Annotated in this window: 45 protein-coding genes and 1 tRNA gene (1 of these 46 running past the window's edge); 34 read left to right on the top strand and 12 right to left on the bottom strand. The window is 64.7% G+C overall.

Features of this window, described 5'->3' with window-relative positions:
* On the top strand, window positions 1-322 hold the 3' portion of the coding sequence (locus B4394_RS19005; protein WP_078315976.1) for a TetR/AcrR family transcriptional regulator. 227 nt of this gene lie to the left of the window's left edge; the window shows 322 of its 549 coding nt (coding positions 228-549); its start codon lies off the left edge, out of view; it ends in the stop codon at window positions 320-322.
* A 28-nt stretch (window positions 323-350) separates the two neighbouring features.
* Here B4394_RS19005 and B4394_RS19010 read toward each other — a convergent pair.
* Window positions 351-436, bottom strand: a tRNA-Leu gene (locus tag B4394_RS19010).
* A 151-nt stretch (window positions 437-587) separates the two neighbouring features.
* Here B4394_RS19010 and B4394_RS19015 point away from each other — a divergent pair.
* On the top strand, window positions 588-1943 hold the full coding sequence (locus tag B4394_RS19015; protein WP_078315956.1) for a M20/M25/M40 family metallo-hydrolase: 1356 nt from the start codon (window positions 588-590) through the stop codon (window positions 1941-1943).
* A 26-nt stretch (window positions 1944-1969) separates the two neighbouring features.
* Window positions 1970-2491: a YbhB/YbcL family Raf kinase inhibitor-like protein gene (locus B4394_RS19020; RefSeq protein WP_078311788.1), complete on the top strand. Its 522-nt coding sequence runs from the start codon at window positions 1970-1972 to the stop codon at window positions 2489-2491.
* Between the two features lie 15 nt (window positions 2492-2506).
* On the opposite strand, the gene B4394_RS19025 is transcribed toward B4394_RS19020, so the two are convergent.
* The 3 genes from B4394_RS19025 to B4394_RS19035 are packed head-to-tail and all read right to left on the bottom strand — an operon-like array spanning window position 2507 to window position 4892.
* Window positions 2507-3568, bottom strand: coding sequence for a quinone-dependent dihydroorotate dehydrogenase (locus B4394_RS19025; RefSeq protein WP_078311787.1), 1062 nt, complete (start codon window positions 3566-3568; stop codon window positions 2507-2509).
* Window positions 3568-3828, bottom strand: a complete 261-nt coding sequence (locus B4394_RS19030; RefSeq protein WP_078311786.1) for a DUF5703 family protein — start codon at window positions 3826-3828, stop codon at window positions 3568-3570. The genes B4394_RS19025 and B4394_RS19030 overlap by 1 nt, the downstream gene beginning before the upstream one ends.
* A complete protein-coding gene (locus B4394_RS19035) occupies window positions 3825-4892 on the bottom strand; it encodes a hypothetical protein (RefSeq protein WP_078315957.1) in 1068 nt (355 codons plus the stop codon). Before B4394_RS19035 ends, B4394_RS19030 begins: the two co-directional genes overlap by 4 nt.
* Before the next feature lie 89 nt (window positions 4893-4981).
* On the opposite strand from B4394_RS19035, the gene B4394_RS19040 reads away from it, so the two are divergent.
* From B4394_RS19040 to B4394_RS19070, 7 genes are all read left to right on the top strand, one after another.
* On the top strand, window positions 4982-5296 hold the full coding sequence (locus B4394_RS19040) for a hypothetical protein (protein WP_057968063.1): 315 nt from the start codon (window positions 4982-4984) through the stop codon (window positions 5294-5296).
* Between the two features lie 56 nt (window positions 5297-5352).
* Window positions 5353-6183, top strand: a complete 831-nt coding sequence (locus tag B4394_RS19045) for an undecaprenyl-diphosphate phosphatase (RefSeq protein WP_078315958.1) — start codon at window positions 5353-5355, stop codon at window positions 6181-6183.
* Window positions 6180-6872 (top strand): histidine phosphatase family protein, encoded by a 693-nt coding sequence (locus B4394_RS19050; RefSeq protein WP_078315959.1) that lies wholly within the window; start codon window positions 6180-6182, stop codon window positions 6870-6872. Before B4394_RS19045 ends, B4394_RS19050 begins: the two co-directional genes overlap by 4 nt.
* Window positions 6873-6918: 46 nt before the next feature.
* A complete protein-coding gene (locus B4394_RS19055) occupies window positions 6919-7509 on the top strand; it encodes a DUF3090 domain-containing protein (RefSeq protein WP_078291958.1) in 591 nt (196 codons plus the stop codon).
* Window positions 7490-8308: an SCO1664 family protein gene (locus B4394_RS19060; RefSeq protein ID WP_502688411.1), complete on the top strand. Its 819-nt coding sequence runs from the start codon at window positions 7490-7492 to the stop codon at window positions 8306-8308. Before B4394_RS19055 ends, B4394_RS19060 begins: the two co-directional genes overlap by 20 nt.
* Before the next feature lie 69 nt (window positions 8309-8377).
* Entirely contained in the window at window positions 8378-9280 is a 903-nt protein-coding gene (locus tag B4394_RS19065; RefSeq protein ID WP_078315977.1) for an LppU/SCO3897 family protein, read from the top strand.
* Window positions 9281-9372: 92 nt separating this feature from the next.
* Window positions 9373-9705, top strand: a complete 333-nt coding sequence (locus tag B4394_RS19070) for a DUF732 domain-containing protein (RefSeq protein ID WP_078315960.1) — start codon at window positions 9373-9375, stop codon at window positions 9703-9705.
* A gap of 3 nt (window positions 9706-9708) precedes the next feature.
* Here the strand turns inward: B4394_RS19070 and B4394_RS19075 are convergent, their stop codons facing one another.
* Complete coding sequence (locus tag B4394_RS19075) at window positions 9709-10557, bottom strand: LLM class flavin-dependent oxidoreductase (protein ID WP_078315961.1); 849 nt, start codon at window positions 10555-10557, stop codon at window positions 9709-9711.
* Window positions 10558-10612: 55 nt separating this feature from the next.
* Here B4394_RS19075 and B4394_RS19080 point away from each other — a divergent pair, with 55 nt between their 5' ends.
* From B4394_RS19080 to B4394_RS19115, 8 genes are all read left to right on the top strand, one after another.
* Entirely contained in the window at window positions 10613-11377 is a 765-nt protein-coding gene (locus B4394_RS19080) for a 3'(2'),5'-bisphosphate nucleotidase CysQ (RefSeq protein WP_078311779.1), read from the top strand.
* Window positions 11378-11397: 20 nt separating this feature from the next.
* Entirely contained in the window at window positions 11398-12648 is a 1251-nt protein-coding gene (gene mshC / locus B4394_RS19085; RefSeq protein WP_078315962.1) for a cysteine--1-D-myo-inosityl 2-amino-2-deoxy-alpha-D-glucopyranoside ligase, read from the top strand.
* Between the two features lie 9 nt (window positions 12649-12657).
* On the top strand, window positions 12658-13539 hold the full coding sequence (locus B4394_RS19090) for an SDR family oxidoreductase (RefSeq protein WP_078315963.1): 882 nt from the start codon (window positions 12658-12660) through the stop codon (window positions 13537-13539).
* Between the two features lie 51 nt (window positions 13540-13590).
* Window positions 13591-14025: a hypothetical protein gene (locus B4394_RS19095; protein WP_139360309.1), complete on the top strand. Its 435-nt coding sequence runs from the start codon at window positions 13591-13593 to the stop codon at window positions 14023-14025.
* 50 nt (window positions 14026-14075) lie between these two features.
* On the top strand, window positions 14076-14483 hold the full coding sequence (locus B4394_RS19100) for a hypothetical protein (protein WP_502688410.1): 408 nt from the start codon (window positions 14076-14078) through the stop codon (window positions 14481-14483).
* Window positions 14484-14534: 51 nt separating this feature from the next.
* Window positions 14535-14828 (top strand): hypothetical protein, encoded by a 294-nt coding sequence (locus B4394_RS19105; protein WP_286142115.1) that lies wholly within the window; start codon window positions 14535-14537, stop codon window positions 14826-14828.
* A complete protein-coding gene (locus tag B4394_RS19110; protein WP_078315965.1) occupies window positions 14822-15133 on the top strand; it encodes a hypothetical protein in 312 nt (103 codons plus the stop codon). Before B4394_RS19105 ends, B4394_RS19110 begins: the two co-directional genes overlap by 7 nt.
* A gap of 265 nt (window positions 15134-15398) precedes the next feature.
* On the top strand, window positions 15399-17339 hold the full coding sequence (locus B4394_RS19115) for a heavy metal translocating P-type ATPase (RefSeq protein ID WP_217697778.1): 1941 nt from the start codon (window positions 15399-15401) through the stop codon (window positions 17337-17339).
* A gap of 3 nt (window positions 17340-17342) precedes the next feature.
* On the opposite strand, the gene B4394_RS19120 is transcribed toward B4394_RS19115, so the two are convergent.
* The 5 genes from B4394_RS19120 to B4394_RS19140 are packed head-to-tail and all read right to left on the bottom strand — an operon-like array spanning window position 17343 to window position 23588.
* Window positions 17343-17900 (bottom strand): RES family NAD+ phosphorylase, encoded by a 558-nt coding sequence (locus tag B4394_RS19120; protein WP_078315967.1) that lies wholly within the window; start codon window positions 17898-17900, stop codon window positions 17343-17345.
* Window positions 17901-18380, bottom strand: coding sequence for an MbcA/ParS/Xre antitoxin family protein (locus B4394_RS19125; RefSeq protein WP_078311770.1), 480 nt, complete (start codon window positions 18378-18380; stop codon window positions 17901-17903).
* Window positions 18381-18416: 36 nt separating this feature from the next.
* Window positions 18417-21446 (bottom strand): nocobactin polyketide synthase NbtC, encoded by a 3030-nt coding sequence (gene nbtC / locus B4394_RS19130; protein WP_078311769.1) that lies wholly within the window; start codon window positions 21444-21446, stop codon window positions 18417-18419.
* Between the two features lie 55 nt (window positions 21447-21501).
* Window positions 21502-22827 (bottom strand): beta-ketoacyl [acyl carrier protein] synthase domain-containing protein, encoded by a 1326-nt coding sequence (locus tag B4394_RS19135; protein WP_078311768.1) that lies wholly within the window; start codon window positions 22825-22827, stop codon window positions 21502-21504.
* On the bottom strand, window positions 22824-23588 hold the full coding sequence (locus tag B4394_RS19140; protein ID WP_078311767.1) for a thioesterase II family protein: 765 nt from the start codon (window positions 23586-23588) through the stop codon (window positions 22824-22826). Before B4394_RS19140 ends, B4394_RS19135 begins: the two co-directional genes overlap by 4 nt.
* Before the next feature lie 229 nt (window positions 23589-23817).
* Here B4394_RS19140 and B4394_RS19145 point away from each other — a divergent pair, with 229 nt between their 5' ends.
* The 3 genes from B4394_RS19145 to B4394_RS19155 are packed head-to-tail and all read left to right on the top strand — an operon-like array spanning window position 23818 to window position 36915.
* On the top strand, window positions 23818-28857 hold the full coding sequence (locus B4394_RS19145; RefSeq protein WP_078311766.1) for a non-ribosomal peptide synthetase: 5040 nt from the start codon (window positions 23818-23820) through the stop codon (window positions 28855-28857).
* Window positions 28854-33413: a non-ribosomal peptide synthetase gene (locus tag B4394_RS19150; protein WP_078311765.1), complete on the top strand. Its 4560-nt coding sequence runs from the start codon at window positions 28854-28856 to the stop codon at window positions 33411-33413. The genes B4394_RS19145 and B4394_RS19150 overlap by 4 nt, the downstream gene beginning before the upstream one ends.
* Before the next feature lie 19 nt (window positions 33414-33432).
* On the top strand, window positions 33433-36915 hold the full coding sequence (locus B4394_RS19155; RefSeq protein WP_078311764.1) for a non-ribosomal peptide synthetase: 3483 nt from the start codon (window positions 33433-33435) through the stop codon (window positions 36913-36915).
* Between the two features lie 4 nt (window positions 36916-36919).
* Here the strand turns inward: B4394_RS19155 and B4394_RS19160 are convergent, their stop codons facing one another.
* Window positions 36920-38299 carry a SagB family peptide dehydrogenase gene (locus B4394_RS19160; protein ID WP_078311763.1) on the bottom strand — a complete coding sequence of 460 codons (1380 nt, stop codon included), beginning with the start codon at window positions 38297-38299 and terminating at the stop codon, window positions 36920-36922.
* A gap of 275 nt (window positions 38300-38574) precedes the next feature.
* Between B4394_RS19160 and B4394_RS19165 the strand changes: the two genes are divergently transcribed.
* Genes B4394_RS19165 through B4394_RS25955 form a run of 3 tightly spaced genes read left to right on the top strand, consistent with a single transcriptional unit; the run spans window position 38575 to window position 40932 of the window.
* Window positions 38575-39729: an alpha-hydroxy-acid oxidizing protein gene (locus tag B4394_RS19165; protein ID WP_078311762.1), complete on the top strand. Its 1155-nt coding sequence runs from the start codon at window positions 38575-38577 to the stop codon at window positions 39727-39729.
* 25 nt (window positions 39730-39754) lie between these two features.
* The gene (locus B4394_RS19170) at window positions 39755-40354 is read left to right on the top strand and encodes an Rv1363c family protein (protein ID WP_139360310.1); all 600 of its coding nucleotides are present in this window, start codon (window positions 39755-39757) and stop codon (window positions 40352-40354) included.
* Window positions 40351-40932 (top strand): Rv1363c family protein, encoded by a 582-nt coding sequence (locus B4394_RS25955; RefSeq protein ID WP_078311760.1) that lies wholly within the window; start codon window positions 40351-40353, stop codon window positions 40930-40932. The genes B4394_RS19170 and B4394_RS25955 overlap by 4 nt, the downstream gene beginning before the upstream one ends.
* A 3-nt stretch (window positions 40933-40935) precedes the next feature.
* Here B4394_RS25955 and B4394_RS19180 read toward each other — a convergent pair whose 3' ends face one another.
* Entirely contained in the window at window positions 40936-41817 is an 882-nt protein-coding gene (locus tag B4394_RS19180; protein ID WP_078311846.1) for a PAC2 family protein, read from the bottom strand.
* A gap of 242 nt (window positions 41818-42059) precedes the next feature.
* Between B4394_RS19180 and metH the strand changes: the two genes are divergently transcribed.
* The 10 genes from metH to nuoE form a co-directional block, all read left to right on the top strand.
* Entirely contained in the window at window positions 42060-45803 is a 3744-nt protein-coding gene (gene metH / locus B4394_RS19185) for a methionine synthase (RefSeq protein WP_502688536.1), read from the top strand.
* Window positions 45804-45849: 46 nt separating this feature from the next.
* The gene (locus B4394_RS19190; protein ID WP_078311758.1) at window positions 45850-46533 is read left to right on the top strand and encodes an HAD family hydrolase; all 684 of its coding nucleotides are present in this window, start codon (window positions 45850-45852) and stop codon (window positions 46531-46533) included.
* Between the two features lie 16 nt (window positions 46534-46549).
* Complete coding sequence (locus B4394_RS19195; protein ID WP_170915039.1) at window positions 46550-46831, top strand: phosphoribosyl-ATP diphosphatase; 282 nt, start codon at window positions 46550-46552, stop codon at window positions 46829-46831.
* Window position 46832: 1 nt separating this feature from the next.
* Complete coding sequence (gene hisG / locus B4394_RS19200) at window positions 46833-47702, top strand: ATP phosphoribosyltransferase (RefSeq protein WP_078311756.1); 870 nt, start codon at window positions 46833-46835, stop codon at window positions 47700-47702.
* 60 nt (window positions 47703-47762) lie between these two features.
* The gene (locus B4394_RS19205; RefSeq protein WP_078315968.1) at window positions 47763-48158 is read left to right on the top strand and encodes a response regulator; all 396 of its coding nucleotides are present in this window, start codon (window positions 47763-47765) and stop codon (window positions 48156-48158) included.
* Between the two features lie 207 nt (window positions 48159-48365).
* Complete coding sequence (locus B4394_RS19210) at window positions 48366-48752, top strand: NADH-quinone oxidoreductase subunit A (protein ID WP_078301967.1); 387 nt, start codon at window positions 48366-48368, stop codon at window positions 48750-48752.
* Between the two features lie 72 nt (window positions 48753-48824).
* Window positions 48825-49379, top strand: a complete 555-nt coding sequence (locus tag B4394_RS19215; protein ID WP_078311754.1) for a NuoB/complex I 20 kDa subunit family protein — start codon at window positions 48825-48827, stop codon at window positions 49377-49379.
* Window positions 49376-50062 carry an NADH-quinone oxidoreductase subunit C gene (locus tag B4394_RS19220; protein ID WP_078311753.1) on the top strand — a complete coding sequence of 229 codons (687 nt, stop codon included), beginning with the start codon at window positions 49376-49378 and terminating at the stop codon, window positions 50060-50062. The genes B4394_RS19215 and B4394_RS19220 overlap by 4 nt, the downstream gene beginning before the upstream one ends.
* The gene (gene nuoD / locus B4394_RS19225) at window positions 50062-51360 is read left to right on the top strand and encodes an NADH dehydrogenase (quinone) subunit D (protein WP_078315969.1); all 1299 of its coding nucleotides are present in this window, start codon (window positions 50062-50064) and stop codon (window positions 51358-51360) included. Before B4394_RS19220 ends, nuoD begins: the two co-directional genes overlap by 1 nt.
* Window positions 51357-52058: NADH-quinone oxidoreductase subunit NuoE (gene nuoE, locus B4394_RS19230; protein ID WP_078315970.1), on the top strand; the 702-nt coding region annotated here is incomplete at its 3' end. The genes nuoD and nuoE, both read left to right, overlap by 4 nt.

Genomic DNA, 52058 nt, shown 5'->3' on the forward strand with positions numbered 1-52058 from the left:
GGCCTTGCTCCGGGAGCTGCAGCTCATCGGGGTCGCCAACTACCGCTGCCTCTTGGCCGAGGCCGACGACGAATTGGCCGGCGACATGACGACGGCAATCGCCGGGTGGGTCGACCACACGGTGCTGCAGGCCTTGGCCGAGGCGCGCGAGCGCGGTGAGATCGGTCCCGAGGACATTCCGCTGCCTGTGGCGACGAGCATCCTTGCGCTCATGCGCCATGAGCTGTTCTTCACCCGCAAGCAGTTTGACGGCGACAAGCTCGCGGAGCTGTTCGACACCGTCTATCTGCCGTTGATCAATCTGACGTCGCGCGGCGGCTAAAAGCGGCTTCGCTCGTCTCAGTCGTGTGTGTCCGAGGGGGGACTTGAACCCCCACGCCCGTTAATAGGGCACTAGCACCTCAAGCTAGCGCGTCTGCCATTCCGCCACTCGGACCTCTTGCTCCAGTTTGGGCACGTAGGCGGAATTTCCGCGCTGTGCTCAAACCAAGTGCGGGCACTATGGCCCGTGGTTGCCGTCATAGGCTAGCGGAAACCCTGCACAAGGCCCAAACCGGTTGCCCGCGCCCGGTGTGCGGCGTCCGTCGATGGTAGGAAAGGTAGTTGTGACTTCTGAGAATCCGGCGCCCGAGGACGAGGTCGTCGAACTGGTCAGCACGCTGATCCGCTTCGACACCTCCAACACCGGAGAGCTGGAAACCACCAAGGGCGAGGCCGAATGTGCCCGCTGGATCCAGCAGCAGCTGGAAGAGGTCGGATACACCTGTGAGTACGTCGAGGCGGGCGCACCTGGCCGCGGAAACCTGTTCGCGCGTCTGGCCGGGGCCGACAGGGGGCGTGGTGCCCTGCTCGTTCACGGCCATCTGGACGTCGTTCCCGCAGAGGCCGCCGACTGGAGCGTGCACCCCTTCTCGGGGGCGGTGACCGACGGCTATGTGTGGGGCCGCGGCGCGGTCGACATGAAGGACATGGTCGGGATGATGGTCGCGATCGCCCGGTGGTTCAAACAATCCGGGACGGTACCCCCGCGCGATCTGGTCTGGGCATTTGTCTCGGACGAGGAGAACGGTGGCAAGTGGGGCTCTCAGTGGCTCGTAGACAACCGTCCCGACCTGTTCGAGGGTGTCATCGAGGCCATCGGCGAGGTGGGCGGTTTCTCGCTCACCGTGCCGCGCAAGGAAGGTGGGGAGCGGCGTCTGTACCTGCTGGAGACGGCGGAGAAGGGCATCGCGTGGATGAAGTTGACCGCCAAGGCGCGGGCCGGCCACGGCTCCATGGTGCATGAGGACAACGCCGTCACGGCGGTCGCCGAAGCCGTCGCCAAACTGGGCCGGCATCGGTTCCCCTTGGTGCTGACCGAAGCGGTGACTCAGTTCCTTGCAGCGGTCGCCGAGGAGACCGGCTACGACTTCGACCCGGACTCACCGGATCTGGAGGGCGCCGTCGCCAAGTTGGGATCGATTGGCAAGATTGTCGGCGCGACCCTGCGCGATACCGCGAACCCCACGATGCTCAAGGCCGGGTACAAGGCCAATGTCATACCGGCGACCGCTGAGGCCGTGATCGACTGCCGGGTGCTGCCCGGACGGCTGGAGGCCTTCGAGCGTGAGGTCGACGAAATCATCGGGCCCGATGTCGAACGCGAATGGGTGCAGTTACTCCCCGCCTACGAGACAACGTTCGACGGCGACCTGGTCGATGCGATGAATGCCGCGGTGCTGGAATTCGATCCCGATGCCCGCACCGTGCCGTACATGCTGTCCGGCGGAACTGATGCAAAGGCGTTCGCCCGGTTAGGTATTCGGTGCTATGGTTTCGCACCCTTGAAGCTGCCGCCCGAGCTCGACTTCGCCGCACTGTTCCATGGCGTGGACGAGCGCGTGCCCGTCGACGCATTGACGTTCGGTACCAAGGTTCTTCAGCACTTCCTGCTTAACCACTGATCACACCCGACTGAAAGGACGCCCACATGGCCTCTCCCTACGACTCCCTGCCGCAGTTGCCGACCTTCACCCTGACATCTGCCAGCGTCACCGATGGACAGCCGCTCGGCATCGAGCAGGTAAGCGGAATCATGGGTGCTGGGGGACAGGACGTCTCGCCCGAGCTGAGCTGGTCCGGATTCCCCGAGGAAACGCAGAGCTTCGCCGTCACGGTGTACGACCCCGATGCGCCCACCGCGTCGGGCTTTTGGCACTGGGCGGTGGCGAACCTGCCCGCCACTACGACGCAGCTCCCCGCTGGCGTGGGCAACGGAAGCGACTTGCCGGGGGATGCGATCACGTTGGCCAATGACGCGAGCCTCAAGCGGTACATCGGGGCGGCACCGCCCGCCGGTCACGGACCGCACCGGTATTACATCGCCGTGCACGCCGTGAGCGTGCCGAAGCTGGAGCTGCCGGAGAGCGCTACCCCGGCGTATCTGGGCTTCAACTTGTTTGGGCATGCGATCGCCCGCGCTGTCATTCACGGCACCTACGAGCAGCACTAGCTGCCTCGGAATGGGCTAGGAGGCGGAGCCAACCGCCTCTTGCAGGCTGCCGAACCCGCCGTCACGCAGGTGTTGGGCGATACCGTCGTGAATCCGCTTGGCGTAGAAGCCACCCCGGTAGATGAAACCGGTATAGCCCTGCAGCAGTGAGGCCCCGGCGGTGATCCGCGCCCAGGCGTCGTCGGCATCCTCGATGCCGCCGACGCTGATGAGCACCAGGCGGTCTCCCACTCGCCGATGTAGCCGTCGCAGCACCTCGAGTGATCGGGTGGCCACCGGCGGACCGGAGATGCCCCCGGCGCCCAGGTCTTCGACATCGGGCGTCTTCAAGCCGGCGCGGCTGATGGTGGTGTTGGTGGCAACGATCCCGGCGAGGCCCAGTTCCGCTGCCAGATCTGCGATCTCGTCGATATCGGCATCGGAGAGATCCGGGGCGATCTTCACCAGCACCGGTGTGGTGGTCTCTTCGAGAACCGCGGAGAGGATCTTGCGCAACTCGCCGATGGCTTGGAGATCGCGTAGCCCAGGGGTGTTGGGGGAGCTCACATTCACCACCAGGAAATCGGCGGCCGGCCCCACCAAGCGTGCGCTCACCCGGTAGTCGGAGGACGCGAACGCGGCCTCGACGATCTTCGACTTGCCGATGTTGGCGCCGATGGGCACCGTGGACTTTCGTGTCGCCAACCGGGGCGCAAGGGCTGCCGCACCGTGGTTGTTGAAACCCATCCGGTTGAGCAGGCCGCGGTCGGCAGAGAGCCGGAACAGTCGGGGCTTCGGGTTGCCGGGCTGCGCGATGGCGGTCACCGTGCCCACCTCGGCGTAGCCGAACCCCAGCGGGCCCCACACCTTGAGGCCCTCGCCGTCCTTGTCGAATCCGGCGGCCAAGCCCAGCGGGGCGGGGAAGCGCACCCCGAACACCTCGCTGGCCAGGAGGGGGTCGGCCGGGGCGCACAGCCGATTCAACAGCCAGCGCGTGGGCGCGAAGGCTGCCGCGGCGCGCAGGGAAGCGAAGACCAGGCTGTGCGCCCGTTCGGGTGGCACCACAAAAAACAGCCGCAACAGGATGGCGTACAGCATCAGATCACCGGGACGGTAAACGGCCCGCCAGCCAGGTTTCCGCGGAGTTTCTTGCGGCGCAACAGGACTCGACGGCTTCCGTCGGTGTAGACGCGGACCCGGGTGAGCTCCCAGCCGCCGAACTCGGCCTGAATCGAGAGCCGAAGCGATGCCGTGATCCTGGTGATTTCCGGAGGCAGCCGCAACGGGTAGTAGTCGTACTCGTCATCGGGTTCGCTCTCCCAACCCGCTGGAAAGCTACTGCGTGCGGCGCGGCTCACCCGATACTCCTGATGCCGATCGCCTGTATTCCGTCGCCGACGCCGGATGCCACAAACAACGTGGATCCGTCGCTGACCAGTGAATTAGGTTGCCGCACAGTCGCGAATCGGGCCCTTTCCTCGGGGATTCCGGTAGACAAATCGTAGCCAATAACCGTGTTGGACGCCGTCTGCGACACCCAGGTGAGCTTGGTCGAGTACGCCAGTCCATACGGAGCGGCGGGAACCGGGTAGCGCTGGCGCAGGATGAGCGAGTCGGCCAGGCCGAACACCAGCAGGGCGCCGCCGCGGGTGTCGGCCACCAGCAGGCGTCCCTTATCGTCGGCGAGCATCGTGGTCGCCCCCTCGCCGGCTCGAAGGGCATGCGCGGTGCCATCGCCGGCCTCGGTCAGGGTGGTCACCGAACTCTGCGCGCGGTCCAGAACGGCGACGGTGTTGCCTTGGTATGCAAGGGAATCGATGCGGGCGAAACCGCTTGCGTGGGCGGCTATCTGGTTCTGGGCGTCGAGCGTGAAGACGGTGCCGTCGGTGGTTCCGAGCACGACACGGCCGTCTGGGCTGCGGGTGATGGCTGAAAAATCGGTGTTTTCGTGGCCCGAGATATCGACCTTGTTCGCGCGCCCCGAGGCGATGTCGACCGTGAAGTAGCCGCCCGTGGTGGACAGGTACACCCTGCCGTGGTCGTCGCCGACGGCAGCGGTCGCCGGGGAGGAGAGCGTGACGGTGTGACGTGGCGCGTCGAGATTGTCCCGCGTGAACAACGTCACTGTTCGGCCGTCATTGGTCAGAACTGACACTGTGTTGCTCGAGGTGTCGAACAACACGGCGCTGGACTGGCCGGCGAACCGGTGCACCGTTCCCGCCGGTGCTGCCGTCACCGGGGGCGACTGTGCTGCGGAAGCCGGCGTGATGACGGCGGGGGCGGCGGGGCTGCCGGTATCACTGCCCGTTGAGCAGCCCGATACGGCGCCCGAGACCACCGCGATGACGGCTGCTAGTGCGGTGATAGTGCCTCTTATACCGCGCACATCGCGGCCCGGTAAAGGATTCATCGCATCCATCATCGCAATCGACCTGGGATTGCCGAGCAGGAGATGACTTTCTCGGCGCGTTCGGTGCTAGCAGTCGGTAGCTGGGGGCTATCGTGAGAGCCATGACGCTTGCCGACAGTCCGGTCTTCACCGTCGAGGTCCTCGTGACGGGCGTGCACGCGAATGGATTTGGTGAGGTGGGCGATGGTCGTAGCTTCGCTTTCCGCATCGAGGATTCGTTGCTGCGTGTCGAGATCTACCGGGCCTTCCTCACCGAGCTGGTTCCCGATGACAGCGATGTGGTGGCCGTGGGAACCCGGCCCATCACAGATATCGATGTCACCGATGAACGCAGCATCGTTGCCGCGGTGCGCGATCTGGTCGCCGACGCGCAGCCGGTGAGCATCAGCCGCCTCGCCCGGCTGCTGGCCGGCTAGGGCGATCTGCCGCCGCGTCCAGTACGGTCGCTGTCGTGGATTCGGCAGTAGCGGCAATGTCCTGGTTGCAAGTGATCGTGCTGGCGGTGGTCCAGGGACTTACCGAATTCCTGCCGATTTCGTCCTCGGGCCATCTGGCCATCGTGTCGCGGGTGTTTTTCGATGAGGATGCGGGCGCGTCCTTTACGGCGGTCTCCCAGTTGGGCACGGAGGCGGCGGTTTTGCTCTACTTCGCCAAGGACATCTGGCGCATCCTTCGTGCATGGTTCGGGGGGCTGTTCGTGAAGGCGCACAGAACTTTTGACTACTGGATGGGCTGGTACGTCATTGTCGGCACCATGCCCATCGGCGTGTTGGGTCTGGCATTCAAGGATCAAATCCGTTCGGGTGCAAGAAATTTATGGCTCATATCGGCCTCGCTCATCGTCTTCGCGCTGGTCATCGCCGTCGCGGAGTACTACGGGCGGCAGGTGCGTCACACCGAACAGCTCACCATGAAGGATGCTGTGATCGTCGGTAGCGCACAGGCTTTGGCTCTGATCCCGGGTGTATCCCGGTCGGGTGCCACCATCAGCGCCGGGCTGTTCCTCGGACTGGACCGGCCCGCGTCCGCCCGATTCGGATTTCTGCTGGCCATACCGGCGGTGCTGGCCTCCGGGCTGTTCTCCCTGCCCGATGCGTTCCACCCGGTGACTGAGGGCATGAGTGCGACGGGTCCGCAGCTGCTGGTGGCCACCCTGATCGCCTTCGTCATCGGCTACGCGGCAGTCGCCTGGCTGCTCCGCTTCATCAGCAACCACAGCATGTACTGGTTCGTCGGATACCGCGTGGTCCTGGGGCTCACGGTGATGGGTCTGCTGGCTGCTGGGGTGGTGAGCGCGTCATGACGGTCATCCTGTTACGTCACGGGCGGTCCACCTCGAATGTCGCGCACACCCTCGCCGGCCGCAGCCCAGGTGTCGAGCTCGACGAGAAGGGACAAGTCCAGGCACGGGGGATCGTCGACCGTCTGGGCGCGGTGACGGTTCGGGCGATCATCACGTCCCCGCTGCTGCGGTGCGAGCAGACCGTGGCGCCGTTGGCGGCGGAGTTGAACCTGACGCCTGTCGTTGAGGACCGGCTCGCCGAGGTGGATTACGGGCAGTGGACCGGCCGCGCGATTGCCGAGTTGCTCGCCGAACCCCTGTGGAAGGTCGTCCAGCAGCAGCCCAGTGCCGCACAATTCCCGGGTGGTGAGGGGCTTGCACAGGTCCAGGCGCGGGCGGTCGCGGCGATCCGTGAGCACGACCGGCGGCTATCCGAGGAGCATGGCGGTGACAGCGTCTGGGTGGCATGCACGCACGGAGATGTCATCAAGTCGGTACTCGCCGACGCGCTCGGCACGCACCTGGATGCGTTCCAGCGCATCGTCGCCGATCCGGCCTCGATGAGCGTGGTGCGCTACACCGAGCTGCGACCCTTCGTTATGCACATGAATCACACCGGCCCCGACCTGTCCAGCGCGCTGAGCGCCCGGCCGCCCGAGAAGCCCGCCGGGGCGGCTTCCGATGCCCCTGTGGGCGGCACAACCGATTAGAACCCTTCGCGCGAGGGGTTCATCGACCGGTAGTTTTGGAGACACCATGCCCCGATCGATTCACGTATTCCGCAGCCCGGACCGTTTCGTCGCCGGAACGGTCGGGGAGCCGGGGAACCGTACGTTCTATCTGCAAGCCGTCCATGAGAGCCGGATCGTCAGCGTGATGCTGGAGAAGCAACAGGTGTCTGTGCTGGCTGAGCGCATTGGAACCCTGCTGTCGGAGGTCCACCGCCGGTTCGGAACAGAGATCCCGCCCGAGCCCGATGTGGTTGAGGACCTCAGCCCGCTGGTGATGCCTGTCGACGCCGAGTTCCGGGTCGGAACCATGGGGCTCGGCTGGGACGCCGAGGCCAACTCGGTGGTTGTCGAACTCCTCGCGGTGAGCGAGCAGGAGTTCGACGCCTCCGTGGTGCTCGATGACTCCGAGGACGGCCCGGATGCCGTTCGCGTGTTCCTGTCCCTGGAAGCGGCACGGCAGTTCGCGACACGCTCCACCCGGGTCGTTTCCGCGGGCCGTCCTCCGTGCCCGCTATGCGAGGAGCCGCTCGATCCGGCCGGACACATCTGCGTCCGCACCAACGGCTACCGCCGGGGGACGGTGCCCGGGGCGGCAGATGATGACGCCGAGTCCTGACGACTCGGGCCCCGGCGGCAGCCCCGAGGAGCACGCCGCCATCCGTGACGGCGAGCTCACCGTCATCGGGCGCATCCGATCCGCGAGCAATGCCACGTTTCTCTGTGAGGTCGAAAGTGGCCTGCATTGTGTCTACAAACCAGTGCGAGGTGAGCGGCCGCTCTGGGATTTCCCGGACGGCACCTTGGCCGGGCGTGAGGTGGCAACGTACCTGATCTCGGCGGAGCTGGGCTGGAATGTGGTGCCGTATACGGTATTTCGAGACGGCCCGGCCGGTGTTGGCATGGTGCAGCGGTGGATCCACGAGCCGGAGCTCGCCGAGGGCGCCCTCGACCTGGTGGATATCTGTCTTCCGCAGGCCGTGCCGCAGGATTACCTGCCGATCCTGCGCGCTCTCGACGCCGACGGCGCGGAAATCGTGCTGGTTCACGCCGATGACGCCCTGCTGCGCCGGATGGCGGTGTTCGACACCCTGGTGAACAACGCCGACCGCAAGGGCGGTCACATCCTGCGGGGTGCCGACGGTGTCTACGGCGTCGATCACGGGATCTGCCTGCACGCCGACGACAAGCTGCGAACCGTGCTGTGGGGATGGGCGGGCAAGCCCGTGGAGCCAGAGTTGCTTGATGACGTGGAGCGCCTCGAGGAGGCATTGCGGGGAGATTTGGGCGCCGCACTGTCGGTCCACATCACTGCGGAGGAAGTGGCGGCTTTACGCCAACGTGCTGCGACGACGCTGGATGAGCCGGTGATGCCGATGCCTGATCGCAACAGACCTATACCGTGGCCCGCCTTTTGATGGGCGATCGTCTAGCCTGGTCGGCACAGCGTGATGTTCCGGGAAGGGACGGGCAAGGGGGGTGCTGACGTGACGGGACCACATGACCCGTATCAGCAGGGACCAGCGGGGCAGTGGGGCGCACCCGAAGGGCCAACTCAGGAGCGCTGGCAGGCGCCGCCGCCGACGGCTCCGTACGGTTACGCGCCATCGGACTACCCGGACGATTCGATCGGCCGCCTGTATGACGGAATTCCGCAGGGTTACGCGGTTCCCCCGATGTATCCGGGGCTCCCAGGGCAGGACCCCTTCGGGCCGCAGAAACAGTCCAGGCCGTGGATTCTGATCGCTTCGATCACCGCGGCGGTCGTCGTCGTGCTCGCGGTGGTGTTGGTGGTGATCCTCAACCGGGACACCGATCCGCGCCAATCGGTCAGCTCGCCGACTACTACGGTGTCCTACGCGAACCCCGAATTGCCCACAGTCAGTGGCGCACCGACGTATCTGACACCTACTGCGCAGCCGCCTAGTGCACCAATGCCACTGCCCCAGATGCCTGTTCCGCCCCAGGCGCCGACGGGCCCGCCCAAGGCCGCGGGACAGGTGGCCGCAGTCGGCGACTGTATCGCGTTGGCCGCTCCCTCGGACTACAAGGCGGTGGCGTGTACGGACCCCAAGGCGGCGTGGCGCGTGATCGAGGTCGTCCCCGGCGGCAAGTGCCGGCAGACGTACACGGGATTCACGGCCGGAGATTTCTCGTATTGCATTGCCCCGCAACTGCGTGTCGGCTCGTGCTATCAGACGGCAGTGGTGATGGGCAGCACCGTGTTCGTGGCCGCGGATTCCTGCCAGGCGCCGAAGGCATTCGTCGTGTTGTTCGTGATTCCGGGGACGAAGGAGGCCGGGCAATGCAAGGGCAAGCCCGGGGTGGTTCATTCCTTCGCGTTCCCCGACCCGCCGATGGCTATCTGTACGGGCGAATTCGCTCCCTGATCGTGAAAACTGGGATCGGTCAACTTACGCAAAAACGCTTCCGACCAGTCGCTATCGCGCAATAAGATCGTCTCCTCATCTGAGGGGGCATCATGATCACCAACTTCCGCCGGTTTTGGGCTGCCGGCATTCTCACCGCTTCCGTCGCAGGGGCCATCAGTCTTGCCGGACCGGCACATGCCGATGGCGAGGGAGAGTTCTTACAGCTCATCAACGACAACATTCCCGGGGCAAACCCCTATAACGCGGGCAATGCCGCGATGTACGTGCACGCCGGGAACATGGCCTGTGGGGTGCTGCGCAACGGCGGAACGAAGGACGAGGCCATTGCGTCCGCCACATTGCTCCCGTGGTCTCCGAAGTGGGCGTCGAAGGCGGTGGTCGAGTACGCCCCCCAGACCATGTGTCCTGACGTCAAACACTGACGCCTAGCGCGGCGGCCCCTTTTCGATCCGCCCGCGCAATGCTCCGAGGGGATCCTCGTGCTCGGTGTGCCAGTCCGAGTCCAGATACCAGGTGTAGCCGGCCTCGTGCAGGGTGGTGATCTTCTCGCGTGTGGCAGCGAGGTCGCCGAAGTCGGTAGTTGCCTCGTACACCACGTCGTAGCCACCGGTGTGGCCCAATTCGCTTCGTAGTGAATGAATTTCACGGGCGGCCTCAATCCATCGCCGTAGCGGCGGATTGAGGCCGAACTGTCCGTCGGCCGTGGTGATGTTGGGCAGCAGCCCGTCACAGCGGGCGGCGCGTGACAGGGACTTGCGTGAGCCACTCAGACCCACACACCAGGTGGTGATGCGCGGCTTCTGTGCCGGCGGGCCGGGCACCATATGCGCCGTGGGCGTCACTTGGTAATGCGTGCCCTCGTAGCTGAAGGGCTGACCTTCCCATAGCCCGAATAGGACGTCGAGTCCCTCGTCGAGTAGCCCGGCGCGAGCCTTGCGGCCCTGGTCGCGCTCGAAGGCCAGCCAATTGTCATGCAGCGCACCCATTCCCACCGACAAGATGACCCGGCCGCCGGAGAGTCGATCCAGCGTCGCAGTGGTGGATGCCAGATCCCACGGCTTGCGGCGCGACAGCGGCGTGAGCATGGTTCCGAGCTTGATCCGGGTGGTGCGCATAGCCGCCGCTGTCAACGCCACCCATGCGTCGACACCCCACACCGGTTCCCAGCCGAAGACGGCATCCCAGCCCGCCTCCTCGGCCAGCGCGGCCAGCTCCGCGACGTCGGCGGCGTCACCCGTTGTCAGGACGATTCCGTACTGGATGCCGGCGGTCATGGGCGCGAGTATGCCGACGGGGTGTGACAAATCCTGATCGGGTAATACTGACCGGGTGACTCTTTCCGATGCCGCTCTTGCCGCAGAACTCGCTCACGAAGCCGGACAGCTGTTGTTGCAAGTGCGTGCCGAGCTCGGGTTCGACGACCCCAAGGCGCTCGGCGCGGCCGGTGACAAGCGTGCTAACGCTCTGCTGCTGGAGCGACTGGCCGCCGAACGGCCCGCGGACGCGGTGCTCTCGGAGGAGGCCGTCGACGACAAGGTCCGCCTGGGCGCGCAGCGGGTGTGGATCATCGACCCGCTCGATGGCACCCGCGAGTTCGGGATCCAGGGCCGCGACGACTGGGCGGTGCATGTCGCGCTATGGCAGGCCGATGGTGCTGGGGGGTCGATCACCGATGCCGCCGTCGCGCTGCCCGGATTGGGCACCGTGTTTCGCACCGACGAGACCCGGGTCAGCCCTCCGGCGCGCGCTGAATCGGATCCGATCCGGGTTGTCGTGAGTGCCAGTCGCCCTCCGAAGCTGCTGATCGAGATGGCAGAACGGCACAACATCGAACTGATCCCGATGGGTTCGGCCGGGGCCAAGGCCATGGCGGTGGTGCGTGGTGAGGCCGATGCCTATCTGCACGGCGGCGGCCAGTGGGAGTGGGATTCCGCGGCACCGGCGGGCGTGGTGCTCGCGGCCGGGCTGCATGCCTCGCGCCTCGACGGAACCCCGCTGCGTTACAACCAACCGCACCCGTACCTGCCGGACCTGATCATGTGCCGCTCCGATCTGGCGCGGCCGCTCCTGGATGCGGTGGCCGAGCTCGCCTGAGCACCTCATACAGTGGTGCCATGCAGTCGTGGACGTCGGCGCCGGTTCCTGAACTCGACGGTAGTGGTCCGCAGCTGAGGCTGTACGACACCGCCGATCGTCAGGTGCGACCGGTCACGCCGTCGTCCGGTCCGGGATCCAGCGCGACGATGTATGTGTGTGGCATCACCCCTTATGACGCCACCCATCTGGGCCACGCCGCAACGTATCTCACGTTCGACCTGATCTATCGGCAGTGGCTCGACGCGGGCCTGGACGTGCATTACGTGCAGAACGTCACCGACATCGACGACCCGCTCTTCGAACGTGCCGACCGTGACGGCATCGATTGGCGTGAGCTGGGGGACCGGGAAACCGATCTGTTCCGGGGCGATATGACGGCGCTGCGGGTGCTACCGCCGCGGGAGTACGTGCGCGCCACCGAGTCGATCGCTTGCATCATCGAACTCGTCGAGAAGATGCTGGCCTCGGGCGCTGCCTATGTGGTCGATGACCCCGAGTATCCGGACGTGTACTTCCGCGTCGACGCCACCGAGCAGTTCGGCTATGAGTCGGGGTACGACATCGAGACCATGTCGCGGCTCTTCGCCGAACGCGGCGGTGATCCGGACCGTCCCGGCAAGGCCAATGAGCTCGACGCCCTGCTGTGGCGCGCCGCGCGCCCGGGGGAGCCCAGCTGGGATGCATCGTTTGGCCCGGGCCGGCCGGGTTGGCATGTGGAGTGCTCGGCGATCGTTCTGCGCGAGCTCGGTGCCGGTATCGACATTCAGGGTGGTGGCAGCGACCTGATCTTCCCGCACCACGAATACAGTGCCGCGCACGCCGAATCCGTTACAGCGCAACGCCGTTTCGCGCGGCACTATGTGCACGCCGGGATGATCGGGTGGGACGGGCACAAGATGTCCAAGAGCCGCGGGAACCTGGTGAAGGTTTCGGGGCTGACGGCCGAGGGTGTGGATCCCGCGGCGATCAGACTCGGGCTGTTGGCCGGTCACTACCGTGCCGATCGGTCCTGGAGTGACGCCGTGCTTTCCGACGCGCAGGGCCGTTTGGCCCGCTGGCGCCACGCGGTGGCGCTGCCCACCGCGCCGGGTGCCCGCGACGTGGTGTCCCGGGTGCGGCGTTATCTCGCCGACGATCTGGATACACCAAAAGCTCTTGCGGCCCTAGATAACTGGGTGACCGACGCGTTGGCGTACGGCGGTCATGACCCCGAGGCCGGAACCCATGTGAGTCATGCGGTGGATGCCCTGCTGGGAGTGCAGCTGTAGCGTCGGTCCATGGGTTCAACGCCGAACAACATCGCTGGTAAGACCGTCCTGATCACCGGCGGTGCCGGTGGAATCGGGGTGGAAGTCGCCCACAGGCTGCATGCCAAGGGTGCCAATCTCGTGCTCACCGATCTGGCCGAGACCAAGCTTGCCGCGGTTGCCGATGAGCTGGGTCGTGATCGGGTGCTGGTCGTGGTTGCCGATGTCTGCGACCTGGCGGCCATGGAGAAGGCCGTCGCACTAGCCGTGGAGCGGTTCGGCGGGATTGACGTGGTGCTTGCGAATGCCGGACTGCTGGCCTTCGGCTCGGTGCTGCAGATCGAACCCGCCACCTTCAAGAAGTTGATCGATGTCAACGTGCTCGGGGTATTTCATACGGTGCGCGCGGCGCTGCCCTCGGTCATCGAACGACAGGGCTACGTGCTTATCGTGTCCTCTCTGGCCGCATATGCCGCCGCGCCGGGGGTCACGGCGTACAACGCCTCGAAAGCGGCCGTTGAGCACTTCGCCAATGCGCTGCGCCTGGAGGTGGCGCATCGGGGCGTCGATGTCGGTTCGACGCATATGTCGTGGATCGACACCTCGATGGTGAACGACCAGAAGGCTAACCTGTCGGCGTTCTCGGAGATGTTGAACCGCCTGCCACCGCCATTGGGCACCGTGACCTCGGTAGAAGCCTGCGGCAAGGCCTTTGTGAAGGGCATCGAGCGCCGCCGTCGACGGATTAACTGCCCCGGCTGGGTGGGTGTGACGCACTGGCTTAAGCCTGTGCTGTCGACGCCGGTTGGCGAGATCCCGGTGCGAGGCATGATTCCCGAGATCCTGCCGCGTATCGACGCCGAGGTGGCGGCCTTACAGCGCGCTGCTCATGACCGGGCAGAGCAGGTCTAGCGACCTTCCCATATACCCATTACGGGTATGGGGTGTGTGTATCGTGGGGTGATGGCCCCCGGCGGTGAACGCACAGTGCGACGCGGAGGTCTCACCCTGGCGTCGGTCCTGCTGCGGGTCCTGCTGAGCATCGTGGTTGTGCTGATGCCGTTGTTGACGTGCCATGCGGCGCCGGATGCGGCTCCCGGAGTTGTTGGCACCTTGGCCGCATCAATGGGTGTCGCCCAGGTGCCACACGTACTCGTCAATCTGGTGGGCGCTGAAGATCATCACGACTGCCACGCGTTGCCCGTGATCACTGCCGCCGTCTCTGCCGCCGGCGTGCTCTCCGGGTGGGCGGTGGCTGCCGCGGCAGTGACATTCGTGGTGCTCGCGGTGTGTGAGATGTGGCGCCCGAGCGCGCACGGTCCGCCCCGGGTACAGCCCCACTGGTTGTTGAGTAACGGTCATGAGCGTCTCGTGCATTTCTGTGTGATGCGGCGCTGACCGGTTCCGGCTGCCCCGCCAGTCACCCATCGTCTAACGAGTAGACGGCGATGCGCGGTCGGGTGACCAATCAGTCATGGCTTCAACACTTTTCAGATAAGGACACGATCACCGTGGCTAAATCATCTGTAGCTGTGCTGCGCGCTCTCGCCGGTCGCATCGGCGGATCGGCATTGGCGGCCGGGATGGTAGCCGTCGTATGGGCGGCCCCCGCCTCCGCCGGTCCGACGCAACCGGGTCCGCAGGCGCCAGGTAACGCCCAGGCCGTGATCACCGCGCTGAAGGTCCGCGGGGATCAGATCGTCATCAACCGCAGCGGTCCCAAAAAGCCGCTGTCGCAGTGCACCGCCACCTCGATCCGGGTCGGTCGGCACATCTATCGGCAGGCGCCGCAGCGCAAGGGCCCACCCACGCGCTCACTGGCCTCCCACGTCATGTACGTCACTGTTAAGTGTTAGGGAATTCTTATGCGCCGCAGGCTTTTTCCATGTCGTTCGATCGCTGCGGCAATGTTTCTCGCCGCGGCGCTGGCCGTCGCCGCATCTCCCGCCGCATCGGCCGGTCCCTCGCCGGCGAATGCCTTGCAGGTGATCACGCAGTTGCAACGCCAAGGTGCCAAGGTCGTCGTCCTTCGCACCGGTGATAAGCCGCTGCAGGCGTGCACCGTGACCGCGGTGCGCGAAGGGAAGTCGGAGTATTGGTGGACCCACCCCCGCATCGCCGACCCTAACCGAGCTAGACGTGCCAATGGTGTGGGTACTCAACTGATTTACCGCACCGTCTACGTCGACGTTCAATGCTGACCAGTTCTCGGACGATCCGCGTTTCGGTAAGCGTGGTTATCGCGGCACTGGTGGCGGCCCCGGTCGCCCAGGCCGGCCCGGGCGCGCTCGGTGACGCCGAACAAGTCATTGACGGCCTCAAGGCCCAAGGCAACAAGGTCATCGTTACCAGGAGCGGCAACAAGCCGCTGTCGCAATGCGTAGCCACCCGGGTGCGCAAAGATCTCGACGTCTTCGGCAACCCGCGGATCTACCCGAACATCTCGTCCGGGCCGACCAGGCGGGTATGGCTTTACAGCGTGTATCACGTCGACGTCCAGTGCTAAACCCCTTGACGTATACCCCTGGGGGGTATTTAATCGGGGTATGAGTGCGCACGCGGATCACCCCGGCCATCCGTCTTCTCACATGCCTGCCGCAACATGCGAAGCCGATCATGTCGACCACGCTCACCACGACCACGCTCACCACGACCACGCTCACCACGATCACGCTCACCACGATCACGGTCACCACGACCACGCGGGTCATGGCGGAGGCCATGGAGGTCATGCTGACCATGTCGGGCAGTTCCGCAGGTTGTTCTGGATCATGCTGGGGCTCTCCGTGCCGGTGGTGGCGTTCAACGACATGTTCGCGATGGTCATCGGCTATCAGTTGCCGGCCACCGGTTGGGTCCCGTGGATCTCACCGGTGCTCGGTACCGTCATCTACTTCTGGGGCGGCAAGCCCTTCCTGATCGGTGCCGTCGCCGAGGTACGGAGTCGCACGCCGGGAATGATGCTGTTGATCGGCCTGGCGATCACGGTGGCCTTCGTCGCGTCCTGGGGGGCGAGCCTCGGCCTGATCGATCACCAGCTCAATTTCTGGTGGGAGCTGGCGCTTCTGGTGGTGATCATGCTGCTGGGGCACTGGATCGAGAGGCGGTCGCTGGCGCAGACCACCTCGGCGCTCGACTCCTTGGCGGCGCTGCTGCCCGACAGTGCCGAGCGCGTCGAGGGAGACGCGGTGGTGTCCGTCGCGCCGGCCGACCTTCGGGTGGGTGACGTGGTTCTCGTGCGCCCGGGCGGCTCGGTGCCCGCGGACGGTCGGATCACCGAGGGCAGTGCCCATCTGGATGAATCGATGGTGACGGGGGAGTCACGCGCGATACGTCGTCACACCGGCGATCCGGTCGTCGCAGGCACCGTGGCCACCGATTCCGGTCTGCGTGTGGAAGTCACGGCGGTCGGTGACGACACCACACTCGCCGGAATCCAGCGTCTGGTGGCCGATGCTCAGGCGTCGAGCTCGCGCGCGCAGCGGATCGCCGATACCGCCGCGGGCTGGTTGTTCTGGTTCGCGCTCGGTGCCGCCGCGTTGACGGCCGTGGCCTGGACGATTCTGGGAGACCCTGACACCGCGGTGGTGCGCGTCATCACGGTGCTGGTGATTGCCTGCCCGCACGCGTTGGGCCTGGCCATTCCGCTGGTCGTTTCCATCGCCACCGAGCGCGCCGCGCGGGGCGGGGTCTTGGTGAAAGACCGCTTGGCTCTTGAGCAGATGCGCACCGTCGATGTCGTGCTGTTCGACAAGACGGGAACGCTGACCAAGGGTGCTCCTACGGTGACGGGTGTCGAACCCGTCGAGGGACGCGAGGCCGATGCCGTGCTGTCGCTGGCGGCCGCGGCCGAAGCCGACAGTGAGCATCCGCTGGCACGTGCCATCGTAGAAGCCGCTCGAGACCGGGGACTGCGTGTCGCTGCCGCCAGCGGCTTTTCTTCCGAGCCGGCGCTGGGTGTTACCGCGGAGGTCGCGGGTGCGCAGGTCGCGGTCGGTGGGCCCGCGATGCTGAAAAGGCATGGTGCACAAGAATTACCGATCGCCGAAGGATGGCGTGCTGAGGGTGCGATCATTCTGCACGTGTTGGTGGATGGGCGGGTCGCCGGCGCACTGCGGCTGGCCGATGACATCCGGCCGGAGTCTCGGGATACGGTCGAGGCGCTGCACAGACTGGGCGTATCGGTCGTCATGATCACCGGTGACGCGCATGCCGTGGCCAACACGGTGGCGGCCGAGCTCGGTGTGGATCGGGTGTTCGCCGAGGTGCGGCCCGAGGACAAGGCGTCTGCGGTGGCGCAGCTGCAGTCCGAAGGGCATACCGTGGCGATGGTCGGTGACGGTGTCAACGACGCTCCCGCGCTGGCCCAAGCAGATGTGGGGATCGCGATCGGAGCGGGAACCGATGTCGCGATCGCTTCCGCCGGTGTCATTCTGGGCAGCTCGGATCCGCGGTCGGTGCTGTCGGTGATCGAGTTGTCGCGGGCCAGCTATCGCAAGATGAAGCAAAACCTTTGGTGGGCGGCCGGATACAACCTGATCTCGGTTCCGTTGGCGGCGGGCGTGCTCGCCCCGATCGGATTCGTGCTCCCGATGAGCGTGGGGGCCATCTTGATGTCGGCATCCACCGTGGTGGTCGCGCTCAACGCGCAGTTGCTGCGCCGCTTGGATCTTCGCCCGGAGCAGTCTGTGCGGCGAATCCTCGGTAGGTGAATGTCAGCGGCTGATGGGACGATTCAGTGCGGTTGCCGCGTCGATGATGGCCGGGTGGTCGAGGTCCAGGAGTTCGACCCGCTCCAGTTTCGGGCGGTGCCAGCTCGCCAGCACCGGCCACGACGGACGGTGGTATGACCACCATCTGACGGCCTGCCACCGCTGGTCCCCGCCGTCGGCCATGGTCTCCGACCAGATCTGATGTCCCCACGCCTGAGTGACGGCGAGATTCCGCGCTACCACCTGTGTGGGGCGAAGTCCAAGCCTGACAAGCTGTTTCGCATCATCGAGATCACATACCCGTAGGTTATCGGGAAGGCTGAACACTCCGAGCGCCCTGCGGGTACCCAGCAGGGGGAACTCCAGTATCGAGTCGTCCCAGATCTGTAGATCCCCGAATACCTCCCCGCATGCCACCTCGGGCCGCGTTCCCAGGTACCAGACGTAGTAGTCGGGATGGTCGATTCGGCCACCGCGTTGCGGTCGGTGCTGGTACAGCGGATGTCCAGGTTGCCCCGTCTTCGTGTCCGCGAGGTACGGGAAGATCCGGTAGGCCAGCATCTACGAAAAGGACCCCGCGGTAACCGCATCCAGTGCATCGAGGACCCGGCCCGGCCCCTCGCTCAACAACACATCCAGCGGGCGGGCGCCCCCGAGGTAGCTGTTCGCACTTTCCAGCCACGTTGTCGCGGCGGGGTCACCCCACACCAGACGTGCCCGCGACACAACATGCTCCAGATCGATGATGAGGGGGGCGGTGCGGCCGCCGGGGCGTTCCTCACCGGAGATCCACCGTGAGGGTTGCGACCGGTTCACCCCGATAATCCGGGCCAACTGCGCGGCCCCGCCAACGGCGTCGACCAGGTAGGACACCCGCAACGGAGCAAGCGGATCGTCGGCCGGCTGTGTGGCGACCGCCAGGCTGCCGACCACCACACGTTGGGGAGTGCTCACCGAGCGAATCGATGTAGACCCGCGCTTTTTCGCAGGGCTGGAAGCCGCTACCGCCTTGCCGGTGGTGCCGCGCCGTGTCGCTGCCATGCCATGAGTATACCCAACAAGTTTGTTGGGTATCGGTCAGCGTGTCTGAGCCGACAGCACCTCGATGACGTGATCCACGGAGGCTCCGCCGAGTAGATCTTGTACCGGCAGCTCAAAGTCGAGTTCAGCCTGCACGCGCCGTCGAAATTCCAGTGCCTGCAATGAATCCAGGCCCATCGCCACCATGGGCATGGCGGTGTCGATGGAGTCGGCGTGGTCGGCGCCGATGACCTCAGCGAGTAACTGCACCAGATGTCCGGAGCGGTTCTCGGGCGTCACCGCCGCGGGCCGAATGCGCTCCGTGGGCGCTGCCGGCCTGCTGTTGTCCACAAGCTCGGAGAGCAGCGGCCCGTACCCGAACACACCCAATACCTCGCGTGCCTGCGTGAGGTCGAACGCTCCGACCAGGGTGTTGCCGGTGTGTCGTTTCATCCCGACGGCAAGAGCATCGGCAGGCCGCATCGGATGGACCCCTGCGGCGGCCAGTTTCGCAATACCTGTGTCATCGAGATCGAGGTGCACGGTCCACTGGCCCCATTGCACGGATACGCAATCCAGTCCGGCGGAACGCTGACGGGCCGCGAGCACGTCCAGCATCCGGTTGCCCGCCGCATACATCAGCTGGCCTTTGCCGCCGATCGTCGCCGCCAGCGATGAGCACAACATGACGTGACAGGAATCGGTGCGGGGCAGGGCGTCGAGGACATTCGTGATGCCCCCGACCTTGGCGCGTAACGCCTGGTGGAACTTCTCGGAGGTGACCTCGGCGAGCGGAGTATCCGAATAGCTCACCGCGGCATGGATGATCAGGTCCGCAGGCGATTCGCGCAGCTCACCGGCGAGTTCGGCGACGGCGGACGCATTGGTCACATCGCAGGAGAGTGCACGAACCACGGCACCGGTGCTGCGCCGGATGGCGTCGAGCCGTCCGGCCACCGCGGCGGTCTCGCCGGAACGGCTGATCAGGGTGATGTGCCGGGTGCCCAGTCGGGCGTAGTGCTCGCAGAATTCCTGACCGAGTTTTCCGGTGCCCCCGGTGATCAGGACGTGATCGGGTACCGCAGTGGCGGTTTCGCTATCGCCGTCCTGACTGGCATCCAGGATGCGCTTGGCGTACATGCCGTCCGCCCGGAGTGCCAACTCCGATTCTCCGGCTGATTGCAGCGCGGCCAGGACGATGCTGGCACTGTCCGGGTGGGCGATATCCGACGTGAGGTCCAGATGCCGGAAGGCAATTCCCGGATGCTCGGCACCCATGCAGCGAAATCCGGCGGCGATCGCGGCGTGCACCGGATCTGATGACGTATCTGCGCTGGTGACTTCTTCGCCGCCGACCGTGACAATCCAGCATCCGGTCACCGAGCTCGACAGCTCTGGCCACCATGTGCGGTCGCCGAAGAACTGTGCCACCGCGTCGGCGGCCCCGGGGTCATCCAGTTGTCCCGCGGCGGGAAGCACGATCACCACAGTGTCAGCGTCGCCGGTACCGGATACCTCTGCGTCGCCAATGATGTGGGCCGATGAACCGAAGTCCGGCGCACCCTCGCGCAGTGCCTCGACGAGCGCCCCGGCCTCGCCGGTGGCGTCGATGAATCCATAGAACCTTGGCGGCATCATCGAGCGCCGGGTCACCTTGGTCCAGGCCTCGCGCAGTAGCCGCGGGTGTGCCGGAGAATCGACTCGGTCTGTTGGGCGATCGGCTTCCTGCGGGACGGAGGTGTGCGTCGCTACGGAAGCCCCGCTGTTCGCCCAGCGGTACGACAGCCAGAGTGGAACGTCGTTGTTCTGAACATTGGGGAAGTCGCGCAATGGCAGCGATATGGGTTCGGATGTCTCGGTGCGCAGCGCGTCCCAGTTGTAGTTGAGATCATGGACGGCGAGGTTCGCGAGGTTGGCGGTGAATTCGGCCAGATCGGTTGCGGTCCGGGTGGATGTGCCTACTACGCACGCGGTGCGTTCGGAGTCCAGAGCCGCGAGATTCTCACGGATCGCCAGCTGCAATGTGGGATGTTCGGCGAGCTCCACGAAGGTGTCGACCTGAGCCGTCACCGCGGTCGCGATGGCGCGATCGAAACGGACGACATTGCGCAGGTTCCAGAACCAATACTGATCGACCGGTACCTCAGGAGTAATCGGTGCACCTAGTGTCGAACCAATGCAATCGATTTCGGAGACCGCGAACTCGCTGACGCCGAGACCTTCGGCAAGGGCCATGCGAATCTCGGCGCCGATCGAGGCGATCATGCTGGTATGCGCCGGGTATCGCACCGGGATGATCCGAGCGAAGACCCCGTCTTCGGTGAGGCGGTCGACAATCTGCTGAACGGTCTCGCGCTGGCCGGAGATCCCCACCATCGAGGGGGAGTTGATCACCGAGAGTTCGGCCCAACCCGATTGCCGGGCAAGCAGTTCCTCGCAGGTGTCGCGATCGGCGGCGATCACCGCCATGACGTAGTCGTCTGCCGGGAATTCATCCGCGATCCGGGCCCGGGTGCCCACCACGGTGACCGCGTGAGCAAGAGACATGGTGCCGGAAACATACGCCGCGGCGATCTCACCCTGACTGTGTCCGATCGCGACATCCGGGGTGACGCCGACGGAACGCCACAGCGCGGCCAGGCCCGCCATCTGAGTGAACAGGGCGGGCTGGACGACACTTGCACGGTCATCGGCGGGAAGGTGTTCATCGAGAAGATAATTCAGCGGCGAACGGCCGAACTGCGTGGCGAACAGTTCCGAGCAGCGGTCGACCTTGTCGCGAAAATCGGGGAACCGATCGTAGAAGAGTCTTCCCATGCCCGGGCGTTGCCCGCCCTGCCCGGGGAACACAAATCCACGGCGGCGAGAGGTCGCGGGCTCGGCATTGCGGATCACGTGGGTGTGGATCGCACCGGTAACGACGGCCCGCAGTGCGGCTACCAATTGATCGTGGTCGTCGACGGTGATCAGTGCGCGGAACCGGCGCGCGGTGCGGGTCCGGAAGATCATGCCCGCAATCCGATTCGGGGTGATTCGCGGGTGGTCAAGCACATACGCCAGGAGTGCGGCGGCCTCCCGGCACAGCACCTCTGGGGTGTCCGCCGAGAGTAGGACAGGGATGGTTCCGTCGGGTAAGCGGTGGCTAGACATCGTCGCCGTCCTCTCCGACTGCGTCGCTGGCAGGCATCGCGATGATGGCGTGCGCGTTGGCGCCCCCGGCCCCGAAGGAAGAGACGGCGCCGTACCGGATGCCATTCTTCGGCTCCCAGGGGTGCAGCTTCGTGGCCAGGCGGATCCCGGTCATCGACCAGTCGACCTTGGTCGTGGGGTTGTCCGCGAACAAGGTGGGAGGGATGTGTCCATGCTGTCCGGCCAACAGCAATTTGATCAGCCCTACCATTCCCGCAGCCGATTGTGCATGTCCGGCATTAGATTTCGCAGATCCCAGCAGTGCGTGTGAGCCTCCGGCCCCGTAGGTGCTCTGCAACGCCATGATCTCCAGCGGATCGCCGGCGCGGGTGCCCGTGCCATGTCCTTCGAGCATCCCGACGTCGGCTGGATTGACACCGGAGGCGGCGATGGTCGCGGCGACCAGCTTCGCCTGCGCCCGCCCGCGTGGCACCAGGATGGGTTTACCCCCGCCATTGTGGTTAGTACGGATGGCCATGATGCGCCCGTACACCCGGTGACCCAGGGCGCGAGCGCGCGATTCACGTTCCAGTACAACCATTCCCACGCCTTCGCCCCAGAGTGTGCCGTTGGCCTCATCGGAGTACGAGCGGCAGTGCCCGTCGGGGTCGAGAGCGTGCATCCGGGAGAACTCATAGAACCCGCCAGGTGAGCCCATGACGCAGACGCCGCCGGCGATGGCCCACTCGCATTCGTCGGCCCGAACCGCGGTGGCGGCGACATGAAGCGCTGCCAAGGACGATGCGCACGCCGAGTCGATGCACATGGACGGCCCGATGAGTCCCAACTGGTGCGAGATGCGACCGGCCGCGCCCAATTGTCCACGGCCGACCACACGCATTCCGCTGTGGGCATTGACTTCGCCGACCGGCGGCCCGTACTCGTTGGGGGAGATACCGATGAAACAACCGGCCTCGGAACCGTCGAGTGCTCCCGGGTTCAGGCCGGTGTTCTCTAAGGCCTTCCACGCTGATCGCATGGCCACCCGTTGTTGCGGGTCCATGGCGACTGCTTCGCGCTGTGTGATCCCATAAAAAGTGGGGTCGAAAGCACTTGCATCGGTGAGGAATCCACCGGCGTCGGACACGCGTCCCCAGCCGTCCAGATTGGATAGCGACAACAGCTCGTCGACGGGCCAATCGCGATCGCGGGGGAAAGGGCAGACGAGCTCGCGAGCGTCCGCCAATGCGTTCCAGAACGCTGCCGGGGTGTCGATCGCCCCAGGCATCTCGATCGCCATACCGGAGATGACAACGGGATCGGCGTCGGTGTCGCTCATCGTCGCGGCGAGTCCGCGCGGGCCGCGTTCGCGGCCAGCAGTTCGGCCAGCGCCTCGGTCTGGGAGTTCAGGAAGAAGTGCCCGCCATCAAACAACGTCACGTCGAGTTCGTTGGTGTGTTTACCCCAGCCGTAGAGGTCGCGCATGGTGATCATGGGGTCTTGATCCCCACCGATCGAGTGGATACGTGCCGCAACCTTGACACCCTCGGTGCACTCGTACGCGTTGAAGGCCCGATAGTCGCCCTTCATGACCGGCAGTGCCATCCGCATGACGTCGAGATTGCCCATGACCGCGGAGTTCGTACCGTCGAGGGCGCCCATATGTGCCAATACCGCGTCATCGTCGGTCGGCAGAGCGGGCTTGTCGGCGATATTGGCAGGCGCCACCGCTGAGGAGACGGTCAGTTGACGCACGTCCAGTCCGGCGGCCTCCGCGAGTCGGACAAACTCAAACGAGACCACGGCGCCCATGCTGTGGCCGAACGTATGGATCGGAACGCCGCGATTGTGTTCCGATGACTGGAACTCGGTGAATGCTCCCGAGGCGATATCGGGAAGCGTCGACAAGGCTGGCTCACCGGCGCGATCTTGGCGCCCAGGGTATTGGAATATCACGACATTGAAATTTGCCGAAGCGGCTTTCGAGAGCGTGCGATATGCCGAAGCGCCAGCACCTGCATGGGGAAAGAACAGCAGTAATGGTGCATCGGGTGACTCCGGCTTATGGAACTGCCTGATCCATCCGAGTTTGCGATCCACGTCGAGCTTCCTTCCAACTTGCAGATAGTTAGATTAGCCTAACGTAACCCGCTATTGGGTATGCAGCTCACGCTCGGGGCGTGGTGATTCACGGCACCCATGGGGCGTCACCCGCTGCCGCCGACAGACATTAAGGTAAGGCTAGGCATAGTTCCTAGATTGAGGTGGTTCATTTCATGCGCGCGGAGTCGTTCGGATTCCAGGCTTTCGTCCTGAGTGGTGGTGCTCGGTGAGCGGGGATCAGTTGTCCGCATTGGACCGCCGGCGCGAGCTCCTGCGCAAACGGCTTGCCGAAAGTGGCGTGGAGGCGAAAGCCGCCACTGACACGGCCCCCCGGGTCCCGGCGGGTGAGCGGCGCGAACTCGCGCCAGGTCAGCGACGCATGTGGTTTCTGCAGACCAAAGATGAGGCTGATACCACGCTGAACGTCGGTGTCGCGCATCGGATGCGAGGCGCTCTCGACGAGATTCGGCTGCGTGATGCCTTCGCGGCCATTATCCGGCGGCACGACATCCTGCGCACTACCTATGGCGTCGACGCTGCCGGAGAGCCGTATCAGGTCTTCGCCGAGGACATCGAACTTCCGTGGACCACTGTAGATTTAGCCAATACTGAGGAGGGCGTGCGCGAGCGGGAGATTCAGGCGCTGGCGGGCCGCGAACTCGGACGCCCATTCGATCTGACGGCCGACCTGCCGCTACGGGTCACGTTGCTCCGTTTGGGTGAGCAGGAATTCGTTCTGCTGTTGGTGGTGCACCACATCAGCTTCGATGACAACTCCTGGGACGTGTTCTTCGCCGAGCTGAGCGAGTACTACAACGGCCGCCCGGTCGAGGGTGACGCTCCTCAGTTCATGGTCGTGGGGGCGGCCGCCGCCCGGTCATCGGACGCCGGCATCGACTATTGGCGCCAGTCGCTGGCGCCACTCCCGGAGCCCCTGGACCTTCCCGGCTCGTCATCGTCAAACGTGACTTCACGATCTGCGCGGCGGCGAGCGGTTCCGCTGTCCGCAGAGACGGCGGCGCGGATGGAGGAATTCGCCCGAGCGCACTCGGCAACGCCGTTCATGGTGCTGCTGGCGGCCTTCGGCACGCTTATTCATCGCTACACCGCGGCCACGGATTTCTTCATCGCTATCCCGGTAGTGGAGCGCAAGGCCAATGCGGAAAAGGCAATTGGCTATTTCGGTAACACGGTGCTGTTACGTGCCGGCGTGGACCCGAGGGCAGGTTTCGCCGCATACGTGGCCACCGTGCGCGAGGCGTGCCTGGGGGCCTTTGAGCACCAGGACATCGGAATCGACGAGGTGGTGCGCGAGGTCAATCCGAGCCGCGGCACCGGCCGCGACGGACTGGATGAGCTGGTGCGGCTCGGCTTCAGTATGCGCAAGGACCCCAACGGATATCGACTGGCAGGCGTGGAAACCACCCGCCTCGATCTCGATGCGGGTGCCGCGCAAGTGCCACTGGCTCTGGCGGTTGCGACGGACTCGACGGGCACCGTGGTTGAGATCGAATATCAGACCGATGCACTACCTCAGTGGCTGGTAGATCAGCTCCTCGCGCACTATGGGCGGCTGCTTGATGACGGCCTGACTCGCCCGGAGGAACCACTCTCACGGTTGGATCTCTTTGGCGCCGAGGAGCGCTCGGCCGTCCTGGCGCAGTCGCACGGAGCGCTGTCCGATGTTCCGCGTGGGACGCTCGTGGATCTTCTTCAGACGGCGGCTCAGGCGACACCGGATGCGTTGGCGGTGGTGTCCGATGAGGCGGAACTTACCTATGACGCGCTGCACCGTCGCGCGAACCGCCTCGCGCGGTGGCTCATCGCGCAAGGGGTGGGTACCGAGGATGTGATCGCCCTCCAAATGTCGACATCGGTCGAGTTCATTGTGGCGATGTTCGCGGTCCTCAAATCGGGCGCGGCGTACATGCCCATTGACCCTGGCCTTCCCGGCGAGCGCATCGAGTATCTGAGCGCCGATGCGAAGCCCCGGATGGTGTTGGGAGCGCGGGAGTTCCAGGCAGCGGAGGAGAACGCCGCCGCCCTTTCCGATACCGCGATTAGCGACGCGGACCGGTTGCGCCCGCTGCTGCCCGAGAACGTGGCCTACGTGATTTACACCTCTGGATCCACCGGACGACCCAAGGGTGTTGCCGTTGCGCATGTGGCGATCGCTGAGCATGTGGTCGCTTTTACGGCCGACTGGAGCATGACAGCCCAGGATCGGATGCTGCAGTCCACCTCGGTGAGCTTCGATGCCTCGCTGGCCGACATCCTGTGCCCTTTGTCTTTGGGGGCGCAGGTCGTCGTTCCCAAGCCAAATCCTTTCTCCGATATCGGGTATGTGATCGACCTGGTGCGGCGTCGGGGCGTGACGGTGCTGCACATGGTGCCGTCGCTGCTCAATTCGGTGATGTTGATGCCCGAGGCCGGTGAGTTGCGCGGGCTACGGCACATTCCCGTCGGTGGTGAAGCGCTTCCCGGCGAGGTAGCGGACAAGTTTGCCCTGATGTTCGACGTCGAACTAAGGAATCACTACGGACCCACTGAGGCCGTGGTGTGTTCGACGTATATGCCTGTTGAAGGCCCTCAGGGCAATTCGGTCGTGCCGATAGGCCTGCCGAATCGAAACGTGTACGCCTACGTGTTGGACGAGTCGCTCGAACTGGTGCCTGCCGGCGTCGTCGGTGAGTTGTATCTCGGGGGTACGCAGCTGGCCCGCGGCTATCGTGGCCGGCCGGTACTCACCGCCGAGAGGTTCGTGGCCGACCCGTTCAGTCCCGGAGGTCGGCTGTACCGCACCGGTGATCTGGTGCGCCGTAATACTTCCGGCCAACTCGAGTTTGTGGGCCGCGCCGACGAGCAGGTCAAGGTCCGCGGATTCCGCATCGAGCTCGGTGAGGTAGAGGGGGTCATCGGCGCCGATCCGCGAGTCGGTCGCTGTGTGGTCGCCGTGGTGGAGGATCCGCAGGTGGGTCCGATGCTGGCCGCCTATGTCGTGCCCGCCGCCGATGGACCCAACGCGGAGATCGACCTGGACGAATTGCGCGCTCGCGCTCAGGAACTGCTGCCGGGGTACATGGTGCCCAGCGCATTCGCGGTCATTCCCGAGATTCCGCTGACCACCAGCGGCAAGCTGGACAAGCGGGCGCTACCCACCCCGGATGCGATGGCGGCGAGGGCATTTCGGGCCCCGACGACGCCAACCGAACGTCGAATGTGCGCGATCTTCGCCAATTTGTTCGGGCGTGACGCGGTCAGCGTTGATGATTCGTTCTTCGAACTGGGTGGCCATTCGCTGCTGGCCGCGCGCCTCGTCGCGCAGATCCGCGCTCAGTTCGGCATCGACTTGACGGTGCGCACGGTCTTCGACAGTCCCACTCCGGCGGGACTTGCCGAGCAGCTTGTCACGTACTTCCGCGAGGAGTTCGAGATCGAGCTCGATGAGCTGGACCTCGATGATTCCGATGAGATGGAGGTCGCTCCTCAGGACGGTCGTCCGGATCTCGTCGAAACCGCCCGTCCGGAGCGTCTGCCGCTCTCCTCGTCCCAGCTGTCCATGTGGTTCGAGTGCCAGATGGAGGGTGTTACCGATATTGGCAACATGTGGCTGGCGTTGCGTTTCGACGGTCCCTTGCAGACAACCGCGCTTATTGCGGCCCTCAATGACCTGGTCGCCCGTCACGAGACGTTACGCACCAATTTCGCGATCCATGAGGGCGGGCCCTACCAGATCGTGCATCCGTCGCGGGAGCTGTCGGTCCCGATCCTCCGGACCGATCCGGAAAACCTTGCGGACACCCTGGCCGAGCTGCGACACCACATATTCGGGCTGGAATCGGAGTCGCTGTTCCGTCCCTCCATTGTCGAGCTGGGTGCCGAGGAGCACGTGCTGGCCCTGGCGGTGCACCACTTGGTGGTGGACCACGTCTCGTTCACCGTGATCGTCGATGATTTGGTGGCCGCGTACCGCGCCCGTATCGCGGGACAGGCGCCACAGTGGGATCCGCACCCGGTGCAATATGCGGACTATGTCTTGTGGCAGCGCAACGCCTTCGGCGCCGGCAGCGAGTTCGGGCAGGCGGAGGTCGCATACTGGCGTGAGCTGTTGGCCGGCGTGCCCGTCGAGATTGCGGTGGCACACGATCGCGCTCGGCCGCAGATTCTCGGAAAGCGTGGTGAGGTTGAGAGATTCACCGTGCCGCCCGAGCGCAGGCAGGCACTGACTCGGATGGCCGAGCAGCATGGTGTCACCGAATTCATGGTCTACCAAGCGGCACTGGCCGCCGTTCTGCATCGGCTCGGCGGTGGCACGGACATCGTCATCGGTAGCCCGGTTGCCGCCCGAGTACACCCGAATGTCGCGAATCTTGTTGGACTGTTTGCCAATATGGTGGCGCTGCGGAACGACTTGTCCGCGGACCCGACCCTGCGCGAGGTACTGAAACGTAGCCGTGATGCCACGCTCAACGCACATGCACACCAGGAACTGCCCATCGAGAAACTGGTGGAGGCCGTCAATCCGCCGCGTTCGCTCTCCTGGAATCCTCTGTTTCAGACCATGGTCAATTTTCGTGGTGCGGATTGGGGTACGGAGGCACGAGATCTGACAGGCTCTGGCGGGACTTCTTTGGTACCGCTGCCGATGGAGGTGGACGTCTCCTATTTGGATCTGAACTTCGCGCTAAACGTCACCCCCTCGGGCGGGCTCGATGTGTCGGTGGTGGCCAACGCCGATCTGTATGACCCCGACACCACCCGGCTGATCGCACGTGCGCTGGATGCGGCGTTCGACGCGTTCGCCAAGGACCAGGACCTACGGGTTTCCGAGATCGTGCTGCTACCGGCGGATGCGATGGAGCGGCTGTTGGCTCCGCCGGCCGCCGCACACGAACGTGTCGCGGCGCCAGTGAATGAGGGGTCTGAGGGGACCACGCTCGCACTCATCGCCATCCTGGAGGAGCTGCTGGAGATCAGCGATATCGATCCCGAGGACAACTTCTTTGCTCTTGGCGGCGACAGCGTCATCTCCATCCAATGGTCGACCCGTGCTGCCGAACGTGGCCTGGCGATGACCCCGCAAATGGTGTTCGAATGCGCGACGATCTCCCAGCTGGCGGGAGCTGTCGATTCCGCTGACTCGGTGGCGGCAGAGGATAATTCGGGTACCGAAAGGCCGACAGAGCCCAGCGCTCCGATGAGTGCTTCTGGCCTAAGTGCCGAGGCGCTCGCTGAGCTCACCGCATCGTGGCAGGCGCAGTCGTGACGGGTACCGAACAGCAGCCTCAGATCGAGGACGTGCTGGCGCTGAGTCCCCTACAGGAAGGCTTCTTTGCGCTATCCCAGCTCGCCGACGAGAGCGTCGATCTGTACAGCATGCAGTTCGTCGCCGATATCGAAGGCGGCCTCGACGTCGATCTGTTGCACCGCAGTGCTCAGGCACTCCTGACTCGGCACCCCAATCTGCGTGCCGCCTTCTGGGACCGCGGGCTGCCCAAACCCGTGCAGATCGTGCCTACTCACGCGGACATTCCGTGGGAGGAACGTGAGGCACAGCCAACGGAATTCGACGATGTCGCGCTGAGCGAGCGGCGCCGCCCATTCGATCTGGGCAAGGGTCCCGCGATCCGCATCGTGTTACTCACCGTCCCCGGCCAATCGCGGCACCGGATGATCGTCACCACCCACCACATCCTCATGGATGGCTGGGCGATCGCCATCTTCTTCAGCGAGCTTCTCGCCGTCTATCAGGCCAACGGGTCTGCCGATGGACTGCCGGCGGTGCGGCCCTACCGCGATTACATCGCATGGCTCAACGCGCAGGACGACGCCGCCGCGACCGAGCGATGGATGCGCTACCTGAGCACCGTCTCCGGGCCGCTCATGCTTGCCGACGGCGTTGTCGCCGCACACGACAGCGTGCCCCAGAAATCGCAATTCCTTTTGACCGCAGAGGAAACCGCGCGGCTTCGCCAGTGGGCAGCCGTGAACGGGCTCACCCTCAACACCGTGACGGCGTTCGCGTGGGCGCTCGTGCTCGGCAGGCTGACCGATCGCACGGATGTGGTGTTCGGCACCATCGTGTCCGGGCGGCCCAAGGAACTACCCGATGTCGAGCGGATGGTCGGGCTCTTTATCAACTCGGTGCCGATGGTGCATCACGTCGACTACTCGACGTCGGTAGTTGAGCAGTGTGCGCAATTGCAGCGCGAGGCCGCGGCGATGCGCGATATTGGGTACCTGAGCCTGTCCGCGCTGCAGCGCGCGGAGGGCAGTGCCGCGTTGTTCGACACCCTGTTCGTCTTCGAGAACGCCCCGATAGGCGATGCGGCTCAGGCCGTCGAGATGGCAGACGGCACTCGCTTCCGTCCGGTTGAGATGGAAAGTCTGGCCCACTATCCGCTCACCGTGGTGTCGCACATGCATGGAGATTCGCTGCTGGTGCTCATTGAAGCAATTCCGGAGGCGTTACCGCATGTTTCGGGCGCCAGCATCGGCGAGCGCCTTGTCTCGGTGTTACGTCAGCTGCCGGAGATCGGTGACCGGACACCGGATGCGCTCGATGTGCTGACTGCTCGTGAGCGCGCGGAAATCGTCGTGACGCCGTCGGCGGCCGATCCGTCGGTTGCTTCGGTGTGGGAGCTGTTCGCGGCGCAGGCGGCCGAGAACCCCGACGGAATCGCGCTTACTGTGCAGTCGGCGGGGGCCGACACGCGCTACACCTACGCGCAGTTGCACGCCAACGCGAGCCGGTTGGCGGCGGAACTGGTTGCCCACGATATCGGTCCGGAAAACACTGTGGCACTGGCACTCCCGCGATCTACTGATGCCATCGTCGCTATTCTGGCGGTCCTGGCAGCGGGCGCGGCATATGTTCCGGTGGACATCGGGTTGCCGAGGGCGCGCATCGAATCGATTCTGCGTCAGTCTGATCCGAAACTCATCGTCACGGTCGGCGAACATCGGGATATCGCCGACGGGCGTTATCCCGTTCTGGTGCTCGACGAGCCGGCGAGCATCGAGCGGATCTCCGCGCGCCCCGTCGCTGCGCCTGTGGTCGATCGGCACCGTGAGCAGAGTGCCTACTTCATCTTCACTTCCGGTTCGACCGGTGAGCCCAAGGGGGTCATCGGCACGCACGGTGCGCTGATGAGTTACTTTGCCGACCATCGTGATCGGGTGTATCGACCGGCTACCGCGCGGCTCGGGCGCACATTGCGGATCGCCCATGCATGGTCGTTGAGCTTCGACGCCTCCTGGCAGCCGATGATCGGTCTGCTGGACGGGCACACCGTGCACCTGTTCGACGCCGAGGCCATGCGGGATGCGCATCGGCTGGTGCGGGGCATGGCCGCGCACGGTATTGACATGATCGACACCACGCCGTCGATGCTGGCTCAGTTGTCCGCCGCGGGACTGCTCGACCGGGAGCTTCCGGTGCTGGCCCTTGGTGGCGAGGCTATCGAGACGGCATTGTGGAACCGGCTGCGTTCGTTGAGCGGTACCGCCGTCTACAACTGTTACGGCCCCACCGAGACGACTGTCGAAGCTGTTGTGGCAGCGGTGAAGGACTATCCGGAGCCCACCATCGGCACGCCCAATCAGGGAATGGCCGGGTACGTTCTCGATTCGCGGTTGCGGCCGGTGCCGGACGGTACCGTGGGCGAGTTGTATCTCGCCGGTGCACAGCTGGCCCGCGGATACGCGGGCAGGCCCGCGGTGACGGCGGGCGCTTTTGTCGCGGATCCGCAGCAACCGGGTCAGCGCATGTACCGGACGGGCGACCTGGTGCGCCGTGTGCCCCACGGAGGCTTCGCGTATCTGGGCCGTGCTGACTCTCAGGTGAAGATCCGCGGTTATCGGGTCGAGGTCGGTGAGATCGAATCCGCGCTGCGTCTACAACCGGGTGTGCAAACCGCCGCGGTGACTGTGGTGCGCCGTGCGGGCGGTGCCACTCTCGTGGGTTTTGTTGTCTCGGAAGAGGAGGCAGCCGAATTCGACTCTGCTCGGACCCTGTTCGGCCTCGCCGATCGGCTGCCGTCTTACATGATGCCGTCGCGTCTGGTTGTGCTTGAGCGGCTGCCCGTCACGGTAAACGGCAAGCTGGACGGCGATGTGCTGGAGCGGCTCGCGCTGGACGCCCTGTCCGGAGGCGCCGCCGAGGGTGTGGCGGCGCAGCCAGGCAGCACCACCGAATGTGCACTGTGTGAGTGCTGTGCCGAACTGTTCGACGGCACCGCTCCGGGTATCGACGAAGACTTCTTTTCCCTTGGAGTGGACAGCATCGTCGCGATTTCACTGGTGAACAAGGCGCGTAAGCGCGATCTGGTGATTACCCCGCGCATGGTGTTGGCCGCGCCGACGATCCGGCAGCTCGCGGCCCTCATAGACGAACGAGCCGGTCGCGCCGAGGGCCTGGATTCGATTGCGGGAGAAGCGGACTACGGCGAGGTTCCGCCACTGCCGGTGGTGTCGTGGATGTACGAAAGCGAAATCTACCGACGGCTCTCGTTGTCGGTGCTTGTCCGGCTGCCCGAGGGCATCGATGGTCCACGGATTGAGCAGATGCTCCAGCTGCTTCTCGACGGATTCGCCATGTTGCGGTCGACGCTGGTGGATACCCCTGATGGGCCTCGGGTGGTCACCCGTGAACCTGGGGTGGTGCGCGCCGAAAGTGTGCTCAGCCACGTGGAGCTGCCCACGGGAGAAGCCACCCACGCCGCGATTACCACTGCGGCACGAAAGGCCTTTGACGCCCTGGACCCGTCATCGGGTGCCATGATGCGGGCAACCTGGCTCACAGACGCCGAGGCGGGCGACGCCCTGCTGCTGACCGTCCATCATCTGGCGATGGACGTGGTGTCCTGGCACATTGTGCTGGGCTACCTTGCGGATGCGTGGCACGCGGTGGAATCCGGCGGAGTGCCCAAGGCGCCCATGGAGTTCACCTCGTATCGGCGGTGGAGCCAGCTGATGCAGCAGCGCGCCTCCAGCGAGGACGTGTCACGTCAGCGGGACTATTGGGCCACACAGGTCTCTGGTGCCGATCCGGAGCTGGGGTCGCGGCACGCTGACCCGGTCCGAGACACCTGGGGAACCTTGCAAACCACCGCGGTACCGACACCTGTCGATATCACCGCCCGGCTGCTGGCGTCGCTGAACAAGCCCGAAGGTGTCTACGGGTTCCTGCTGGCGGCGCTGGCGGTCACGGTGGCCAGCTGGCGTGCGCAGCGCGGACAAGACCCTGCCGCAGGCACTCTGGTCTCGCTGGAGGGCCACGGCAGAGACGACGCGGAGCTCGACACGGACACCAGCGGCACCGTTGGCTGGTTCACCACGGTCTATCCGGTACGCGTGGCCGCCGGCGAGACGGCGATAGACATTGATCAGGTGGAGAACGACAGCCAGGCGGCCGGTCGGCTCTTGGCCACGGTCGCCGCGCATCTCAGCGAGATTCCGCATCAGGGGCTGGATTACGGTTTGCTTCGCTATGCGGAGCGCCGTGAGGAGCTGGCTTCGGCGCGGGACCCGCAGATCCAGTTCAACTATGTGGGCCGTATGGATATCAGTGGTATTGACGATCAGCCATGGTCGCTCATCACGGATTCGCGAAGTCTCGCCGTGCCTCCGGACTCCGAACCGGATCTGCCGTTGCGATTCGCCATCAACATCGGTTCGGCGGTGATGACGACTACCGAAGGACCGCAGTTGGTCACCAACTGGCAATGGAGCTCAAACCTTTTCACCTCGGCGGATGCCGAGCGGCTGGCGTGGCTGTGGCAACGGAGCGTTGCCGCGCTGGCTCGGGCACTTGACGGATAGCGACAGGAAGACAGCACGGATGGAATCAATCAGCAAGGACGAGATTAAGGCGACCGTCGGCGACCTCATTGGGCTCACCCCCCGGGAGATCTCGGACGCCGCCGACCTCATCACGCTTGGGCTGGACTCGATCCGCATGATGACCCTGGCAGGTGGATGGCGCAAGCGGGGGAGCCGCATCACCTTCGCGCAGCTCGCCGCCGAGCCGTCGGTCGAGTCCTGGCACGCGCTATTGGGCGATGGCGCGGAGTCGGCCCCGGACGTTCGTGCCGACGTCGCGGCCGCCGGCACCCCGGCGGACACGGACGACGCGGCGGAGGATGCGCCCTACCCGCTGGCCACTATGCAGCACGCCTACTGGATCGGTCGTTCGGAAGATCAGGAGCTCGGTGGCGTCGCCGCACACCTGTATGTCGAGTTCGACGGTGGAGCAATCGATCCCGAGCGGCTGAGGCTGGCGGTGGAACGGCTGGTGGCGGCACATCCGATGCTGCGCACCAGGTTTCTGCCTGATGGCACCCAGCAGACCTTGTCGGCTCCGGAGCGTGATGTGTTCAGCGTGGTGGACCTGCGGGGACGTGCGGACAAGGAAATCGAGGCGGCACTGACCGGGCTCCGTGAACGCAAGACGCATCAGCGCCTGGCGATCGAGGACGGCCAGGTGCTCGATGTCACGCTGACCCTGCGCGACGAGCAGCGCAGCCGCCTGCATCTGGATGTCGACATGCTGGCCGGGGACGCGATGAGCTACCGAGTGCTGGTGTCCGATCTGGCTGCGCTGTATCACGGTGCCGCGCAACCAGAGTTGGGATACACCTACCGGCGGTATCGCACCGAGCAGCGCGGTGATGAGTCGGCGCGCGAGCGTGATCGGAAATGGTGGAGCGAGCGGCTGGACGACCTGCCGGGTGCGCCGGAGCTGCCGACCGTACCGGTGAGTGAACGCGCCGAACCACACCGCACCGTCCGATACGACTACTGGCTGGAACCGCAGGCCAAGCAGCAGTTGCTGGCGGCCGCGCATCAGCGTGGCATCACCCCCGCGATGGCGATGGCCGCGGTCTTCGCGGAGACGATCGGAGGGTGGTCCGCGCAAAGCCGTTTCCTGCTGAACGTCCCGCTGTTCCATCGTGAATCGGTGCATCCCGATATCGACCGGGTGATCGGTGACTTCACCTCCTCGATCATGCTCGACGTCGATCTCACCGATCAGATGTCGGTGGCCGACCGGGCCCGGGCCTTGCAACGCAGCATGTACGAGAGCGGGGCTCATTCGGCGTATCCCGGGCTGAATGTGCTCCGCGATCTCGGTAGGCACCGCGGTGAGCCGGTGTTGGCGCCGGTTGTCTACACCAGCGCGCTGAATCTGGGGGAGTTGTTCGCCTCGTCGGTCATGGACACCTTTGGCGAACCGGTCTGGATCATTTCCCAAGGGCCGCAGGTGCTGTTGGACGCGCAGGTCACTGAGGTGCGCGGTGGCCTGCTGCTCAACTGGGATGTGCGTGAATCGGCTTTCCCCGAGGGCATGGTCGACACCATGTTCGCGCGCTACACCGATGCGGTGGCTGCACTGTGTGTCGGAGACGACGGCTGGAATGCCGATGCGGCCGTTCGGCTTCCGGCCTCGCAAGCCGATGTCAGGCGAACCGTCAATGCGACCGACGGCCCGGTGAGCGGCCGATGCCTGCATGAAGGATTCTTCGATTTCGCGAAGACGCACCCCGGCGCATCCGCGGTGGTGTGGGGCTTCGGTGGCGAGGACGGGGTATGGACGTATGGCGACCTCGCCGCGCAGGCCCTGGCGGTGGCCGGTGCGCTGCGGGCCCGGGGCGTACAGCCCGGCGATGCGGTGGCGGTGCAGCTGCCCAAGGGGCGCGATCAGATTCTCGCCGTGCTCGGTGTGCTCGCCGCCGGGGCGACGTACATCCCCATCGGATTTGACCAGCCCGCCCGTCGCCGGGCCAGCATCCTCGAAACCGGTGGAGTTGCGATGGCGATAACCGTCTCGGACGCTGACATTCCGGTGCCGTCGGTGTCCATCGATACCGCTCGGCACCACAGCGAGCCGTTGGCTGCGCCAGTCATTCCACCGACCGACACGATCGCGTATGTGATCTTCACGTCTGGCTCGACGGGCACTCCCAAGGGTGTGGACGTGCTGCACCGCGGGGCGATGAACACCATCGATGCCGTCAATGAATGGTTCGATGTCGGGCCGACCGACAGGGTGCTGGCGCTGTCGGCGCTGGAGTTCGACGCTTCCGTGTATGACATCTTCGGAATGTTCTCGGTCGGCGGATCGCTGGTCGCAGTCGATGTCGAGCAGCGCGCCGAGGCCACCACGTGGGTGGATCTGCTACGGCGCCATAAGGTTTCGATTCTCAACTGTGTGCCGAGCATGCTGGACATGATCCTGGAAATCGGCGGTAACGGCCTGGGTGACTCGCTGCGGGCGGTCACCCTGGGCGGTGACTGGGTGGGCGCTGACCTGGCGACCCGCCTGGCCGCGCAGGTCCCGGGCTGCAGGTTCTCCGGCTTGGGCGGAGCCACCGAGACATCCATTCACAACACCATCTGTGAGGTGGTGGGAGACCCGCCCGCGCGCTGGGCGACGGTGCCTTTCGGTGTGCCGCTGCGCAACGTCCGATGCCGGGTGGTGTCACCCGCAGGTCGCGACTGCCCGGACTGGGTGCCCGGTGAATTCTGGGTGGGTGGTGCCAATGTCGCGGCCGGATATCGCAATGACCCCGAACGCACCGCAGAACGATTCGTCGAGTACGACGGACTGCGCTGGTATCGGACGGGAGACATGGCCAGGTACTGGCCGGACGGAACCATCGAATTCCTCGGCCGCGCAGACCATCAGGTGCAGATCCGTGGTTATCGCGTGGAGCTGGGCGAGGTGGAAAGTGCGCTGCGGATGGTGCCCGGTGTGCGCCATGCCGTCGCTGCCATTGTCGGCGGTGATGCGCCGATCCTCGTTGCCGCGGTGTCGGGTGCCCCGGATCAGTCGGCAGATTATGCGGCGCTGCTCGGCGATGTGGTCCCCGGTTACATGGTCCCGGCTCGCGTCGAGCTCCTGGATCAGATGCCGTTGACCCCGAACGGGAAGATCGATCGGGGGGCGGTGACCGCTCTGCTCGAAGAGGTGGCCACCGCCGGAACCGACTCGGCTCCCCGGGATGATCTCGACACAGCCCTCGCCGATCTGATGGCAGGTGTGCTGGGCGTGGAATCCATTGGGGTGTACGACGATTTCTTTGCCCAGGGTGGTGACTCGGTGCTCGCCACGACGGTCATCGCGCGAGTGCGCGACTGGCTGTCGGTCGAGCACGCACTGGTTGGCGACCTCTTTGCCACCCGTACCGTCGCCGGGCTTGCCGACCGGCTCAAGCAGCGCGAGATCGAACTCGGTACGCCGGACCGCCTGGCTGTGGTCGCGGGACACTACCTGGAGATCGCGGCGATGACCGATGAGGAGATCCTGGCCGGTACCTCCTGACCGGTCAGGAGGTCGCCGGCGTACCCAGCACCATGCTGCCCACGCTGCACTCCTGCAGCTCCGGTACGGCCGCGGCCGCGGTGAATGCCGCGGTATCGCCGAATCCCTGGGCGCAGGCGCCCAGACCCATGGCGGTGGCTGCCAGATAGATGGTCTGCATGAGCACACCGACGTGCTTGAGAATGGCCGAGTAGGCGACCTGTTCGTAGGTCCACATCACGCGACCGGCACGCGCCGCCATCACCAGCAGCACCTGTGGTTCGGCGCCACCCTCCAGTGTCGCGGAGGTCGACTTCAGCAGCTGCTTGACGGCGGTGGAGTCGACGTCGGCCACCGGCCGCAGAGCGTGCTCGAAGGAGTCGTAGTGGTACATGCCGGGTGTGAGTCCGGCGACGTTGCGCACCACCGGATAGAGCTCCAGCTCGTACACGCTGCCACCCGAAGGATACGGGCGGGATAGGAGTTCTTCGCCTTCGCTTTCCGAGCGGGCGCCACGGGTACGGGCAGTGCGGTACAGCAGCTCGGAAAGCTGTTCGATGGTAATGGGGTTGGCGTCATCGAAGGCGCGCACCGAGATCCGGTCTTCGATGACCGTGGTGAGGGTCGGATCGTCGGCGCGGAGGGCGGCCAGGTCCGGGGCGGGTAGCGCGACAGGGATTCCCGGATAGTCGGGTTTGCGCGCTGCCGGCTGCGGGAACTTGCCCTTTGCCCATTTCGTGGGGCCGAAGTGGTCCCACGTGATGGTGCGTTCGCCCAGGGTGCTGCGGCGGTGGAACCACAGGTCGGGTGCGCTCCAACTGATCGAGGTGAACTCGCGGTTCTCCTCGTCGTTGTTGGAGACGAGGAATCCGGCCCAGCGCAGATCGGCCCGAAACCGCGTGATGAATTCCTGGCTCAGGTCGGCGATGGTGCGTTCGGGGCCGTCGAGTAAGGGGAGCAGGCGCAGATCCTGGATGCGGATATCGCACCAGCTCAGCGGATTCTCCAGCACGTATCCGCGTGAATCGCGATGCAGTACCGAGAATTTCGACAGATGGACGCCCGACGGTGGGGGATCGGTGGGTTGGGAGCCGGGTACGCCGAAACATTCGATGGCATAGAGGTCGTGCCTGTCGTTACGAACCGTCAGCGACAGCCATCCGCCTTCGAGTAGCCGCGTGATGAGTGGTTCGATAGCGTCGCTATCGGCATCGGTTATCAGTTCCGGGAGCGTCGTGGGGCCGCTGTTGAGAGTCTTGAGCACGCGCCGCTGCGGCCCGGTGAGCCCGGTGAGTTTCTCGTTGCGCGGCGGGTTCAGCAGTATCGCGCCCGCGGCCGTGACGAGGCACGTTGCACCGTCGCGTAGGGCGAATCGGGTGCCAGCAGGGTAGGTGAGAGCGGACAACGGAGGCCTTCCGGACGGTATGCCGACGCCGAATGCGTATGCGTTTCACGGAGGATCATAAGGAACCCCGGTAAGGTACCCCTAACTTGGGTCCCAATTTGCTGGGCAGGTGGATTGCTACCAGTCGTCCGGATGTGCGAGCTACCTGTACCGCGATGTGATGTGCGATCAGACTGATGAGCATGCGCGCCCACCCGGCCGACGGTGCTGGATGAGGCCGAAAGTGCTCAGTACGCTGAGCATCCAGCGAATGTCCGAACGATGAGGAGTGCTTGATGAACTTCGGCGATTTCCAGCTCCAGTTCTACGCGGCGGGTGCGCTCGGCAAGGTGTCGACACTTCCCTTCACCTTTGCCGAACTGGAGAGTCGCGCGGAGCAGGCGCTGGGCGAGGGGATCTTCGGCTACGTGCGTGGTGGGGCGGGTGACGAGCACACCCAGGATGCGAATGCCGCCGCGCTGCGCCACTACGGGCTTGTGCCCCGGATGCTGCGAGACCGTACGACTCGGGACATGTCGACGTCATTCCTGGGGCGCGAGCTCACCAGTCCGGTGTTCATCTGCCCGGTCGGTGTGCTGGGTGCGGTTCGCGATCGTGGCGACCTGCTGACGGCCGCCGCCGCCCGTGAGCTTGATGTGCCGGCCATGTATTCGACGCTCTCTTCGGCCACTCTTGAGGAGGTCGCTGCGGAGCGCGGCGATTCCTACGGGATTTTCCAGCTGTACCCGTCTTCGGATGCCGAGCTGACCGACAGCTTTATCCGGCGTGCCGAGGCGGCGGGGTACGACGCGCTCGCGGTGACTCTGGACACCGGCACATTGGGCTGGCGCCCCCGCGATCTCACACACGGTTACCTGCCGATGCTGCACGGACACTGCCTGGCGAACTACACCTCAGATCCCCGCTTCCTGGAAATCGCGGGGGTACGTTCGGCCGGGGAACTGGCCCCGATGCACGCCGGTCTGGTGTGGGCGTCGCTGTTCAGCCACCCGGGGCTCACCTGGGCGGATATCGATCGGTATCGCGAACTGACCAAACTCCCGATCATCCTCAAGGGCATCTGTGATGTCGACGACGTTCGGCAAGCGGTGGATCGCGGTATCGATGCCATTGCCTATTCCAATCACGGTGGGCGGCAAGCGAATGGCGGAATTCCCGCGATCGACGGTCTTGCCGCGGCCGTCCAGGCGGCCGGTTCGGTTCCGGTGACTTTCGACTCAGGGGTCCGTGACGGCATCGACGTGTTACGTGCCGTCGCCCTCGGAGCGAGCCTGGTGGGGATCGCCCGTCCGTACGTGTATGGGCTGGCGCTGGACGGAACCAGCGGCGTCAAACACGTGATCCAGTCACTGCTGGCCGAAGCTGATCTGACCATGGCGGTGAACTGCTATCTTTCGCTCGACGAGTTGGCGGTGCAGCGGCTTTCCTGATGCGCCGTAACTGAGTGGGGGTGTCGTGATTCAGCAGTGGCCGCAAGAGCCCATCCCGTATCCGGGTTATCCGATGCCCTCGCCCAGACCGAGTCGATGGGCGACGGTGGCGATCATCGTCTCCGGGCTGATTGCCGTGGTTGCCTTGACTGGGTGCGGGTTTCTGGGGTGGAAACTGGTGGCCGATGGTGGGGCGGTTCCTGATGGGCCGGAGGGATGGCGTGTCCAGCTCAGCCGAGATCGGGAGGCGCACAAGGCCGGTCAGCAAGCGCAGGAAGCATCCACCGCGTTCGCATTGCTGATGATCAACACGGACTACCGCGATGTCGACAGAAACACGTCAGAGATACTGGAAAAGTCGACCGGTGCGTTCAAAGAGAGGTACGCGAAGTCCAGCGCTCAACTCCACCAGATTCTGGTCGACAACAAGGCGAAGTCCAGCGGCAAGGTGATCGATTCCGCGATTCACACCGAATCGGTCGACAAGGTCATCATGCTGCTCTTCATCGATCAGTCCGTGACTAACGTCGCGATACCCGACTCGCGTATTGATCGAAGCCGGGTGCGAATGACCATGGAGAAGGTCGACAGTCGTTGGCTGGCAAGCGATGTCGAGCTGATATGACCGGTTATCCCGCGCCGCCCGGTGGCCAGCTGCGAATTGTTCTCGCCAGCCTGATGATTGGCGTTGCCGTTGTCGCACTCTGCGCCTGCGGACTGCTGGCGTGGAAGCAGTTTCATGACGGTCCGATTCTTGCTGCGCAGCGGGCGAAGGCCGCGCAGGAACACGATGAGTTCAATCGTGACCGTCAGATCCGAGAATTCAGGGAGCAGGCGCGCGCTGCCGCCGAGTCGTTAACGGTCATCTTGACCTCGGTCGATTCGGGCAACGTCGATGAAAACTTCGCCCAGATCCTAGAGCGCTGTACGGGCGAGCTCAAAGACGAGTTCACGAAGGGCTCAGTGCAACTGCGACAGCTGTTGATCGACAACAAGGCCAGCGCGGTCGGCAAGGTGGTCGCCTCGGCGGTGCAATCGGATACCGCCGACCAACCTGAGAAGAGCGTCGTAATCCTGCTCGCGGTGGATCAGTCCATTGTCAATTCTGTTCGGCCCGACCCAAGGATCGACAGAAGCCGGATGAAAATGACCTTGGAGCTGGTGGACGGTCGCTGGCTCGCGAGCAAGCTGGAATACCTCTAGGGATCACCCCCCGAATCGGGGTCCGCGCCGTCGCAGGTAGCGCTCGAATTCGGCGGCCAAGGCATCGCCATCGATCTTGCTGAGAATCTCGGTGGTGTCCACCTCGGCGTCGCCGCGCTCCTCAAGCGACTGCACGTACTCGGCGATCTCCTCGTCCTCGGTGGTCATCTCGGAGACTGCCTGCTCCCACTCCTCAGCCTGCTCCGGCAGATCTCCGAGCGGTACCTCGACGTCGAGCACATCCTCGACGCGCTGCAGCAGGGCGACCGTCGCCTTCGGATTGGGGGGTTGCGACACGTAGTGCGGTACTGCGGCCCAGAACGCGACGGCGGGTATCCCGGCGTTCACGCACGCGTCCTGGAACACCCCGGCGATACCGGTAGGACCCTCGTATCGAGTCTCCTCCAGGCCGAAGAACTTGGCCGCATCGGGGGAGTAGGCGGTGCCGCTCACGGGTACCGGCCGGGTGTGCGGAGTGTCGGCCAAGAGGGCACCCAGGATCACCACGGTCGATACGTTGAGGCGATCCGCGATGGCCAGCAAGCGGTTGCAGAAGGTGCGCCAGCGCATATTCGGCTCGGCACCGTGCATCAGAACCACATCGCGCTGCGAGCCGGGAGGCGAGCAGTACGAGATGTGCATCCCGGGCCACTCCAGCTCGCGGGTGACGCCCTCGACCAGCCGCACGATGGGACGATTGACCTGGTAGTCGTAGTAGTCCTCGTCGTCAATGGTCATCAACGGGGTGGCCTGCCAGGTGGTGTCCAGATGCTCCAACGCCGCGCTGGCCGCATCACCGGCGTCGTTCCAGCCCTCGAAAGCGGCAACCACCACCGGGTCGCGCAGCACGGGTAGGCCGTTCTGGGCGGTATCCGACAGTGTCACGGTGTCAGCGTAAGCCCTGCGTGACGGGGACGAGCCGCGGCTGGCGGAGAATGGATTGGATAGCCGGATCACATTGTTGATATGACCGCCCCTGGAGAAACCGCACGACACATGAGGCGTTCGCACGACTGTCGGGTGACGACGTAGACTTCATCTGGTCGAGAGGCGTTGCAACGGTTCCGGATCACAGCCCGTGACCGCCACGCTCGGCAGAGTTAAGGACGCCTTCCGCTCTGGAAGGAATGCGCGTGACCAATCCGCAGCCGAATGTCCGGCCCGACTGCACGGACTCGCTGACTGCTGCTCTCGAACAGCGGATCCTGGTGATCGACGGCGCGATGGGCACGGCGATCCAGCGCGACAGGCCCGACGAGGCCGGATACCGCGGCGTACGGTTCGCCGACTGGCCGAGCGACCTCGTCGGCAACAACGATCTGCTCACTCTGACGCAGCCGCACATCATCGAGGGCATCCACCGTGAGTACCTCGAAGCAGGTGCGGACATCCTCGAGACCAATACGTTCAACGCGAACGCGGTGTCGCTCTCCGACTACGGCATGGAAGAGCTGAGCTACGAGCTGAACTACGCCGGTGCCGCGCTGGCGCGGGCGGCCGCCGACGAGTACAGCACCCCTGCGAAGCCCCGTTATGTCGCCGGGGCGCTGGGGCCGACCACCCGGACCGCGTCGATTTCGCCGGACGTCAACGATCCCGCGGCCCGCAACGTCTCTTACGACCAGCTGGTCGCCGCCTACCTCGAAGCGGCCAACGGCCTGGTCGACGGCGGTTCCGACATCATCCTCGTGGAGACCATCTTCGACTCGCTGAACGCCAAAGCGGCGGTCTTCGCCGTAGAGACGCTGTTTGAGCAGCGTGGGAGGCGCTGGCCGATCATCATCTCGGGCACTATCACCGACGCGTCCGGGCGGACGTTGTCCGGCCAGGTCACCGAGGCATTCTGGAACGCGATTCGGCACGCCAAGCCCATCGCGGTGGGCCTTAACTGCGCCCTGGGCGCCCCGGAGATGCGGCCCTACATCGCCGAGATGTCGCGCATTGCCGACACTTTCGTCTCCTGCTATCCGAACGCAGGTTTGCCCAACGCCTTCGGCGAGTACGACGAGTCCCCTGAGCACCAGGCCGGCTACCTTGCCGAGTTCGCCGAGGCTGGACTGGTCAACCTGGTTGGTGGGTGCTGCGGGACCGCGCCCGCACATATCGCGGAGATCGCCAAGGTTGTCGACGGTGTGGCACCGAGGCGGATGGCGCACGTGCCGGTGGCGACTCGCCTGTCCGGACTGGAGCCCCTCAACATCACCGACGACTCGCTGTTCGTGAACATCGGTGAGCGCACCAACATCACCGGTTCGGCCCGGTTCCGCAACCTAATCAAGGCCGAGGACTATGACACCGCGCTGTCGGTCGCGCTACAGCAGGTCGAGGTCGGCGCGCAGATTATCGACATCAACATGGACGAGGGCATGATCGACGGCGTCGCCGCGATGGACCGGTTCACCAAGCTGATCGCGGCGGAACCCGACATCAGCCGCGTCCCGGTGATGATCGACTCCTCCAAGTGGGAGGTCATCGAGGCGGGCCTGAAGAACGTGCAGGGCAAGCCGATCGTCAACTCGATCTCCATGAAGGAGGGCGAGGAGAAGTTCATCCGCGAGGCGCAGCTGTGCCGCAAGTACGGTGCCGCCGTTGTGGTGATGGCCTTCGATGAGAAGGGTCAGGCTGACAATCTGGAACGGCGCAAGGAGATCTGCGGACGCGCCTACCGGATCTTGACCGAAGAGGTCGGCTTCCCGGCCGAGGACATCATCTTCGACCCCAACTGCTTCGCGCTGGCGACCGGTATCGAAGAGCACGCAACGTACGGGATCGACTTCATCGAGGCCTGCGCCTGGATCAAGGAGAACCTGCCCGGGGTACACATCTCCGGCGGTATCTCGAACGTGTCGTTCTCGTTCCGCGGCAATAACCCCGTCCGCGAGGCGATTCACGCGGTGTTCCTGTTCCACGCCATCAAGGCCGGCCTGGACATGGGCATCGTCAACGCCGGCGCGTTGGTGCCGTATGACTCGATCGACCCCGACCTGCGGGAAAGAATCGAGGACGTCGTGCTGAACCGGCGCGCGGATGCGGCCGAACGACTCTTGGAGATCGCCGAACGGTTCAACAGCAAGGAGGAGGAGGCTGGCCCCTCGGCTGTTCAAGAGTGGCGCAGTCTGCCTGTGCGCGAACGGATTACGCACGCACTGGTCAAGGGAATCGACGCCCATGTCGACGACGACACCGAGGAATTGCGCGCCGAGATCGCCGACGCCGGGGGGCGCCCCATCGAGGTGATCGAGGGCCCGCTGATGGACGGCATGAACGTCGTCGGCGACCTGTTCGGCGCGGGCAAGATGTTCTTGCCCCAGGTCGTGAAGTCGGCGCGGGTGATGAAGAAGGCCGTCGCGTACCTGCTGCCGTACATCGAGAAGGAAAAGGAAGAGTCCGGCGTCGCCGCGTCCAAGGACACCAACGGCACCATCATCATGGCGACCGTGAAGGGTGACGTTCACGACATCGGTAAGAACATCGTCGGGGTTGTGTTGCAGTGCAACAACTTCGAGGTAATCGATCTCGGGGTCATGGTGCCCGCCGAGAAAATCCTCGCTGCAGCAGAGGAATACGACGCGGACATCATCGGGTTGTCCGGCCTGATCACTCCGTCGCTGGACGAGATGGTCAACTTCGCCGTCGAGATGGAGCGCAGGGGGCTTCAGATTCCGCTGCTGATCGGCGGCGCGACCACCTCCCGCGCCCACACGGCGGTGAAGGTGGCGCCGCGTCGCAGCGGTCCGGTCGTGTGGGTCAAGGACGCGTCTCGCTCGGTGCCGGTCGCCGCCGCACTCCTCGACGACAAGCAGCGGCCGGGGCTACTGGAGGCCACCGAGAAGGACTACGCATCGCTTCGCGAACGGCATGCGCAGAAGAACGAGCGGCCGACGCTGACGCTGGAGAAGGCCCGAGCCAACCGGACACCGATCGAGTGGGACGGATACACGCCGCCCGTGCCCGCCCAGGGCCTCGGCGTGCGGGAGTTTCTGGACTACGACATCGCGGAGTTGCGGGAGTACATCGACTGGCAGCCGTTCTTCAACGCCTGGGAGATGAAGGGCCGGTTCCCCGACATCCTGAACAACCCGGCCACCGGTGAGGCCGCGCGCAAGCTGTATGACGACGCCCAGCAGATGCTCGACACCCTGATCAAGGAGAAGTGGCTGACGGCCAACGGGGTGATTGGCTTCTTCCCCGCGAATGCGGTCGGCGATGACATCGAGGTCTACACCGACGACTCCCGCACCGAGGTGCTGACCACGTTGTACAACCTGCGCCAGCAGGGCGAGCATCGCGACGGCATCCCGAACCGCTCGCTGGGCGACTACATCGCCCCCCGAGAAACTGGGCACCGGGACTACGTCGGTGCCTTCGCAGTCACGTCGGGGCTCGGCAGCCAGGACAAGATCACGGAGTTCAAGGCTGACCTGGACGACTACAGCGCGATCCTGCTGGAGTCGATCGCGGACCGGCTGGCCGAGGCCTTCGCCGAGCGGATGCATCAGCGGGTGCGCAAGGAGTTCTGGGGTTTCCAGCCCGACGAGCAGCTGGACAACGAGGCGCTCATCGGCGAGAAGTACCGCGGAATCCGTCCGGCGCCCGGTTACCCGGCCTGCCCGGAGCACACCGAGAAGACGACGCTGTTCGACCTGATGGACGTCACGAAGCGGACCGGTATCGAGCTGACCGAATCGATGGCGATGTGGCCCGGCGCCGCCGTCAGCGGCTGGTATTTCTCGCACCCGCAGTCGCAGTACTTCGTGGTGGGCCGCTTGGCCCAGGATCAGGTCGCCGACTACGCCAAGCGCAAGGGCTGGACGCTGCAGGAAGCGGAGCGCTGGCTCGGCCCGAACCTCGGCTATAACCCTGAGGACTGAGCACCAGCGTCATGGGCAGCGGGTGACCTCTGACAGAATTGGCCGCATGCGCGCGGTGCTGTGGGACATGGACGGCACGCTCATCGACTCGGAGAAGCTCTGGGATATCTCGATGGCCGAAACGTGCCGCAGGCTGGGCGGTGAGATGACCCCCGAACTGCGTACCGCGCTGCTCGGCGGCTCCGCCGAGGCCACGATGCAGATGATGTTCGCAGCGTTCGGGCTGGAGCCGGACCCCGAGTTGATGGCCAGCGAGAATGACTGGCTGCACGAGTACACCGGCGAGCTCTTTGAAACCGATTTGACCTGGTGTGATGGTGCGCAGGACATGCTGGCGCAGCTCGCCGCCGAGCAGGTGCCCATGGCGCTGGTCACCAACACCATCAGATCGCTCACCAACCAGGCGCTCAAGACCATTGGTACACAGTGGTTTTCTGGAACTGTCTGCGGTGACGAGGTGGTACGTACCAAACCGGCTCCGGACCCGTACTTGCGGGCTGCGGCGCTGCTGGGCGTGGATCCGTCCGATTGCGTGGCCATCGAGGACTCGGCGACCGGCGCCGCCGCGGCCGAGGCGGCGGGTTGTGTGGTGCTGGTGGTGCCCAACCATATCGAGGTGCCCGGCACTGATCGGCGCAGGCGTGCCCCCACGTTGTCGGGGCTGTCTCCGGAGGACTTGCGCCGTGCCCACGCTGACGTCCTGACGGCGACCGCCGGCAAACCCATATGACTCACCGGGGCCGGTCGTGACAGAATCGCCACCCGTGAAGACCTTCGAGGAGCTGTTCGCCGAGCTCAGTGACCGCGCCAGAACCCGGCCCGAGGGAAGTGGAACCGTCGCTGCCCTCGATGCGGGCGTGCACACCCTGGGCAAGAAACTGCTCGAAGAGGCGGGCGAGGTATGGCTGGCCGCCGAGCACGAGAGCGACGAATCGCTCGCCGAAGAAGTCAGCCAGCTGTTCTATTGGGCGCAGGTGCTGCTGATTGCCCGCGGTCTCACACTCGATGACGTCTACCGGAAGCTCTGACATGACCAGTGCGAATGGAGCGTTGCGTGTCGCCGTCCCCAACAAGGGGGCGCTCAGCGAGGCCGCGTCGGAGATTCTTTCCGAGGCCGGCTACCGGCGGCGCGGAGACGCCAAGGACCTCACGGTGCTCGATCCGCAGAACGACGTCGAGTTCTTCTTCCTGAGGCCCAAGGACATAGCGATCTACGTCGGCTCCGGCGAGCTGGATCTTGGTATCACCGGCCGCGACCTGATGATGGACTCCGATGCGCCGGTGACCGAGCGGCTCGCTCTGGGATTCGGTGGATCGACGTTCCGCTACGCCGCGCCCGCCGGACGAGACTGGACGATTTACGACATCGCGGGGAAGCGGATCGCCACCGCCTATCCGAACTTGGTCCGAAAGGATCTGGCCACCAAGGGAATCGAGGCCGATGTCATTCGGCTGGACGGTGCTGTCGAGATATCCATCCAGCTTGGCGTGGCCGATGTGATCGCCGATATCGTCGGTACCGGACGAACACTGCGCCAGCACGGACTGGTGGCCTTCGGTGAGTCGCTGTGCGATTCGGAGGCGGTGCTGATCGAGCGGGAGAACGCCGATCCGGCAACGGAAACGGCTCGCGCACAGCTGACGACGCGCATCCAGGGTGTGGTATTTGGCCAGCTGTATTTGATGCTCGACTATGACTGCCCGCGCGCGGTTCTGGACGAGGCACTCAAGGTGACGCCCGGCCTGGAATCTCCGACGCTGGCCCCGCTGGCCGACGAGAAGTGGGTGGCGGTGCGTGCCCTGGCCCCGCGCAAGGGCGTCAACACCACCATGGATGCGCTGGCCGCGATCGGTGCGAAGGCCATCCTGGCCTCCGAAGTCAGGTTCTTCCGGGCCTAGATTCCCGGGCTTTCCCCGGATTCCTTCGCGAGTAGCCGCAGCTCGGCCTAGCATGGCCGTATGGCGCTGCACGTCCTCGTCTACAGCGATGACATCACGGTCCGGCGCAAGGTAATTCAGGGAATTGGCACACGGCCGGATTTCGCACTGCCGCCACTGGAGTTTGTCGAGGTGGCCACCGGGCCCATGGTCATCGAACGCCTGGCCGCGGGCGGTATCGACCTGGCGATCCTCGACGGTGAGGCGACGCCGTTCGGCGGGATGGGCGTGGCCAAGCAGGTGAAGGACGAGGTCGACGCGCCGCCTCCGATCGTGGTGCTGACCGGACGTCCGCAAGACAGCTGGCTGGCGAGCTGGTCCCGCGCGGAGGGCGTGGTACCGCGTCCGATCGACCCGATGCGATTGACCGCGACGGTGATCGAGCTGCTTGGTTCTGCCAACGTGACACACCGCTGACATCAGCCGTCGCAGGCGCTTCGGCTCAAGTACTTAATTGCGCAAAACACCGTCAAACGGTGGCATGGATCAGGCGCCAACCGATAGTGTGTTTGTTAGGTCACATCTGTACTGGTCGGCAGCCCTCGACCACACACAGCAATGACGCGGCAATGTTGCCGATCCAGCACAGGGACCCGATCGATCGATTCGGGAGGCTGTTCTGCCATGGATGCATATGTACCGATCTTGGTACTCGGCGCCATTGCGGTGGCCTTTGCCGTTTTCTCCATTGGGATTTCGTCATTCGTCGGTCCGCGCCGATACAACCGCGCGAAGCTTGAGGCGTATGAATGCGGTATCGAGCCCACCCAGCACTCGATGGGCCGTGACCATCACGGTGCCGCCGCTGGTGGACACCGGGTGCCCGTGAAGTACTACCTCACCGCGATGTTGTTCATCATCTTCGATATAGAGATCGTCTTCTTGTATCCGTGGGCCGTCCACTTCGAGGCCCTCGGAGTGTTCGGACTGCTCGCAATGGCCCTGTTCATCGTCAACGTGTCGGTGGCGTACGCCTACGAATGGAGGCGCGGTGGCCTGAGCTGGGATTAGCCCCTGTGCGATCGGTGGGGCGGCGCGGAAGTCCTTGCAACATCACGAATAAGCACACCTTTCGGGAGAGCCATGGGTCTTGAGGAACAACTGCCTAGCGGATTTCTGCTGAGCACCGTCGAGACGCTGGCCGGGTATGTGCGCAAAGGTTCGTTGTGGCCCGCCACCTTTGGGCTGGCCTGTTGCGCCATCGAGATGATGTCGACGGCGGGCCCGCGGTTCGACATCGCCCGCTTTGGCATGGAACGGTTCTCGGCGACGCCCCGGCAGGCCGACCTCATGATCGTCGCGGGCAGGGTCAGCCAGAAGATGGCCCCGGTGTTGCGGCAGATCTATGACCAGATGGCTGAACCGAAATGGGTGCTCGCCATGGGGGTCTGTGCTTCTTCGGGCGGGATGTTCAACAACTATGCCATCGTCCAGGGTGTCGATCATGTTGTCCCCGTGGATATATACCTTCCTGGGTGTCCTCCGCGCCCGGAGATGCTATTGCACGCGATCTTGAAGCTGCACGAGAAGATCGCCCACATGCCGCTCGGGGCCAACCGCGAGGAAGTCATCCGCGAGACCGAAGCGGCGGCCCTCGCCGCCACGCCGACCATCGAGATGAAGGGCCTACTGCGGTGACCGGCGACGAACAGAACCCAGGCGAGGTCATCGGGGTACGGCATGGGCTCTTCGGGGTCCGCGGCAGTGGCGACACGTCGGGCTATGGTGGACTGGTTCAGCCAATCTCCTTGCCGGTCAGCTCGGCCCGTCCTTATGGAGGGTACTTCGATCAGGTTGTCGATCGGCTGGAATCGGTGCTCGCGGACCAGGAGCATGTCACCTACGAGGACGCCATCGAGGGTGTCATCGTCTACCGCGATCAGCTCACGATCCACGTCCGGGCCGAGCATCTGGTCCAGGTCGCCCAGTCTCTGCGGGACGACCCGGAACTCCGTTTCGAGCTCTGCCTCGGTGTCAGCGGTGTGCACTACCCCGAGGATGCCTCGCGGGAACTGCATGCCGTCTACCCGCTCATGTCGATTACCTGGAACCGTCGCATTCTGCTCGAAGTGGCTGTGCCGGAGGATAATCCGCATGTTCCGTCACTGAATGCCGTGTACCCGACCACCGACTGGCATGAACGGGAAACCTACGACTTCTTCGGCATCGTGTTCGACGATCACCCGGCGTTGACGCGAATCGAAATGCCGGATGACTGGGAGGGGCATCCGCAGCGTAAGGACTATCCGCTCGGTGGCGTGCCGGTCGAGTACCACGGGGCGACCATCGCGCCGCCCGATCAGCGGAGGTCCTACAACTAATGACAGCACAGCCCGAGATTCATCTCATGGCCGGTGGGCAGGACTGGGACGAGATCGTCACTGCCGCCGCCCAAGCCAGCGACGAGCGCATCGTGGTCAACATGGGCCCCCAGCATCCCTCGACCCACGGCGTGCTGCGCCTGATCCTGGAGATCGAGGGGGAGACGGTTACCGACGTGCGCTGCGGAATTGGCTACCTGCACACCGGTATCGAAAAGAATCTGGAATATCGCACGTGGACACAGGGCGTCACCTTTGTGACCCGGATGGACTACCTGTCCCCGTTCTTCAACGAGACCGCCTATTGCCTGGGGGTCGAGCGGTTGCTTGACATCACCGACGAAATCCCAGAGCGCGCCACCGTGATCCGGGTGTTGATGATGGAACTCAATCGCATCTCCTCCCATCTGGTCGCACTCGCCACCGGCGGTATGGAGCTTGGTGCGATGACCGCGATGTTCCTCGGATTTCGCGAGCGCGAAATGATCCTCAAGGTGTTCGAATCCGTCACCGGCCTGCGTATGAACCACGCCTACGTCAGGCCCGGTGGGTTGGCGCAGGATCTGCCCGACGGGGCCGAACACGAGGTGCGGGATCTGCTGAAGATCCTGCCCGGCAGGTTGCGCGACATGGAAAACCTGTTGAACGAGAACTACATCTGGAAGGCGCGGACCCAGGGGGTCGGATACCTGGATCTGACCGGGTGTATGGCGTTGGGCATCACCGGCCCGGTGCTGCGTGCGACGGGGTTGGCGCATGATCTGCGGCGTGCACAACCGTACTGCGGGTATGAGAACTATGACTTCGAAGTCATCACCGATAGCGACTGCGACTCCTATGGCCGGTATCTGATCAGGATCAAGGAGATGCACGAGTCCATCAAGATCGCTCAACAGTGTCTGGATAGGTTGAGGCCAGGTCCGATCATGGTGGATGACAAGAAGATTGCGTGGCCCGCAGATCTCGCGTCGGGCCCGGATGGATTGGGCAACTCGCCTAAGCACATCGCCAAGATCATGGGCACCTCCATGGAGGGGCTGATCCACCACTTCAAACTGGTGACCGAGGGGATCAGGGTGCCGGCCGGACAGGTGTACGTCGCCGTCGAGTCGCCGCGCGGCGAGCTCGGGGTGCACATGGTCAGCGATGGCGGAACCCGGCCCTACCGTGTGCATTTCCGTGATCCATCGTTCACGAATCTGCAGTCTGTCTCGGCAATGTGTGAGGGCGGGATGGTGGCCGATCTCATCGCTGCGGTCGCCAGTATCGATCCGGTGATGGGTGGGGTGGACAGGTGAAGGAGACGGAGCGCGAGAGCGTTTTTCTTGAACTCGGGAGTCGCCCGCCGGAGGACGAGGGCAGCTTCGCCGGACGCAGAACCTATCCGCCGGAGGTGGTGTCACGGCTTGCCATCGACGCCAAGGAGATCCTCGACCGGTATCCGAGCCGGAGGTCAGCGTTGCTGCCGCTGCTGCACTTGGTGCAGTCGGAAGACGGGTATGTGACCAGAGCGGGCATTGAATTCTGTTCCGGACAAGTGGAACTGACATCCGCCGAGGTCACCGCCGTGGCGAGCTTCTACTCGATGTACCGGCGCGAACCGACCGGCGATTATCTCGTCGGGGTATGCACCAACACGCTGTGCGCGGTGCTCGGTGGTGACGCGATCCTGACGCGGTTGGTCGATGAACTCGGCGTGCCACCCGGCGGTACCACCGAGGACGGCAAGGTCACACTTGAACATGTCGAGTGCAACGCCGCGTGCGACTACGCGCCGGTGTTGATGGTCAATTGGGAGTTCTTCGACAACCAAACTCCGGATGGAGCAGTCGATCTGGTGGAAGGCCTCCGCGGAGACCGTATTCCCGAGCCGCGGCGCGGTGCGCCGCCGTGCACCTTCAGACAGACCGCCCGGATCTTGGCGGGCTTCGCCGACGACCGGCCCGACGCGGTCGCCGCGGCACGGCCGGGCGACCCGACACTGGCGGGGCTGCGG

Origin of the sequence: Mycobacterium sp. D16Q16 (assembly GCF_002013745.1) — a bacterium.
Classification (GTDB): Bacteria; Actinomycetota; Actinomycetes; order Mycobacteriales; family Mycobacteriaceae; genus Mycobacterium.

What these genes read in the sequence shown, in the direction of transcription:
- B4394_RS19115 (WP_217697778.1), top strand. Translation starts at nt 15,399, where the DNA reads ATGCTGGGGCTCTCCGTGCCGGTGGTGGCGTTCAACGACATGTTCGCG.
- B4394_RS19025 (WP_078311787.1), bottom strand. Translation starts at nt 3,568, where the DNA reads ATGCTGTACGCCATCCTGTTGCGGCTGTTTTTTGTGGTGCCACCCGAA.
- B4394_RS19135 (WP_078311768.1), bottom strand. Translation starts at nt 22,827, where the DNA reads ATGAGCGACACCGACGCCGATCCCGTTGTCATCTCCGGTATGGCGATC.
- B4394_RS19055 (WP_078291958.1), top strand. Translation starts at nt 6,919, where the DNA reads ATGCCCCGATCGATTCACGTATTCCGCAGCCCGGACCGTTTCGTCGCC.
- B4394_RS19035 (WP_078315957.1), bottom strand. Translation starts at nt 4,892, where the DNA reads ATGATGGATGCGATGAATCCTTTACCGGGCCGCGATGTGCGCGGTATA.
- B4394_RS19095 (WP_139360309.1), top strand. Translation starts at nt 13,591, where the DNA reads ATGGCCCCCGGCGGTGAACGCACAGTGCGACGCGGAGGTCTCACCCTG.
- B4394_RS19060 (WP_502688411.1), top strand. Translation starts at nt 7,490, where the DNA reads ATGATGACGCCGAGTCCTGACGACTCGGGCCCCGGCGGCAGCCCCGAG.
- B4394_RS19110 (WP_078315965.1), top strand. Translation starts at nt 14,822, where the DNA reads ATGCTGACCAGTTCTCGGACGATCCGCGTTTCGGTAAGCGTGGTTATC.
- B4394_RS19155 (WP_078311764.1), top strand. Translation starts at nt 33,433, where the DNA reads ATGGAATCAATCAGCAAGGACGAGATTAAGGCGACCGTCGGCGACCTC.
- B4394_RS19120 (WP_078315967.1), bottom strand. Translation starts at nt 17,900, where the DNA reads ATGCTGGCCTACCGGATCTTCCCGTACCTCGCGGACACGAAGACGGGG.
- mshC (WP_078315962.1), top strand. Translation starts at nt 11,398, where the DNA reads ATGCAGTCGTGGACGTCGGCGCCGGTTCCTGAACTCGACGGTAGTGGT.
- B4394_RS19015 (WP_078315956.1), top strand. Translation starts at nt 588, where the DNA reads ATGGTAGGAAAGGTAGTTGTGACTTCTGAGAATCCGGCGCCCGAGGAC.
- B4394_RS19165 (WP_078311762.1), top strand. Translation starts at nt 38,575, where the DNA reads ATGAACTTCGGCGATTTCCAGCTCCAGTTCTACGCGGCGGGTGCGCTC.
- B4394_RS19050 (WP_078315959.1), top strand. Translation starts at nt 6,180, where the DNA reads ATGACGGTCATCCTGTTACGTCACGGGCGGTCCACCTCGAATGTCGCG.
- B4394_RS19215 (WP_078311754.1), top strand. Translation starts at nt 48,825, where the DNA reads ATGGGTCTTGAGGAACAACTGCCTAGCGGATTTCTGCTGAGCACCGTC.
- B4394_RS19125 (WP_078311770.1), bottom strand. Translation starts at nt 18,380, where the DNA reads ATGGCAGCGACACGGCGCGGCACCACCGGCAAGGCGGTAGCGGCTTCC.
- hisG (WP_078311756.1), top strand. Translation starts at nt 46,833, where the DNA reads ATGACCAGTGCGAATGGAGCGTTGCGTGTCGCCGTCCCCAACAAGGGG.
- B4394_RS19040 (WP_057968063.1), top strand. Translation starts at nt 4,982, where the DNA reads ATGACGCTTGCCGACAGTCCGGTCTTCACCGTCGAGGTCCTCGTGACG.
- B4394_RS19205 (WP_078315968.1), top strand. Translation starts at nt 47,763, where the DNA reads ATGGCGCTGCACGTCCTCGTCTACAGCGATGACATCACGGTCCGGCGC.
- B4394_RS19090 (WP_078315963.1), top strand. Translation starts at nt 12,658, where the DNA reads ATGGGTTCAACGCCGAACAACATCGCTGGTAAGACCGTCCTGATCACC.
- metH (WP_502688536.1), top strand. Translation starts at nt 42,060, where the DNA reads ATGCGCGTGACCAATCCGCAGCCGAATGTCCGGCCCGACTGCACGGAC.
- B4394_RS19020 (WP_078311788.1), top strand. Translation starts at nt 1,970, where the DNA reads ATGGCCTCTCCCTACGACTCCCTGCCGCAGTTGCCGACCTTCACCCTG.
- nuoD (WP_078315969.1), top strand. Translation starts at nt 50,062, where the DNA reads ATGACAGCACAGCCCGAGATTCATCTCATGGCCGGTGGGCAGGACTGG.
- B4394_RS19070 (WP_078315960.1), top strand. Translation starts at nt 9,373, where the DNA reads ATGATCACCAACTTCCGCCGGTTTTGGGCTGCCGGCATTCTCACCGCT.
- B4394_RS19210 (WP_078301967.1), top strand. Translation starts at nt 48,366, where the DNA reads ATGGATGCATATGTACCGATCTTGGTACTCGGCGCCATTGCGGTGGCC.
- B4394_RS25955 (WP_078311760.1), top strand. Translation starts at nt 40,351, where the DNA reads ATGACCGGTTATCCCGCGCCGCCCGGTGGCCAGCTGCGAATTGTTCTC.
- B4394_RS19105 (WP_286142115.1), top strand. Translation starts at nt 14,535, where the DNA reads ATGTTTCTCGCCGCGGCGCTGGCCGTCGCCGCATCTCCCGCCGCATCG.
- B4394_RS19075 (WP_078315961.1), bottom strand. Translation starts at nt 10,557, where the DNA reads ATGACCGCCGGCATCCAGTACGGAATCGTCCTGACAACGGGTGACGCC.
- B4394_RS19100 (WP_502688410.1), top strand. Translation starts at nt 14,076, where the DNA reads ATGCGCGGTCGGGTGACCAATCAGTCATGGCTTCAACACTTTTCAGAT.
- B4394_RS19190 (WP_078311758.1), top strand. Translation starts at nt 45,850, where the DNA reads ATGCGCGCGGTGCTGTGGGACATGGACGGCACGCTCATCGACTCGGAG.
- B4394_RS19045 (WP_078315958.1), top strand. Translation starts at nt 5,353, where the DNA reads ATGTCCTGGTTGCAAGTGATCGTGCTGGCGGTGGTCCAGGGACTTACC.